Annotated in this window: 49 protein-coding genes, 1 tRNA gene and 1 pseudogene (2 of these 51 running past the window's edge); 18 read left to right on the top strand and 33 right to left on the bottom strand. The window is 67.2% G+C overall.

Annotated elements, in window-relative coordinates; genetic code table 11:
• The 6 genes from ACZYX4_RS05885 to speB form a co-directional block, all read right to left on the bottom strand.
• Positions 1–1832, bottom strand: the 5' portion of a protein-coding gene (locus ACZYX4_RS05885) for an ABC transporter ATP-binding protein (RefSeq protein ID WP_463874398.1). It extends 226 nt beyond the left edge of the window; 1832 of the gene's 2058 nt are visible here — the first part of the coding sequence; its start codon is at positions 1830–1832; its stop codon lies beyond the left edge, outside the window.
• Complete coding sequence (locus ACZYX4_RS05880) at positions 1829–3562, bottom strand: ABC transporter ATP-binding protein (protein WP_463874396.1); 1734 nt, start codon at positions 3560–3562, stop codon at positions 1829–1831. The genes ACZYX4_RS05885 and ACZYX4_RS05880 overlap by 4 nt, the downstream gene beginning before the upstream one ends.
• Before the next feature lie 261 nt (positions 3563–3823).
• A complete protein-coding gene (locus ACZYX4_RS05875; protein WP_463874395.1) occupies positions 3824–5509 on the bottom strand; it encodes an MFS transporter in 1686 nt (561 codons plus the stop codon).
• 9 nt (positions 5510–5518) lie between these two features.
• Entirely contained in the window at positions 5519–5998 is a 480-nt protein-coding gene (locus tag ACZYX4_RS05870) for a MarR family winged helix-turn-helix transcriptional regulator (RefSeq protein ID WP_463874394.1), read from the bottom strand.
• A 165-nt stretch (positions 5999–6163) separates the two neighbouring features.
• A complete protein-coding gene (locus ACZYX4_RS05865) occupies positions 6164–7840 on the bottom strand; it encodes a thiamine pyrophosphate-binding protein (RefSeq protein WP_463874393.1) in 1677 nt (558 codons plus the stop codon).
• Complete coding sequence (gene speB / locus ACZYX4_RS05860) at positions 7837–8925, bottom strand: agmatinase (RefSeq protein ID WP_463874391.1); 1089 nt, start codon at positions 8923–8925, stop codon at positions 7837–7839. Before speB ends, ACZYX4_RS05865 begins: the two co-directional genes overlap by 4 nt.
• A 309-nt stretch (positions 8926–9234) precedes the next feature.
• Between speB and ACZYX4_RS05855 the strand changes: the two genes are divergently transcribed.
• Positions 9235–10059, top strand: coding sequence for a DUF559 domain-containing protein (locus ACZYX4_RS05855; RefSeq protein WP_463874390.1), 825 nt, complete (start codon positions 9235–9237; stop codon positions 10057–10059).
• Positions 10060–10192: 133 nt separating this feature from the next.
• Here the strand turns inward: ACZYX4_RS05855 and ACZYX4_RS05850 are convergent, their stop codons facing one another.
• On the bottom strand, positions 10193–10768 hold the full coding sequence (locus ACZYX4_RS05850; RefSeq protein ID WP_463874389.1) for a helix-turn-helix domain-containing protein: 576 nt from the start codon (positions 10766–10768) through the stop codon (positions 10193–10195).
• 305 nt (positions 10769–11073) lie between these two features.
• Positions 11074–11310: a hypothetical protein gene (locus ACZYX4_RS05845; protein ID WP_463874388.1), complete on the bottom strand. Its 237-nt coding sequence runs from the start codon at positions 11308–11310 to the stop codon at positions 11074–11076.
• 259 nt (positions 11311–11569) lie between these two features.
• Between ACZYX4_RS05845 and ACZYX4_RS05840 the strand changes: the two genes are divergently transcribed.
• Together ACZYX4_RS05840 and ACZYX4_RS05835 are read left to right on the top strand one after the other, a co-directional pair.
• Entirely contained in the window at positions 11570–12727 is a 1158-nt protein-coding gene (locus tag ACZYX4_RS05840) for a VIT1/CCC1 transporter family protein (RefSeq protein ID WP_463874387.1), read from the top strand.
• Positions 12727–13641, top strand: coding sequence for a matrixin family metalloprotease (locus ACZYX4_RS05835; protein ID WP_463874385.1), 915 nt, complete (start codon positions 12727–12729; stop codon positions 13639–13641). The genes ACZYX4_RS05840 and ACZYX4_RS05835 overlap by 1 nt, the downstream gene beginning before the upstream one ends.
• A gap of 4 nt (positions 13642–13645) precedes the next feature.
• On the opposite strand, the gene ACZYX4_RS05830 is transcribed toward ACZYX4_RS05835, so the two are convergent.
• Both ACZYX4_RS05830 and ACZYX4_RS05825 read right to left on the bottom strand, forming a co-directional pair.
• On the bottom strand, positions 13646–14779 hold the full coding sequence (locus tag ACZYX4_RS05830; RefSeq protein ID WP_463874384.1) for an LOG family protein: 1134 nt from the start codon (positions 14777–14779) through the stop codon (positions 13646–13648).
• A 9-nt stretch (positions 14780–14788) separates the two neighbouring features.
• A complete protein-coding gene (locus tag ACZYX4_RS05825) occupies positions 14789–15289 on the bottom strand; it encodes an SRPBCC family protein (RefSeq protein WP_463874383.1) in 501 nt (166 codons plus the stop codon).
• Between the two features lie 53 nt (positions 15290–15342).
• Here ACZYX4_RS05825 and ACZYX4_RS05820 point away from each other — a divergent pair, with 53 nt between their 5' ends.
• The 3 genes from ACZYX4_RS05820 (at position 15343) to iolB (ending at position 17986) form a co-directional block, all read left to right on the top strand.
• Positions 15343–16164: a gamma-glutamyl-gamma-aminobutyrate hydrolase family protein gene (locus tag ACZYX4_RS05820; protein ID WP_463874382.1), complete on the top strand. Its 822-nt coding sequence runs from the start codon at positions 15343–15345 to the stop codon at positions 16162–16164.
• A gap of 129 nt (positions 16165–16293) precedes the next feature.
• Positions 16294–17034 carry a GntR family transcriptional regulator gene (locus ACZYX4_RS05815; RefSeq protein WP_463874583.1) on the top strand — a complete coding sequence of 247 codons (741 nt, stop codon included), beginning with the start codon at positions 16294–16296 and terminating at the stop codon, positions 17032–17034.
• Positions 17035–17092: 58 nt separating this feature from the next.
• Positions 17093–17986, top strand: a complete 894-nt coding sequence (iolB, locus tag ACZYX4_RS05810) for a 5-deoxy-glucuronate isomerase (RefSeq protein ID WP_463874381.1) — start codon at positions 17093–17095, stop codon at positions 17984–17986.
• Positions 17987–18038: 52 nt separating this feature from the next.
• On the opposite strand, the gene ACZYX4_RS05805 is transcribed toward iolB, so the two are convergent.
• From ACZYX4_RS05805 to ACZYX4_RS05795, 3 genes are read right to left on the bottom strand one after another with little or no spacing between them, the layout of a single operon-like run.
• On the bottom strand, positions 18039–18953 hold the full coding sequence (locus tag ACZYX4_RS05805) for an ATP-binding cassette domain-containing protein (protein ID WP_463874380.1): 915 nt from the start codon (positions 18951–18953) through the stop codon (positions 18039–18041).
• Positions 18954–18966: 13 nt separating this feature from the next.
• Positions 18967–20016, bottom strand: a complete 1050-nt coding sequence (locus ACZYX4_RS05800) for an ABC transporter permease (RefSeq protein ID WP_463874378.1) — start codon at positions 20014–20016, stop codon at positions 18967–18969.
• 52 nt (positions 20017–20068) lie between these two features.
• On the bottom strand, positions 20069–20908 hold the full coding sequence (locus ACZYX4_RS05795) for a substrate-binding domain-containing protein (protein ID WP_463874376.1): 840 nt from the start codon (positions 20906–20908) through the stop codon (positions 20069–20071).
• Between ACZYX4_RS05795 and ACZYX4_RS05790 the strand changes: the two genes are divergently transcribed.
• Positions 20901–21080 (top strand): hypothetical protein, encoded by a 180-nt coding sequence (locus ACZYX4_RS05790; RefSeq protein ID WP_463874374.1) that lies wholly within the window; start codon positions 20901–20903, stop codon positions 21078–21080. The genes ACZYX4_RS05795 and ACZYX4_RS05790 overlap by 8 nt on opposite strands.
• Before the next feature lie 157 nt (positions 21081–21237).
• On the opposite strand, the gene ACZYX4_RS05785 is transcribed toward ACZYX4_RS05790, so the two are convergent.
• Positions 21238–22479, bottom strand: a complete 1242-nt coding sequence (locus ACZYX4_RS05785; RefSeq protein WP_463874372.1) for an MFS transporter — start codon at positions 22477–22479, stop codon at positions 21238–21240.
• Between the two features lie 172 nt (positions 22480–22651).
• Between ACZYX4_RS05785 and ACZYX4_RS05780 the strand changes: the two genes are divergently transcribed.
• On the top strand, positions 22652–23101 hold the full coding sequence (locus ACZYX4_RS05780) for a MarR family winged helix-turn-helix transcriptional regulator (protein WP_463874371.1): 450 nt from the start codon (positions 22652–22654) through the stop codon (positions 23099–23101).
• A 65-nt stretch (positions 23102–23166) separates the two neighbouring features.
• On the opposite strand, the gene ACZYX4_RS05775 is transcribed toward ACZYX4_RS05780, so the two are convergent.
• From ACZYX4_RS05775 to ACZYX4_RS05745, 7 genes are all read right to left on the bottom strand, one after another.
• Complete coding sequence (locus ACZYX4_RS05775; RefSeq protein ID WP_463874369.1) at positions 23167–24207, bottom strand: Gfo/Idh/MocA family protein; 1041 nt, start codon at positions 24205–24207, stop codon at positions 23167–23169.
• 38 nt (positions 24208–24245) lie between these two features.
• On the bottom strand, positions 24246–25157 hold the full coding sequence (locus ACZYX4_RS05770; protein ID WP_463874367.1) for a sugar phosphate isomerase/epimerase family protein: 912 nt from the start codon (positions 25155–25157) through the stop codon (positions 24246–24248).
• Between the two features lie 33 nt (positions 25158–25190).
• Positions 25191–27119 carry a 3D-(3,5/4)-trihydroxycyclohexane-1,2-dione acylhydrolase (decyclizing) gene (gene iolD, locus ACZYX4_RS05765; RefSeq protein WP_463874365.1) on the bottom strand — a complete coding sequence of 643 codons (1929 nt, stop codon included), beginning with the start codon at positions 27117–27119 and terminating at the stop codon, positions 25191–25193.
• Between the two features lie 39 nt (positions 27120–27158).
• Positions 27159–28127 carry a Cgl0159 family (beta/alpha)8-fold protein gene (locus tag ACZYX4_RS05760; RefSeq protein ID WP_463874364.1) on the bottom strand — a complete coding sequence of 323 codons (969 nt, stop codon included), beginning with the start codon at positions 28125–28127 and terminating at the stop codon, positions 27159–27161.
• Positions 28124–29125, bottom strand: a complete 1002-nt coding sequence (gene iolC, locus ACZYX4_RS05755) for a 5-dehydro-2-deoxygluconokinase (protein ID WP_463874363.1) — start codon at positions 29123–29125, stop codon at positions 28124–28126. Before iolC ends, ACZYX4_RS05760 begins: the two co-directional genes overlap by 4 nt.
• Before the next feature lie 375 nt (positions 29126–29500).
• Positions 29501–30802, bottom strand: coding sequence for an alkaline phosphatase family protein (locus ACZYX4_RS05750; RefSeq protein ID WP_463874361.1), 1302 nt, complete (start codon positions 30800–30802; stop codon positions 29501–29503).
• Entirely contained in the window at positions 30799–32442 is a 1644-nt protein-coding gene (locus ACZYX4_RS05745; protein WP_463874360.1) for an alkaline phosphatase D family protein, read from the bottom strand. The genes ACZYX4_RS05750 and ACZYX4_RS05745 overlap by 4 nt, the downstream gene beginning before the upstream one ends.
• 216 nt (positions 32443–32658) lie before the next feature.
• On the opposite strand from ACZYX4_RS05745, the pseudogene ACZYX4_RS05740 reads away from it, so the two are divergent.
• Positions 32659–32828, top strand: a pseudogene (locus ACZYX4_RS05740) (SRPBCC family protein); the annotation flags it as partial.
• Between the two features lie 178 nt (positions 32829–33006).
• On the opposite strand, the gene sucD reads toward ACZYX4_RS05740, so the two are convergent.
• The 5 genes from sucD to ACZYX4_RS05715 all read right to left on the bottom strand — a co-directional run bounded on the left by sucD (position 33007) and on the right by ACZYX4_RS05715 (position 39707).
• On the bottom strand, positions 33007–33909 hold the full coding sequence (gene sucD, locus ACZYX4_RS05735; RefSeq protein WP_463874359.1) for a succinate--CoA ligase subunit alpha: 903 nt from the start codon (positions 33907–33909) through the stop codon (positions 33007–33009).
• Positions 33910–33921: 12 nt separating this feature from the next.
• Positions 33922–35091 (bottom strand): ADP-forming succinate--CoA ligase subunit beta, encoded by a 1170-nt coding sequence (gene sucC / locus ACZYX4_RS05730; protein WP_463874357.1) that lies wholly within the window; start codon positions 35089–35091, stop codon positions 33922–33924.
• Between the two features lie 223 nt (positions 35092–35314).
• Positions 35315–36022 (bottom strand): hypothetical protein, encoded by a 708-nt coding sequence (locus tag ACZYX4_RS05725; protein WP_463874356.1) that lies wholly within the window; start codon positions 36020–36022, stop codon positions 35315–35317.
• Between the two features lie 115 nt (positions 36023–36137).
• A complete protein-coding gene (gene pcrA, locus ACZYX4_RS05720; RefSeq protein ID WP_463874582.1) occupies positions 36138–38654 on the bottom strand; it encodes a DNA helicase PcrA in 2517 nt (838 codons plus the stop codon).
• Between the two features lie 195 nt (positions 38655–38849).
• Entirely contained in the window at positions 38850–39707 is an 858-nt protein-coding gene (locus ACZYX4_RS05715) for an inositol monophosphatase family protein (RefSeq protein ID WP_463874355.1), read from the bottom strand.
• Positions 39708–39808: 101 nt separating this feature from the next.
• Between ACZYX4_RS05715 and ACZYX4_RS05710 the strand changes: the two genes are divergently transcribed.
• A complete protein-coding gene (locus tag ACZYX4_RS05710; RefSeq protein WP_463874353.1) occupies positions 39809–40462 on the top strand; it encodes a hypothetical protein in 654 nt (217 codons plus the stop codon).
• Positions 40463–40660: 198 nt separating this feature from the next.
• Here the strand turns inward: ACZYX4_RS05710 and ACZYX4_RS05705 are convergent, their stop codons facing one another.
• On the bottom strand, positions 40661–41686 hold the full coding sequence (locus ACZYX4_RS05705) for a hypothetical protein (RefSeq protein ID WP_463874351.1): 1026 nt from the start codon (positions 41684–41686) through the stop codon (positions 40661–40663).
• Positions 41687–41896: 210 nt separating this feature from the next.
• On the opposite strand from ACZYX4_RS05705, the gene ACZYX4_RS05700 reads away from it, so the two are divergent.
• Complete coding sequence (locus ACZYX4_RS05700; protein WP_354349720.1) at positions 41897–42049, top strand: hypothetical protein; 153 nt, start codon at positions 41897–41899, stop codon at positions 42047–42049.
• Between the two features lie 106 nt (positions 42050–42155).
• Here ACZYX4_RS05700 and ACZYX4_RS05695 read toward each other — a convergent pair whose 3' ends face one another.
• The 3 genes from ACZYX4_RS05695 to ACZYX4_RS05685 all read right to left on the bottom strand — a co-directional run bounded on the left by ACZYX4_RS05695 (position 42156) and on the right by ACZYX4_RS05685 (position 45264).
• Positions 42156–43691, bottom strand: coding sequence for a putative bifunctional diguanylate cyclase/phosphodiesterase (locus ACZYX4_RS05695; RefSeq protein ID WP_463874350.1), 1536 nt, complete (start codon positions 43689–43691; stop codon positions 42156–42158).
• Positions 43681–44142, bottom strand: coding sequence for a DUF7793 family protein (locus tag ACZYX4_RS05690; protein WP_463874348.1), 462 nt, complete (start codon positions 44140–44142; stop codon positions 43681–43683). The genes ACZYX4_RS05695 and ACZYX4_RS05690 overlap by 11 nt, the downstream gene beginning before the upstream one ends.
• Positions 44143–44460: 318 nt before the next feature.
• Entirely contained in the window at positions 44461–45264 is an 804-nt protein-coding gene (locus tag ACZYX4_RS05685) for a DUF998 domain-containing protein (RefSeq protein WP_463874346.1), read from the bottom strand.
• Between the two features lie 86 nt (positions 45265–45350).
• On the opposite strand from ACZYX4_RS05685, the gene ACZYX4_RS05680 reads away from it, so the two are divergent.
• The 3 genes from ACZYX4_RS05680 to ACZYX4_RS05670 all read left to right on the top strand — a co-directional run bounded on the left by ACZYX4_RS05680 (position 45351) and on the right by ACZYX4_RS05670 (position 46326).
• Positions 45351–45423: transfer RNA gene (locus ACZYX4_RS05680), tRNA-Arg, on the top strand.
• A gap of 1 nt (position 45424) precedes the next feature.
• Positions 45425–45925, top strand: coding sequence for a DUF6314 family protein (locus ACZYX4_RS05675; protein WP_463874344.1), 501 nt, complete (start codon positions 45425–45427; stop codon positions 45923–45925).
• Positions 45922–46326: an NUDIX hydrolase gene (locus ACZYX4_RS05670; protein WP_463874343.1), complete on the top strand. Its 405-nt coding sequence runs from the start codon at positions 45922–45924 to the stop codon at positions 46324–46326. The genes ACZYX4_RS05675 and ACZYX4_RS05670 overlap by 4 nt, the downstream gene beginning before the upstream one ends.
• Here ACZYX4_RS05670 and ACZYX4_RS05665 read toward each other — a convergent pair.
• Positions 46323–48236 (bottom strand): ABC transporter ATP-binding protein, encoded by a 1914-nt coding sequence (locus ACZYX4_RS05665; protein ID WP_463874341.1) that lies wholly within the window; start codon positions 48234–48236, stop codon positions 46323–46325. The genes ACZYX4_RS05670 and ACZYX4_RS05665 overlap by 4 nt on opposite strands.
• On the bottom strand, positions 48233–49903 hold the full coding sequence (locus ACZYX4_RS05660) for an ABC-F family ATP-binding cassette domain-containing protein (protein WP_463874340.1): 1671 nt from the start codon (positions 49901–49903) through the stop codon (positions 48233–48235). Before ACZYX4_RS05660 ends, ACZYX4_RS05665 begins: the two co-directional genes overlap by 4 nt.
• A gap of 243 nt (positions 49904–50146) precedes the next feature.
• On the opposite strand from ACZYX4_RS05660, the gene ACZYX4_RS05655 reads away from it, so the two are divergent.
• From ACZYX4_RS05655 to ACZYX4_RS05640, 4 genes are all read left to right on the top strand, one after another.
• Positions 50147–50893: a hypothetical protein gene (locus ACZYX4_RS05655; RefSeq protein ID WP_463874339.1), complete on the top strand. Its 747-nt coding sequence runs from the start codon at positions 50147–50149 to the stop codon at positions 50891–50893.
• 125 nt (positions 50894–51018) lie between these two features.
• Positions 51019–51609 (top strand): hypothetical protein, encoded by a 591-nt coding sequence (locus ACZYX4_RS05650; RefSeq protein ID WP_463874338.1) that lies wholly within the window; start codon positions 51019–51021, stop codon positions 51607–51609.
• A 159-nt stretch (positions 51610–51768) separates the two neighbouring features.
• Positions 51769–52341 carry a hypothetical protein gene (locus ACZYX4_RS05645; RefSeq protein WP_463874337.1) on the top strand — a complete coding sequence of 191 codons (573 nt, stop codon included), beginning with the start codon at positions 51769–51771 and terminating at the stop codon, positions 52339–52341.
• A gap of 97 nt (positions 52342–52438) precedes the next feature.
• Positions 52439–53173, top strand: a complete 735-nt coding sequence (locus ACZYX4_RS05640) for a hypothetical protein (protein WP_463874336.1) — start codon at positions 52439–52441, stop codon at positions 53171–53173.
• A 410-nt stretch (positions 53174–53583) separates the two neighbouring features.
• On the opposite strand, the gene ACZYX4_RS05635 is transcribed toward ACZYX4_RS05640, so the two are convergent.
• On the bottom strand, positions 53584–56304 hold the 3' portion of the coding sequence (locus ACZYX4_RS05635; RefSeq protein ID WP_463874335.1) for an alpha-mannosidase. Its footprint extends 303 nt past the window's final position; the window shows 2721 of its 3024 coding nt (coding positions 304–3024); its start codon lies off the right edge, out of view; it ends in the stop codon at positions 53584–53586.

Raw genomic sequence — 56304 nt, 5'->3', positions numbered from 1 at the left:
GCCATCGCCTTCTGGACGAGCACCTCCGTGCGGGTGTCCACCGAGCTGGTGGCCTCATCCAGGATCAGCAGCGAGGGGTTCGCCACGAAGGCCCGGGCGATGGTGATCAGCTGCTTCTCGCCGGCGCTGACGTTGTTGCCTTCCTCGTCGATGATGGTGTTGTAGCCGTCCGGGAGGGCGCGGACGAAGCGGTCCACGAAGGTGGCCTTCGCCGCCTCCATCACCTGGTCTTCGGTGGCGTCCAGCTTGCCGTAGCGGATGTTGTCGTAGATGGTCCCGCCGAAGAGCCAGGCGTCCTGGAGCACCATCCCCACCTTGGACCGCAGCTCGGCTCGGCTCAGGTGGGTGATGTCGACGCCGTCGAGGGTGATGCTGCCGCTCTGGAGCTCGTAAAAGCGCATCACGAGGTTCACCAGGGTGGTCTTGCCTGCACCGGTGGGGCCGACGATCGCGACGGTGTGCCCGGGCTCCGCGGCGAAGGACAGGTCTTCGATCAGCGGCTTGTCCGGGGTGTAGCTGAACGTGACATTCCGGAACTCGACGTGGCCGTCGGTCTTGGCCGGCAACTGCTCCGTGGCGGTTTCGGTGTCCTGTTCCTCGGCGTCGAGGAATTCAAAGACCCGCTCCGCGGAGGCGACGCCGGACTGCAGCATGTTCGCCATGCCCGCCATCTGGCCCAGCGGCTGGGTGAACTCGCGCGAATACTGGATGAACGCCGTGGCGTCGCCCAGGCTCATCCCGCCGGAGGCCACCCGCAGCCCGCCGACGACGGCGATGCCCACGTAGCTGAGGTAGGACACGAACTGCATGACCGGCATGATCATGCCGGACACGAACTGTGCCCCGAAGCTGGCCTTGTAGAGGGCCTCGTTCCGTTCGTCGAAGCGCTCCAGCATGTCGGCGTCGCGGCCGAAGACCCGCACGAGGTCGTGGCCTGAGAAGGATTCCTCGATCTGGCCGTTGAGCTCGCCGGTGTTCTTCCACTGGGCGGCGAAGAGCTTCTGGCTGCGGGAGCCGATGATGCCGGCGGCCGCAGCCGAGAGCGGCAGCGCAACGAGGGCTATGAGGGCCAGCTGCCAGGACACGATGAACATCATGATCACGATGCCGATCACCGTCAGCGCCGAGTTCACGAGCTGCGCGAAGGCCTGCTGCAGCGCCTGCTGGACGTTATCCACGTCGTTCGTGACCCGGGAGAGGATGTCGCCGCGCTGGCGGGTGTCGAAGTAGTTCAGCGGGAGCCGGTTCAGTTTCTTCTCGGTGTCGTCGCGCAGTTGGCGGACCACCCGCATGACCAGGATGTTCAGGACGTAGCCCTGCAGCCAGAGGAAGATGTTGGCGACGAAGTACATCACCAGCACCACGCTGATCAGGAAGGCGAGCTGCTGGAAGTCGATGCCGGCGCCGGGGGTGACGTCCATCTTGGAGAGCATGTCCGCGAAGTTGTCCTGGCCCTGGGCGCGCAGGCCCTCGACGAACTCCTCCTTGGTGCCGCCGGCCGGCAGCTGCTTGCCCACGACGCCGCTAAAGATTATGTCCATCGCCTGCCCGAGGATCCGGGGGGCCACCACGTTGAGGACGACGGCGACCGTCACCATTGCGAGGACGGCGATGATGCCGGCCCGTTCGGGTTTCAGCAGGCCCATCAGCCGCGTCGCGGAGGGCCAGAAGTGCTGGGCTTTTTTGGCGGGCAGGTCACCGAACATGCCGCCGTCGGCTTCGCCGGGCGTGTATTCCTCCTCGTAGAAATCGTCGTCCGGCTCGGTGGCGGAGGATTCGCTGGCGGGCCCGGTGCCGGAGGGCGGGAGCTGGGTCTTCTCGTTGGTGCTCATGCCACGGCCTCCGCGGTCAGCTGGGATTCGACAATTTCCTGATAGGTACTGGAGCTCTGCATCAGTTCCTCGTGCGTGCCCCGGTCCACGATCCGCCCGTTGTCGAGCACCAGGATCTGGTCGGCGTCGGCGATGGTGGAGACGCGCTGCCCGACAATGATGACCGTGGCGTCGGCGGTTTTCGCTTTGAGGGCGCGGCGAAGCCGTGCATCAGTGGCGACGTCGAGGGCGGAGAATGAGTCGTCAAAGAGGAACACCTTGGGCTCCGTGACGAGGGCCCGGGCGATGCAGAGGCGCTGGCGCTGGCCGCCCGAGACGTTGGTGCCGCCCTGGGAGATCCGTGAGCCGAGCCCGTTCTTCTTCTCGCGCACAAATTCCGCCGCCTGGGCCACGGTCAGCGCGTCCCAGAGCTGTTCATCGGTGGCCTCCGGCTTTCCGAAGCGCAGGTTGTGCTCGATGGTTCCCGAGAAGAGGTAGGGCCGCTGCGGAACCATGGCCACGCGCTGCGTGATCTCCGAGCGGTCCAGCGCGGTGACGGGGACGCCGTCGAGCAGCACCTCCCCCGAAGCGGCGTCGTACAGGCGGGGCAACAGGGCCAGCAGGCTGGTCTTGCCCGCGCCGGTGGAGCCGATGATGGCCACGGTCTGACCGGGCTCGGCGGTGAAGCTGATGTCGCTCAGGACGGGCGCTTCCGCGCCGGGGTAGGCGAAGGATACGTTCCGGAACTCGACGCGGCCGGCTTTTTCAACCGGCACCACCGGGGTCAGCGTCTCGCGGATGGAGGGTTCGACGTCGAGCACCTCGCCGATGCGGTCCGCGCAGACCGAGGCGCGCGGAATCATCATGGCCATGAAGGTGCCCATCATGACGGCCATCAGGATCTGCAGCAGGTACTGAAGGAAGGCTGTGAGGGCGCCGACCTGCATCTCGCCGGCTTCGACCCGCTGGCCGCCGAACCACAGCACGGCGGCGGTGGAGACGTGCAGGATCATGCCGATGGCGGGGAACATGAGGACAAAAAGGGCGCCGATTTTCAGTGAGACGTCGGTGAGTTCCTTGTTCGCGGCCCCGAAGCGCTCGGCTTCGTGGGGTTCGCGGACGAACGCCCGGACCACGCGGATGCCGATAATCTGCTCGCGGAGGATGCCGTTGAGCCGGTCGATTTTCTTCTGCATGGACCGGAAGAGCGGCATCAGGCGGACCACCAGGTAGCCCACCACCACCAGGAGCACCGGAACGGAAACCCAGACCAGCCAGGACAGGCTGAGGTCCTCGCGGAGGGCCATGAAGATCCCGCCGATGCACATGATGGGCGTGGCCACCATGAAGTTCAGCCCCATCAACATGAGCATCTGCACCTGCTGGACATCGTTGGTGCCGCGGGTGATCAGCGTGGGGGCGCCGAAGACGTTGACGTCCGTGGCGGAGAAGCCCGTGACCTGGCGGAAGACCCCGCGGCGCAGGTCGCGGCCGAACGCCATGGCGGCCTTGGACCCGAAATAGACGCCGGCGATTGCGGTGGCGACCTGGATCAGGGCGACGACGAGCATCACGCCGCCGGTCCGCCAGATGTAGTCCGTATCGCCGCGGGAGACGCCCTCGTCAATGATCTGGGCGTTCAGGCTGGGCAGGTACAGCGCCGCGATGGTGGAGGCGAGCTGGAAGAAAATGACTGCCCAAATATATGGCAGATACGGCTTGGAATAGCGCCGTATAAGAGTGACAAGCATGCCCACGAGTCCTTAGGAAATTCCGAGTAAATGAGGCTGGAGAAGAGTCGGGCGGGGGAACATCAACCGGATGCCCCCATGACTAGCAGAGGGGGCCGACAGCCCTAGCCATCCAACTCTACGAAACGACCGGCCCGCGTGGAACATCGGATGCTGAAAATCATCCGTACGGCGTACCTTGCGGGATCTGTGCGCTGCCCGCGCCGCTGCCACCTGCACTTCAGGGCGGCAGCGGCACCGGCCGCCTGCAGGCTTTCGGGCTTACCGCGCCCGGCGCTCGCTTTCGCGCTGCTGGCTGAGCACCTCGACGAAATCCCGGTCGAGGTCGACGATTCCGGACCCGGCCACCGGGCCGGACACGGCCACCGGGCCGCCGTCGTCGCCGTCGTCCTCGCCCTTGGCGGAGGGGGTGACGATGTCCACGGTGCGCCGCAGCGGCTCTTCCTTGATGAAGAGGATCGCAACCAGGGCGACCAGGCCGACGATCGCGGAGACCAGAAAGATCTGGGCTGTGGCGTCACCGTAGGCGGCCCGCATGATCTCGCGGACGGGCTCCGGCATGGTCTTGAGGTCCATGCTGGTGCCGGCTCCGCCACTGGTGGGAATCCCCGCGGCGGCAAGGCCCTCGGTGGCGAGTTCCTTGACCCGGTTGGCCATGATGGCTCCCAGCACGGAGACACCGATGGCGCCGCCGACCGAGCGGAAGAAGGCCACCGAGGCGCTGGCGGTTCCGATGTCGCTGGCCCGCACGGTGTTCTGTACTGCCAGGACGAGGTTCTGCATCAGCAGGCCCAGTCCGAGGCCGATGATCGCGGTGTAGAGGCCGGTCAGCCAGAGCTCGGTGGTGTGATCGATGGTTCCGGTCAGGCCAAGGCCGCCGACCAGCAGGACTGAGCCCGCCATCAGGTACCGCTTCCATTTGCCGGTCCGGCTGATCAGCTGCCCGGAGACCACGGAGCCGATCAGGTTACCGGCAATCATCGGCAGGGACAGGAGCCCCGCTTCGGTGGGTGATGCGCCGCGGGCGACTTGGAAGTATTGGCCCAGGAACGTCGAGGAACCGAACATCCCGATGCCGACGGCGACCGAGGCAAGAATGGCGAGGGCGGTGGTGCGCTGCGAAATGATCTTCAGCGGAATGATGGGCTGCGGCACCTTGGATTCGACCAGCACCAGCAGGGCCAGCAGGGCAATGCCGCCGCCGACCATGGCCACCGTCTGCCAGGACCACCAGTCGAAGTAGTCCGGGTTGCCGGCGAAGGACACCCAGATCAGCAGCAGGCTGACGCCGGAGGTCAGCAGGATGGAGCCGAGCCAGTCGATTTTGGCAGCGCGGCGGACGTGCGGCAGCTTCAGGGTGACCTGCAGCAGGACCAGCGCAACAATGGCCAGCGGAACGCAGACGAAGAAGGTCCAGCGCCAGCCGAGCGGGCTGTCCACGATGAACCCGCCGAGCAGCGGGCCGCCGGCGGTGCCCACGGCCATCACGGCTCCCATGTAGCCGGAGTACTTGCCGCGGTCGCGGGGCGGGATGATGGAGCCGATGATGGCCATGGCCAGCGCGGTGAGCCCGCCCATGGCGACACCCTGGATGACGCGGGCGGTCAGCAGCAGCGGGATCGTCTCGGACAGGCCCGCCATGACGGATCCGGCCACGAAGATCACGATGCTGAGCTGGACCAGCATCTTTTTGTCGAAGAGGTCCGCGAGCTTGCCCCAGATGGGGGTGGTTGCGGCGTTCGCCAGCAGGGCAGCCGTGATGACCCAGGCGAAGTCGGTCTGGGTTCCGTTGAGATCGGACATGATCGTGGGCAGGGCGTTCGCGACGATCGTGCTGCTGATAATGGCGGTGAACAACGCGGCCAGCAGGCCGGTCAGGGCCTCCATGATCTGGCGGTGGGTCATCACCGCCGGCGGGGCGGGGGGCGTTTCTGCGGTTGCTGCCATGGGCGCTCCTTAAACGATGTCGGTCGTAGTGATGGATCCGGCCGTCGTTGCCCGGGCTGAGGTCCTGAGGGACTCAGCAAGTTTCTGCAGGGTTTTCGTTGTCTCTTCGACGTCCTGTTCGCTCCAGTCCTGCAGGAAGCCAAGGAGTGTGGCGGCGCGCTGGTCCTCGATAGAGCGGAGCTTCGCGGCGCCCGAAGCGGAGAGCGCGATCAGCTGGGCCCGTCCGTCCAGCGGGTCGGGCCGCCGGACCACGTAGCCCTGTTCCTCCAGCTCGGCAATATGGCGGCTGAGAACGGGAGCGCTGACCCCGAGCCGCTCCGCGAGTGCGGTGGCGCGGGATTCCCCCTCCCCCACGAAGCGCAGTACGCCGTGGAGCGCCACACCGGTGTCGTCCCCGCGGAGCTTGACCGCGGCGACGCACCGAACGGCGCGCTGCAGATCGAAGATTTGATGGACGAGTTTGGCTGCGGTGTCCGGCGCAACTGCCATGACTGCTCCCTTTGATTGCCTAAGGCAACAATATATCAGCAATTTAGTTACTTTGGGAAACTAACCCTTCCCGGCGGGTCGTCTGGCTTAAACGCCAAGCGCGGACCGTCAGCTGTGCTGCCGGTCCGCGCTTCCCTGTCCGCGCAGGGGCGTAGAGCGTGGGGCCTAGGCCTCCAGATGGGTGGGGGCGAACATCTTGAGCAGGGTTTCGACCACGACGACGTTCGGGCCGTCCGCGGCGAACCCCGCCTTGAGTGCGTCCCCGATGCCTTCGGGGGCGACCCGGACGGCCGGCACACCGAAGGCCTCGGCGAGCTTGACGAAATCAGGACGGGCGAGTTCCGTGGCCGTGGCCTTGCCGAAGGCGCCGACCATGTATTCGCGCAGGATGCCGTAGCCGCCGTCGTCGACAATCAGCCACGTGACCGGTACGTTGTGCTGCTTGGCCGTGGCCAGTTCGGAGATGGAGTACATCGCCGAGCCGTCGCCGGAGACGGCGAGCACCCGGGCCGAGCCGCCCGGCTTGCCGGTCGTTTCCAGGCCGACGGCGCCGCCGATCGCCGCGGGGAAGCCGAAGCCGAGTCCGCCGGCACCCTGGGCGGAGTGGAACTGGCCCTCGCGGGCGTCCCAGCAGCTCCAGGCCCAGTACGCTGAGATGGTCATGTCCCAGAACGACTGCATGGTGGCGGGAACGGCCTCCCGGATGTCCGCCATGAACTTCAGTTCCTTGCCCAGATCCTGGGATTCCAGCCGGGCCTTGACCTTGGCCAGCGTTTCCTTGACCAGGGTCTCGGGCAGGGTGCCGTGCCAGTCCGAGCGCTCTCCGTGCGGTTCCGTCAGGGCGGCGTCAAGGGCCGTGTCGAGGGCGGCGAGCGCCTGGCCGGCGTCGGCCCGGATCCCCAGGCCGGGGCGGTTGGATTCGAGGACGCGCGGTTCGGCGTCGATCTGGATGATCCTGCCGCGCGGTTCAAAGGTGAAGTAGTTGGACGTGACCTCGCCCAGCGAGGAGCCGATGACGATCAGCACGTCGGCGTCCTCGAGGAGCTCCGTCATGTGCTGGTCCTCGATCCAGGACTGCAGCGAGAGCTCATGGTTCCATGGGAACGCGCCATTGCCGCCGGGGGTGCAGATGACGGGCGCCCGCAGCTTCTCCGCGATGGAGAGCAGCGATTTCTCGGCCCGGCCGCGGCGGGTGCCGCCGCCGGCGATGATGGCGGGACGTTCCGCCGCCGCGAGCCATTTCACGGCTTCACGGACCAGTTCGACGCGCGGCGGATTGTCGGCGGCTTCGGCGAGGGCGTCCTCCACCGGCGGCACCATGATGGGATCCAGCAGCACGTTCTGCGGGATTTCCAGCCATACAGGGCCCTGCGGCGAGGAGATCGCCTCGGTCCACGCGTCCTGGATGGCGGAGGGAATGCCGGAAGCGTGCTGGATCAGGCGCTGGCTTTTGGTGACATTCGCGGCCGAGGCCTTCTGGTCATCGAGCTGGTGCAGCATGCCCTTGCGGCGCGCGCCCAGGCCCTCGAGCGGGATCTGGCTCGCGATCACCACCATGGGGACACCAGTGGCGTAGGCCTCCTGCAGCCCGGCCAGGGACGTCAGCGCGCCCGGTCCGGTGGAGAGGAAGAGGACACCGACCTCGCCGGTGGCCCGGGAGTAGCCGTCCGCGGCGAAGGCCGAGTTGTTCTCCACCCGGGAGGAGACGAAGTGCAGGTTCCCGCGGCCCATCGCGTCGAAGAGACCCAGGGCGTGCTGGCCCGGGATGCCGAAGACGGTTTTGGCGCCGAGCGCTTCGAGGGTCTCGACGACCAGGTCGCCGCCGTTGCGCACGCCGGTCACTGGGAGACTCCGCTCTCGGTGGGCCGGGACGCCGGAGTCGAGAAACCGGCCGGCCGGCGGGATTCCTGGCCCAGGGCCTGGGCGGCGTAGCCGGTGGCGGCGCCGAAGCGGTCGCCTTCCATCGCGCGGTCCGCCATCAGGGTGACGAGTTCGTAGGCCACGTGGCTGGCGGCGACACCGGTGATATCGGCGTGGTCGTACGCGGGGGCGACCTCGACGACGTCGGCCCCGACCAGGTTCATGCCGCGGAAGCCGCGGATGATTTCCAGCAGTTCACGGCTGGTGATGCCGCCGGCTTCCGGGGTGCCGGTGCCGGGGGCGTGCGCGGGATCCAGCACGTCGATGTCCACGGAGATGTAGAGCGGACGGTTGCCGATCCGGTCGCGGACCTTGGCGACGGTTTCCAGGACGCCCTGGTAGTAGACGTCGGCGGAGGTGACGATGCCGAAACCGAAGCGGTGGTCGTCATCGAGGTCCTTCTTGCCGTAGAGCGGACCGCGGGTGCCGATGTGGCTGATGGCCTCGGTATCCAGAATGCCTTCCTCGACGGCGCGGCGGAACGGGGTGCCGTGGGTGTATTCGGCGCCGAAGTAGGTGTCCCAGGTGTCCAGGTGCGCATCGAAGTGCAGCATGGCGATGGGCTGGCCGGCGCGTTCGGCGGCGGCGCGGAGCAGCGGCAGCGCGATGGTGTGGTCCCCGCCGAGGGTCAGCAGCTTGCTGCCGGAGGCGGTCAGGTCCAGCGCGTTCTGCTGGATGGTCTCGATCGCTTCATGGATGTTGAAGGGGTTGACGGCCATGTCGCCCGCGTCGGCCACCTGGATGTTCTCGAAGGGGCTGACATCCCAGGCCGGGTTGTACGGACGCAGCAGCCGGCTGGCCTCGCGGATGTGGTTGGACCCGAAGCGGGCACCGGGCCGGTACGAGACGCCTGAGTCAAAGGGAACGCCGACAACGGTGACGTCCGCTTTGGCGACCTGGTCCAGCCGCGGCAGGCGCGCATAGGTGGCGGCTCCCGCGTAGCGCGGAATGCGGGATGAATCGATGGGGCCAAGGTTGCCATTGGCCTCGATGCGCAGCTCTTCCAAAAGAAAGCCTCTCCTTCGAGGATTTGACCGACAGGTGTGACAGTCATCATACACTCGGAGTTGCCTCTTGTGCATCAAATGTTTACCCAGATGCGTTGGCGCGGGCAGGTCCCGACGTTCCAGCCCAGTTACTTCCCCTCGCAACCTGCCGTCGCTGCGCAGAACCGCGAAAATCCGGCGCTCCACGGCGGGCCCGGCCCGGTGCCGCGGCGAGTAACCGGGCAGGAACGCAGGCCGCGCTCAACCCCGTTGTCCAGATAGCCCGGTTGCCTGGTTTCGCGGGTACCGGCTTCGCCCTGTACTGGCTTGATGGACCCCTTGGACTACCTGGCCCAACTGGGCGGCGTCGCCCGGACCGGGCAACTGTTGGCGGCCGGCTTTTCCCGGACGGATATTGCCCGGCTGGCCACTGTTGTCCGCCACCCGCGGCGGGGTGTGCTGGCCCTTCCGGAATGCCGCCCGGAGTTCGAGGCTGCGCTGCGGCACAACGCCCGCGTCACGTGTGCCAGCGCTGCCGGACACTACGGACTCTGGCTCCGGAAGCCGCCGGCGCAGCACCATCTGGCCTGCAACCACGGGCACGGCGGGGGCTTCGTTCGGCACCGGACGGTGCGGTTTGACTCGCATCCGATATTGCCCCTGGCCGCTGTCGAGGACGTGGTGCTGCATGCCATGTCCTGCCTTGCACCACCGGCATCAACGGCCCTCGCGACATCGGCGATGCGCCTGCATGGCGTCCCGCTGGAACTGTTGAAGGCCCAACTCACGTCCGACCGGTCCGGGCCAGTCCGCAAAGCGCTGCACCAACTGGACCTGCGGGCCGAGTCCATCGTGGAGGTCGACGCCCAGTACCTCTTCGCCACCAACGGAATTGGCTACGACGCCCAGGTCTTCCTGCCCGGCATCGGACGCGTCGACTTCCTGATCGAAGGATTCCTGATCGTGGAAGTGGATGGTTTCGCATTCCACTCCAGCCGCGAGGCCCTGAGCCGGGACCTGGGCCGGAACAACGCCTCGACACTGAGGGGTTTTGACGTGCTCCGGTACATGCCCGAGCACATCTGGTTCGAACCCCAGCGCGTCCTGGCCGAGATCCGGGCGGTGCTGGGCCAGCGCCTGCGGCCCGTGCCCTGACGCTCCCGCCCAGTTACTTTGGCACGCTCCCCCGGGCGTCCGCGGATTTCCGGGGTCTGCCGTCTCCAGCGGGCAGCCCGGGAGCGAGTAACCGGGCAGGAGCGCAGGCCGCACGCCCTACCGGGCCATTGACCTAGCGGCTCGCGGCAGGGACCAGCACCCAGAGGACCTCGACGGCTTCATCCGTCGGGTTGACCCAGGTGTGCGGCTCACGGCCCGGGAACGTCACGGTGTCCCCGGTGTGGAGTTCGAATTCCTCGTTGGTGAGGATCAGCCGGATGCTGCCCCTGACCACGTGCAGCACGTCGACGTCGCAGTCCACGGCATAGAGTTCCGATTCGCCGCGGCCGCGGGGCCCGATCACGGCCTGGATAATCTGGACGCGACGCTCTGAGCGTGCGGTCAGCAGCCGCTCCACGATCCCTTCGCCGCCCAGTGAGATCCGCGGGCCTTCGTTCTTCTTGGTGAGGTGCGTTTCCGGGGCGGCAAAGAGATCGCCGATCGAGATGGAGAGCACCTGGCACAGCGTCACCAGGGATGCGACCGAGGGTGAGGTAAGGTCCCGCTCGACCCGGCTAAGGAAGCCCTTGGTCAGCCCGGTGGCGTCCGCAACCTGCTCGATGGTGAGCCGCTGCGACTGCCGGGCGGCACGGATCCGGGAACCGATGGCAACGGGGACGTTGCTCGGTTCAACTGGTAGAGCCTTCATTTAGGAACCTTTCACGGCTGGCCGCTTGGCCCCATCATTGGAGCAATACTAGCGGGACGGCATCCCCCGGATGCCGGATCCACCCGCGCCGCGCAATGCGTCGCGACTGTTACCCGGATCACAGCACGCTGTTTGACAGCTGGTGTGCCCTGTTGGTTAATTCCCGCCAGGTGGCGTCGTCTTCACCCTGGGCGTGCCCAGCGAGTTAACGGTCGACGGCGGCGCTCCCCTTTGAAGGGGCGCCGCCGCCGCACGTTCAGGTCGTCGAGCGTTGAGACCGCCGAACGTCTAGGCCGCTGGGAATCTCACAAATTTTCCTCGGGCTCAAGGGATTCTTCTCCGTCGAGCGGCACCACGGGCGTCTCGTCACCCAGGAAGTCCTCCTCGTCCAGGGGAACGAGCCGATCGGCTTCTTCGAGAAGCTCCTCTTCCTCGGTCTCCTCGCCATCGCTCACGGGCGCGTCCTCGGCGAAGTCGTACGCGGGATCGGACTCGAGGGAATCCCGGGCCGGCTGGATGGGGCGTGAGCCGATGTTCTCCATGATGCAACCTCCGTGTGACTGGGGTGACGGCAGAGGCCCGGGGGCCGCCCTGGCTTTCATTCGAACACCACGAACCCGGGCGGTCAAGGGCTCCCCCCGGGCGAGGCTCCGGCAGCTGTGTCCGGCCCCGCGGCGCAGGCATTTTTTACGGTTTGCCTAAAGTCTTTCCTGAGGATCGCCAGCCGAAAAACCGCGGAAAGACGGGGTACGCTGGATACGCAATGGGGCCGAACCATGCCCTTCAAGCCCAGGAGCTTCCGTGTCCCAGCACGCACCATCTGACCCGTTCAGCCACGAACCCCACCGGCCCGCACCCCGCCACCCGGCGCCCGCCACGACACCCAGCTCCGGGGACATCAAACGGTGGCGGCAGTACCTCGCCGACGAACGGGCCGAAGCATCCGTCTACCGCGACCTGGCCCAGAACCGCCGCGGCGAAGAGCGCGAGATCCTGCTCGCTCTGGCCGAAGCCGAAGGACGCCACGAGGCGCACTGGCTCCAACTGCTCGGCGACCACGCCGGCCGCACCCGCCCCGCCTCGCTCCGCAGCCAGTTCCTGGGATTCCTGGCCCGCCACTTCGGCTCGGTGTTCGTCCTGGCCCTCGCCCAGCGGGCCGAGAGCCGATCGCCGTACGCCACAGACCCCACCGCCACCCCCGCCATGGTCGCCGACGAACAGATCCACGAGGAAGTCGTTCGCGGGCTCGCCACCCGGGGCCGCAACCGGCTGGCGGGCACTTTCCGCGCGGCCGTCTTCGGCGCCAACGACGGGCTGGTCAGCAACCTTTCCCTCGTGATGGGCATGGCCGCCTCCGGCGTGGGCAGTTCCGTGGTCCTGCTCAGTGGTGTCGCCGGGCTCCTGGCCGGGGCGCTGTCCATGGGAGCGGGCGAATTCATTTCCGTGCGCTCCCAGCGCGAACTCCTCGCGGCGACCCGCCCCACCCAGATCACCCTGGCAGCCGCGCCGTCGCTGGACATCGAACACAACGAACTGCTGCTGGTCTACCTGGCCCGCGGCATGTCGCGGGAAGCCGCCGAACACCGCGTCGCGGAGCGGATGGGACTGCGCGACTGCGACTGCGATCCCAGCCTGTCGCTGCAGCCGGAACAGCCGGAAGGCCGTGACGAGCACGAAGCCGTCGGGACCGCCTGGGGCGCGGCGGCGTCGAGCTTCTGCTTCTTCGCGTCCGGCGCGATTGTGCCGATCCTGCCCTTCGTGCTGGGAATGACCGGCATCCCTGCCCTCGTGGTCTCCGCGGTCCTGGTGGGGCTGGCGCTGCTGTTCACCGGCGGCGTCGTCGGGCTCCTCTCCGGCACCTCCCCGACGTCCCGCGGCCTCCGCCAGCTGGCCATCGGCATGGGCGCGGCGGGCGTGACGTATCTGCTGGGCCTGGCCTTCGGCGCCGTGGTCGCCTAGTGGATGGTCCTGGCTCCCGGGACCGGACACCGCGGCGCAGCCGCTCCCGCACCATCTTGCGGATCATCCGCGGCCTTGCCGCCGCCACCCTGATTGCCGGTGCCGCGTTGCTGGCCGCCGGCTTCATCCTTGGGGATCCGCGGTTCGCCGGACTGTCCGGCGTCAACCGCGGACCCGGACCGGGACCGGGCCAGGCTGCGGCTGGTCAGCCTGCCCAGCCGGAGGCCGTTGAGGCCGTACACACGGATACTCCCCCGCCCGGAGTCGAGGAGCGGGACGAGCCGCTCGGGCGCCCGCAGAAGCCGGCCGCTGCCAGCAGCTCCTACCGGTTCCTGGCCCTGAACGACGACGGCACTCCGGTGGGCTATTCGCCCTGCCGGCCGCTGCACTATGTGGTGAACGCGGCACTCGCTCCGGAGGGCGCCGAGCGCCTGGTCGAGGATGCGATTGGGACGATATCCCGCGTCACCGGGATCCAGTTCGTCGACGACGGGCCGAGCACCGAAGCGCCGTCCCCATCCCGCGTCCCGTACCAGCCGGACGCCTACGGGGACCGCTGGGCACCGCTGCTGATCGCGTGGACCACCCCGGAGCAGGCCCCGCAGCTCGCGGGACCGGTGATCGGCACCGGAGGCAGCACCCACTTCAGCTTCGGCGACGGGCCCAAGAGTTTCGTCACCGGCAGCCTGGAACTCGATGCCCCGCAGATCGGCGAGGACCTCAGCCGGACGGACGGGGCCGCGTACGCCACCGCGGTGATCCTGCACGAGCTCGGCCATGTCATGGGTTTGGAGCACGTGGAGGACCCGGAGCAGCTGATGTACCCCGAGATCGGCGCGCCGGACGGCCTGGCCGCCGGGGACCTGAACGGCCTGTACGAGCTGGCCTCGGCGCAGTGCCGCAAGGACCTCTAAGCACCTACCGGTCCAGGACGGCGAGCGCCTCCTCCACCGTATCCACCAGGAAGATCCGGTTCTCCATCTGCCGTCCGGCGGCGAGGCTCTGCAGCAGGGGCCACGCCGGGTAGCGCCGCAGCCAATGCTCCTGCCCCACCAGCACCATCGGCATGATGGTCTCCGGGGCGCCGTAGTAGTTCTCGCAGGCATCCTGAAAAATTTCCTGCACCGTGCCGGCGGAACCGGGCAGGAACACTATGCCGCCATTGCACAGCTCCAGCAGGATGGCCTCGCGGATGGCGTTGGTGAAGTACTTGGCAATGTGGGTGGCGAAGAAATTTGGCGGCTCGTGCCCGTAGAACCAGGTGGGAATCCCCAGGGACGGCGTCCCGTCCGGATGGCGTTCGACGACGGCGGCGGCGGACCGCGCCCACGCCGACACGGAGGGCAGGAAACCGGGAACCGCGGCAAGGTCCGTCAGGGCCCGCCGGAATTCCGGTTCCGGGGCCCCACTCAGGTAGGCGCCGAGGTTGGCGGCCTCCATGGCGCCGGGACCGCCGCCCGTGGCAACCACCCGGCCGTCCCTGGCCAGCAGCCGCCCCAGCAGCGCGGCCTCCTCGAAAACGGCGGATCCGCGGCGTGCGGCATGCCCGCCCATCACGCCCACCATGGTCCGGCCGGCGCAGAGTTCCGAGCGCGTCAGGTCCTCGAGGGCGTTGCCGATCGAATGGTCGTGCAGGGCCGCGGCCAGGGTCGCGTCCAGGCGGTGGCGCTGTCCCGGCCGGATGCTCCACTGGTACACCCTGGCGTCCGGGGTGCCCTCATAGCGCGAGTCGGAGATTCCCTCGTAGAGCTCCTGCGGGGTGTACAGCCGCCCGCGGTACGGGTTGAACGGCATGGCCTCAAGCCTGGGGAAAATGAGGGCGCCGCGGCTGCGCAGTGATTCCTCCACACCGCCGTCGAAGGTGCATCCGAGGAAAATCCCGCCCTGCGCCTGCATGCCCTCAAGTTGCGCCGTCCGCCCGCGCAGGTCCAGCGACTGGGCATGCCAGCCCTGCATGGTCCTGGCCCCGGCCGCGACCAGCCGGTCGAAGCTGTCCAGGCTTTCGACCTCCAGCGTGCGCGGGCTGGGGTACAGGCTGCGGGCAGCGCTCAACGGTCGCGCCTAGTGCTGGTGGTCCGGGGCCGAACCAGACCCGGTGCCGGATGCGGCCTCGGATTTCATGTAGGCGTCGAGCTTGGCGAGGGTCTGCTCGATGTTGGCCGGGTGGCGGCGGAGGTATCCGGCAAGGCGCAGGAGGATCCTGGCCCGCACTTCCCGGGCGTCCCACTGTTCGGTGACCAGGGTGCCCGGGGTGCCGTCGGCGTCGGCCGCGGGCTCCAGCAGGTAGCGCCAGACGTGGCCGCCGAAGTGCCGCCACGCGATCCGCCGGCCCTCCTCGAACTCGCAGACCGTGTTGAGGATTTTGTAGTCCATCTTGATGTTCATTTCCATGCCGAACTTCGCACCCAGGGCGAGCCGTTCGGGGCCGCGCGGCTGGGCACCCTTCACGGTGTCGGAGCCGTCGATCACGCTGTGCAGCGCGGGCGTGGCGAGCACCTCGAAGATGGCCTCCGGAGTGGCGGCGATGAAGCGGCTGCGGGACACGAGATATCTGTTGGTCATCCGTCAATCCTAGACCTGCGTTGTGATCCGGAAGTTGTGTTGCAGAATAAACCATGCAGACTCCGCCCCTCCCCCGCAGCAGCCGGCCCCGCATCGGCATTCCCGTCCGGCTCAGCAGCTCCACAGACCCGGATCCGCGGGTGGCGGAGGCCAACGCACTCTTCGACTACATCGTGGGCCTGGTGCGCGACGGCGGCGGGGAGCCGGTGCTGCTTGCTGCGCCGGAAGAGCCGCTGGAGGCGCTCGACGGCGTCGTCCTTCCGGGCGGCGGCGACCTGGACCCCGGGATCTACGGCGAGGAACCCGGCGAGGCCTGCTATGACGTCAGCCCCGCCCAGGACGACCTCGATCTGGCCATTGCGCGGCGGTCGATCGACGCCGGGCTGCCCGTGTTTGGCATCTGCCGGGGGCACCAGCTGCTCAACGTCCTCTATGGCGGAACCCTGGTCCAGGACATGGATCCGGGGGCCGTGGCGCACCAGGAAACCGAACCTGTGCACGGGGCCGGACCGTGGGCCTGGCATGAGGTCACCGTGCAGGGTGGAAGCAAGGTTGCCGGCCTGTACGGCGGGAGCGGGCTCCGCGGCAACGGCAACGGCGACGGCGACGGCGACGGCGCCAAGGGCAACGGCGTCAGCTCTGAACCTGTCACGGTCAAGATTGCCTCCGGCCACCACCAGGCCGTGGCCCGGGTCGCCGACGGGTTGGTGGTGACAGCCGTGGCCGAGGACGGGACAGTCGAGGCGCTGGAGGACCCGGAGCGCTGGGTGGTGTCCGTGCAGTGGCACCCAGAGGCCCTGGAACTCCCGGCCGGGGAGCGGCTGGCCCCGTTCCTCGCCTTTGTTGAGGTGTGTCGCAGATCTCTCCGGCCCTGAGCTGTCCTGCTACCATGAACTTAGGCAGTATGTCCTATCAAGCGAACATATGCTGAGAACGTGACCGGCGGCCCTGCCTGGGCCCGGTCCGGGGCACAAGGGGGCGCTTCACCAGTGGCTAGTCAAAAAGTGGCGCATCAACTCAATCTCACCATCGACCGGTCCTCCCCGGTGCCGCTGTACCACCAGGTGGTCCAGGGCATCGAGGCTGCCATCCACGGCGGGGCCCTTCCTCCGGGCAGCCGCCTCGACAATGAGATCGACCTGGCCGCCCGGCTGAACCTTTCCCGCCCCACCATGCGCAAGGCCATGGATGAACTGGTCCGCTCGGGCCTGCTGGTGCGCAAGCGCGGCGTCGGCACCCAGGTGGTCTCCAGCCAGGTCCGGCGCCCCCTCGAACTCTCCAGCCTCTTCGATGACCTCAGCAACAACGGGAGCAAGCCCACCACGGAGGTGCTGAGCTTCTCCCACGATGAGGCCGACGCCGCCACCCGCACAGCACTCCAGATTCCCGCCGGCTCCAAGGTTTACCACTTCACCCGGCTCCGGAAGGTCGGCGGAAAACCGCTGGCGCTGATGGAAAACTGGGTCCGCGACGACATCACCCCCATCGACGAGGCGCTCCTGGGCTCACAAGGCCTCTACGCGATTCTCCGCAACGGCGGCGTGAACTTCCGGCTCGCCTCACAGCGGATCGGCGCCATGATCGCGAGCGACTACCAGGCGGCCCTGCTGGAAACCACCCCGGGCTCGGCCCTTGTCACCATGGAACGCACCGCCGTGGACGACACCGGGCGCCAGGTGGAGACCGGCCACCACGTCTACCGTTCGGATTCCTACAGCTTCGACATGACGCTCGTCCAACGCTAGGCCCCACCCGTCACCACCCGCGCTTTCACTCGGCGCGACGCCGGAAAGGCAGAAACTCATGGCCAGCTGGGTCTATCCGCTCGGCACCGCCGCCCAAGGCGCCTGGGACGTTTCCCTGGGTACGTCCGATTCCACCCTGGCGGTGGAGGGCTGGGCCCACACCGGGTTGAAGGTCGCCACGCTGGGAGCCGCAGCCGCCGTCGAACTTCCCGCCGCGGACGAGGAACGCATCGTGGTCCCGCTCAACGGGTCCTTCACGGTGTCCGTCGACGACGAGGAGTACCGGCTGGCCGGCCGGGACAGTGTTTTCAGCGGTCCCAGCGACGTCCTCTACTCGGGGACCGGCAAGGCCGTGACCATCAGTTCGGCCGACGGCGGACGCGTCGCCGTGGCCACCGCCCCGGCCAAGGCGTCCTACCCGACGCGCGTGATCACGGCCGCAGAGACTCCGGTCGAACTGCGCGGGGCCGGCCACTGCTCCCGCCAGGTCCACAATTTCGGGACCCCCGCGGCGCTGGAAGCGGACCGTTTCATCGTCTGCGAGGTCCTGACCCCGGCCGGCAACTGGTCCTCCTATCCCCCGCACAAGCACGACGAGGAGAAGGACGGCGAGACCAGCCTCGAGGAGATCTACTACTTCGAGACCCGGGTGACGCCCGGCGCTCCGGCCAGGCCGGGAGCCGAGGACGCGATCGGCTACCAGCGCGTGTACGCCTCGGATTTCCGGCCCATCGATGTCTCCGCGGAGGTGCGGACCGGCGACGTCGTCCTGGTGCCCTACGGCTGGCACGGCCCGGCCATGGCGGCACCGGGCTACGACCTGTACTACCTCAACGTGATGGCGGGCCCCGGCCCGGTCCGCGAATGGCTCATCAGCGACGACCCGCACCACGGCTGGATCCGCCAGACCTGGGAAGGCCAGGAGCTGGACCCGCGGCTGCCCTTCGGCTGAAACGCACGGCGCCGGTGCCGTGTCCACACGGGCGGCCCCTGCTGCCTTGCCGCTAGGGGGACGTGCCGCCGGCCCGGGCTACATCGGGCCCTTCGCCCTGGACTTCCCTGGCCACGTCGCCATGCCCGCCGAGCTGCTCGAGTTCGTGCGCGATTGCCGCGAGTTCGGCGCCGCCGGCCATCTGGGCCGTGAGTTCGTCGAGGGTGATGTCCTTCTTGTCGTAGTAGCCGATCGATTTGCCGCGCTTGAGCAGCAGGAACCGGTCACCGACCGGGAAGGCGTGGTGCGGGTTGTGGGTAATGAAAATGACCCCCAGGCCGCGGTCGCGGGCCTGCAGGATGTAGCGCAGGACCACGCCGGACTGCTTCACGCCCAGGGCCGCGGTGGGCTCGTCCAGGATCAGGACCTTCGCGCCGAAGTACACGGCGCGGGCGATCGCGACACACTGCCGCTCACCGCCGGAGAGCTGACCGATGGGCTGCTCCACGTCGCGGAGGTCGATCCCCATCGCGGCGAGTTCCTTGAGCGTGATGTTCTTCATCTTCTCGACGTCCAGGCTCTTGAAGGGGCCGAAGCCGGACGTCAGTTCCGAGCCGAGGAAAAAGTTCCGCCAGATTGGCATCAGGGGCACCACGGCCAGGTCCTGGTAGACAGTGGCTATGCCGGCGTCCAAGGCGTCCCGGGGAGAGGTAAACGTCCGTTCCACGCCCATGACCTTCAGCATCCCGGCGTCGTGCCGGTGCAGGCCGGCGATGATCTTGATCAGCGTGGACTTACCGGCGCCGTTGTCGCCCAGCACGCACGTGACGCAGCCGTTGTCCACAGTCATCGTCACATCGGACAGGGCGATGATGTTGCCGTAGTGCTTGCCGACGCCCTCGAGGGAGAGCAGGGGGACGGACGTGTGCGTGTAGGGCTCTTTTCCGTTCTGGAGCTGCGGTTGCTGGCCGATCCCGTTGGTATTCATTTCTCTTAGCCCTCTACGTAAGTTCCGCGCGGCGCTTGACGGTGAGGTTGACGATCGTGGCCAGCAGCAGCATCAGGCCCAGGAAGAACTTGAACCAGTCCGGGTTCCACTGCGCATAGACGATGCCCTTGTTGGCCATCCCGAAGATGAACGCGCCGATCGCGCCGCCGATCGCCGAGCCGTAACCGCCGGTCAGGAGGCAGCCGCCGATCACCGCGGCGATGATGTAGAGGAACTCGTTGCCCACCCCTTCACCGGACTGCACGGTGTCGAAGGCGAAGAGGTTGTGCATGCCCAGGATCCAGCCGCAGAAACCCACGCCCATAAACAGGCCCATCTTCGTGGCCCTGACCGGCACACCCACGGCCCGGGCCGCGTCTGCGTCGCCGCCGACGGCGAAAATCCAGTTCCCCGCCCGGGTCCGCATCAGCACCCAGGTGGCCGCTGCGACGAGCGCGAGCCAGATGAACACCGTGATCTTGACGTCGACTCCGCCGATGGTCACTGAGGAGGCAAACACCGCCCGGGCGGAAGCGAAGCCGTCCATGTCGGAGATGGACGGTGAGGATACCGAGCCGCCGATCAGGCGGGTCAGGCCCAGGTTCAGGCCCGTCAGCATCAGGAAGGTCGCCAGGGTGACGATGAAGCTGGGCAGCTTGGTCTTCATCAGGATCCAGCCGTTGATGAAGCCGATGCCCAACGAAACCAGCAGGGCCAGGCCGACACCGACCCAGACGTTCGTGCTGAAGTACCAGCTGAAAAGTGACGCCGTCAGCGCAGAGCTGATCACGGCGACACCGGTGGACAGGTCGAACTCCCCGCCGATCATCAGCAGGGACACCCCCACCGCCATGATCCCGATCGTGGAACTGCCGTACAGGATGGTGGCCAGGGCGTTGGGCTGGGTGAAGGTCGGGGACACCAGCGCGAAGAAGACAAAAAGAACCACCGCGCCGACCAGTGCACCGACCTCGGGACGTCCGAGAAGTTTCTGCAACGGGCTGCGCCTGGCGACGCGCTCATCGGGCGCCGCCGGTTTTGCCTTGGCCCGGGTGATGGTCATGATGATTCTCCTTGCTTTCGGGCCGGGGTTGGCCGGCCCGGCCCGCGGGCTCTTAGCGGATGCCCTGCTCGGCGAATGTCAGGACATCGGCAGCGTTGGACTTGTCAACGATCGCGGGACCGGTCAGGACGGGCTGGCCGCCGCCGATTTTGAATCCGCCGCGCTTGTTCTGCCACAGCGCATCGACGGCTCCGTAACCCTGCAGCCACGGCTGCTGGTCCACCGTGAACAGGACACTGCCATCGACGATTTTCTGCGCCAGTTCCTTGTTCAGGTCGAAGCTGGCAACCTTGGCCGAACTTCCGGCGGTCCGCACGGACTTCAGGAGGGTAAGGGTGACGGGGGCACCCAATCCGATGATGACGTCAGTGTCTTGGGACGCCTGCAGCTTCGCGGTCGCCGTCGACTCGACAGCCGTCATGTCGGCACCGTTCACGTACAGGATCTCGGCCCCGGGCACCTTGGCCTTCACACCGGCACACCGGGCTTCCAGGCCCAGGTGGCCCTGCGCCTGGATCACGCACACGGGGTGCCTGTAACCCTCCGCTGCCAGCTCGGCGCCCACTGCCTGCCCGGCGAGCTCGTCGGTGGAACCGAAGTGGGTGAATGCCCCCAGCGCGGTGGCAACCGATTCGCCGGCATTCAGACTGACGATGGGGATGCCCGCGTCGGCGGCCTTCTTCAGGGAATCTTTCAGGGCGTCCGGGGCCGCCAGAGTGACAGCGATACCGTCCACTTTTTGGTCAACGGCCTGCTGGATCAACTGGGCCTGCCGGCCGGCTTCCGGATCGCCCGTGTAGAGCAATTCCACGTTGTCCTTCGCCGCCGCTTCCTCAGCACCCCTGCGGACGGTGTCCCAGAAGGTGTCACCGGCCGGGGCGTGGGTGATCAACGCAATTTTGATCCGCTCTGTGCTGGCGACCTGGCCGCCGCCAGCAGCATTGCCTGGGATTGCCGACCTGCCGCCGGTGCTGGAGCACGCGCTGAGTGCCAGCATGGGAACAACGGCCGCAAACAGGGTTGCCCTACGCCAGGAAAATCTCGCCATCGCCAATCCCCTTTGATGCCAGCTCCGGGCTGATACCTTGCAGCCGGAATACTGCCTACCTCGATCATCGTGACTCAGCCCGTGCGTGTCAATTTAATGTCCTGACATTAGCATGTCAGGATGTGACGGCCGGGGCCGCCGTCGTCGTGACCTCCACAGTCCCGTCGAAACCGCTAGGCCCGCTGGAGTTCCCCACGCTTCTGTTCGCTGCCCGCGTCAAGCGGGTCGGCAGTGGCGACGCCGACGCCACCGGTACCGCCGTCGCCGTGCCGCTTCGCAGCGGCCGCCGCGAACACCATGACACCCAGACCCAGGAGGGTGATCCCGGCGCCGGCCCAGACGGGCGAGGTGTAGCCGAGGCCTGCGGTGATGGTCACGCCGCCCGCCCATGCGCCGAGCGCGTTGCCCACATTGAAGGCTCCGATGTTGGCACCGGATGCCAGGGTGGGGGCGGCCGTGGCGTATTTCATGACGCGCATCTGCAGTCCGGGGACCGTGGCGAAGCCGAAGCCGCCCAGCAGCACCATCGAGGCGATGGTCATCGGCTGGCTGGCGGCAGTGAGGGCGAAGACCACGAGGACAACCACCAGGACGGCGAGCGCCACGAGCAGGGTGCGGTCCACGTTCCGGTCCGCCGCCTTGCCGCCCACGGTGTTGCCGACGAACAGGCCCACGCCGAAGAGGATCAGCAGCCACGGCACGGTGGAGGCGGAGAATCCGGTGACCTCGGTGAGGGTGTAGGCGATGTAGGTGAAGGCGCCGAACATGCCGCCGTAGCCGAAGATGGTGACCAGGATGGAGAGCCAGACCTGGCCGGACCGGAAGGCCCGGAGTTCCCCCCGCAGGCCGCCGGGGGCAACATCACCGGCACCTGTTTTCGGGACCAGCGTCAGAATGCCCACGAGGGAAATGATGCCGATGCCTGTGATCGCCCAGAACGTGGACCGCCAGCCGGCGGCCTGGCCCAGCATCGTGCCAAAGGGAACGCCCAGGACGTTGGCCGCCGTGAGCCCGGTGAACATGATGGCGATCGCGCCGGCCTTTTTGGCGGGGGCGACCATGCTGGCGGCAACCACCGCTCCGATGCCGAAGAACGCACCGTGCGCGAGGGCGGCGATGATGCGGCCGGTCATCATCCATGCGTAATCGGGCGCAATGGCCGAGACCAGGTTGCCGGCGGTGAACAGCACCATCAGCAGGGCCAGGACCGGCTTGCGCTCGAAGCGCGTGACGGCGGCCGTCAGGAGCAGGGCGCCTACGACGACGGCCAGCGCATAGCCGGAGATGAGCCAGCCCGCCGTGGCCTCGCTCACCCGGAAGCCGGCGGCCACTTCGGGCAGCAGGCCCATAATGACGAACTCGGCGAGTCCGATGCCGAACCCGCCGAGGGCGAGTGCTATCAGGCCAATAGGCATGGAGGTGCTCCTTCAAAACTGTACGGAAAGAAGTGCGAAGCGTAAGCTATTAGTTGCAGACGCGTTATTGATTGTTGCACAAGCAACTATACCGCGCAAGCAACTACTTTGTGGGCTGTCTGCGTTCCGGGGTCTTCCGGGGCGGGGCGGGCTGATCTGAAGGGAAGAACTGATGGGCATCAAAGACGACGCCGTCGAGGTCCGGGCGCAAGGCTGGCGGACCCTGGCGGCCCTGCACGGACTGATCGAGGCGGAGCTGGAGCGCTCGCTGCAGGCTGTAGCGCAGCTGTCCGTCGTGGAGTACACCGTGCTGGATGCGCTGAGCCGCCAGGACGGCTGGCACATGCGGATGCAGCAGCTGGCCCGCGCCACGGCGCTGAGCGCCAGCGCCACCACACGCCTGGTTAACCGGCTGGAGGACCGGGGCCTGCTGACCCGGATCCTGTGCGCCGATGACCGCCGCGGGATCTACACCGAACTTACGCCCAGCGGCATCAAGTTGCTGGAGAAGGCCCGGCCCAGCCATGACGCCACGCTGGAGCGTACGCTGGCCGAGGCGCAGGAGGTGCCGGAGCTGGCGCTCCTGGTCGACGCACTGCCACGCCTGCACGCCGCGGTCTAGCTGGACACTGCAGAAAGCGCCGCCCGGACGCCCCGGCGGCTCGCAGCCAAGGGCCGTTTGCGGGCTCACAACGACCCTGGGCTGCGGCCTTCCTGGCGGTAGAGGTTGGGCCTGGCGTTCAGCTTCACGGCGACCTTTTCGCCGTTCTTCTGCGCCTCGACGCCGGCCTCGCAGCAGGCTGCGGTGGCGTACCCGTCCCAGGCGGTCGGGCCGCCGATTTCACCGCGCAGGGCAGCATCCACCCAGGACTGGATTTCGGCGTCGTAGGCGGCGCTGAAGCGCGCCTCGAAGCCGGGGCTGACCGTGCCGCCCCAGCGGCCGTTGCTGCGGGTGTACGGGCCCTGGTCCCCGCCGATGCTGACAATGCCGTCCTCGAAGGAGGCCTGGGTGGCCACCTCGTAGCCGAACGTGGCGTTGACGTAGATTTCGACGTCGGCCAGGACGCCGGATTCGGTCTCGATCAGCACGTGCTGCGGGTCGTGCTGGCCGGCCGGGGCGTTCCTGGTGGCCTTGCCGAGGCGGACCTGGACGGACATGATTTCCTCGCCGGTGAAGTAGCGGATCGCGTCGAATTCGTGGACCACGGAGTCGTTGATCAGCATCTCGTTGGTGAAGCCGGGCGGGGTGGCCGGGTTGCGGTGCTGGTGGTGCAGCATCAGCAGCTCGCCGAGTTCGGAGTCGCGGATGATCTTGCCGAGGGCGGCGTATTCGGCGTCGAAGCGGCGCATGAAGCCGACCTGGATGCGCTGGTGGCCCAGCTGTTCCTCGGCCTGGACGATCTTCCAGGCGGACGCGGCGTCCGGGGTGAGCGGCTTTTCGCAGAGGATCGGGATGTCCTTGGCGATCGCCTTGAGCAGGATGTCCTCGTGCAGGAAGCCGGGGGTGGCGATCAGCACGGCGTTGACGCCGCCGTTGTTGAGGGCCTCGTCGGCGTCGGCCAGGGCGACGGCGCCCGGGATACCTTCGATGGCGGCCTGCGCACGGGCGAGGTCGACGTCGACGACGGCGGCAACTTCCGCGCCGTGGATGCGGGTGTTGAGCCGCTGGATGTGGTCTGCGCCCATACGGCCGGCGCCGATGACAGCTACGCGGAGGGTCCTGGCCATGGTCTGCTCCTCAGTCCTGGTTGACGGCTGGTTGACGGCTAGTTGACGGCGGTGCGGGAGCCGCAGGAAAGCAGGTAGTTCCGGGTGCGTTGGGCGATCGGCATCGGGACGTCGAAGGCTACGGGGTACATGTCCTGTTCCACGATGCCAAAGATCGGCCGGTTCAGCGCCTCGACGGCCTCGATGACGGCGCGCAGGTCCGGCAGGCCGTTCGGCGGTTCGGTCATCACGCCGGCCAGGTTGGCGGCGGCCCAGGTCATGTTCTCCTCGTTGACCCGCCCGAGGATGTCCGGGTTGATCTGCTTGAGGTGCAGGTAGCCAATCCGGTCCGGGTAGTTCCTGATCAGCTCCAGGCTGGACGCGCCGCAGTACTCGGCGTGCCCGGTGTCCAGGCACAGGTTGAGATGCTTCGGGTCCGTGGCGGCGAGCAGGGTCTCGATGTCCTCCTGCGCGCCGACGTGGGAGTCGGCGTGGGAGTGGAACTGCTGCTTCAGGCCGTAGTCCTCCAGCAGGGTCCTGCCGAGGCGGTTGTGCCCGGCGAAGAGATCGGCCCAGGCTTTTTCGCTGAGTTCGCCGCTTTCCATAGCCTCGCCCGTGACGTCGTCGCGCCACATCGCAGGGATGACCACGATGTGTTCCCCACCCAGTGCGGCGGTGAGTTCCGCGACCCGGCGGGCCGGCTCCCACGCGGCGTCCCACTGGTCCACGCCGCGGTGGAAGGCGGTGAACACGGTGCCGGCTGAGATCTGCAGATCGCGGGCCTTGAGCTCCTCGGCGAGCCGTGCGGGGTCGGTGGGGAGGTAGCCGCAGGGGCCCAGCTCAATCCACTTGTAGCCGGATTCGGCGGCCTCGTCGAGGAAGCGTTCCCACGGGGTCTGCTGGGGGTCATCCGCGAACCAGACGCCCCAGGAGTCCGGCGCGGTGCCGATGATCAGCTTGTTCTCCGTCATTGCGCGTTCCTTCCCATCGGTTGGCCGGGTCAGTCAGCCCAGCAGCTTGCGCTGGCGGTTCTTGTGCTCGGTGTAAGTCTGGTATGCCTGTTTGGTGGAGTCGAGCTCGGAGATCTGGGAGACCGGGACATCCCACCAGGACCCGGAGCTGGGGGCGTCCAGCAGCGGGTTGGATTCCACGTGGATGAGGATCGGGCCGCCGCGTTCGGGCGCCGCTTTGGCGTCCCGGACGGCCTGTTCGAGCTCAGCGATGGCCTTCTCCCCCGGTTCGATCCGGACCACCTTCACGCCGAGGCTTTCGGCATTCAGGGCCAGGTCCACGGGGAGCCGCTCGCCGTCGTCGAAGCTGTGGTGTTCCTCGTCGAGGGCGCGGTACCGGGTGCCGAATCGCTGCGAGCCCAGGGATGCGGAGAGCGAGCCGATCGAGGCGAAGCCGTGGTTCTGGATCAGGACCACGATCAGCTTGATCCGTTCGGCGACGGCGGTGACCAGCTCGGTGTGCATCATGAGGTAGGAGCCGTCCCCCACCATCACAACGACGTCGCGCTGCGCCTCGCCCCTCGCCGCTTCGGCCAGTGCCGCCCTCTTGACGCCGAGGCCGCCGGGGATTTCGTAGCCCATGCAGGAGTAGGCGTATTCGACGTGGTAGCCGAAGGGGTCCCGGACGCGCCACATCTTGTGCAGGTCGCCCGGCAGGGACCCGGCGGCGCCGATGACCACGTCCCGGGCGTCCATGGCGCGGTGCGTGGCGCCGATGATCTCGCTCTGGGCCGGCAGCGGGGTGGACCGGGTGTCGAAGGCCTCGTCCACGGTGGCGTCCCAGCGGGCCTTCCCGGCCGCGATCCGCTGTTCCAGGTCGGCGCCGATCCGGTAGCCGCCCAGGGCCTGGTTCAGTTTGACGAGGGCCTTGCGGGCGTCCGCGACGATCGGCAGGGAGGTGCCGTGCTTGTAGGCGTCGATCGCGGCGACGTTGATGTTGATGAACAACACGCCCGGGTTCTGGAACGCGGTCCGGGACGCGGTGGTGAAGTCCTCGTAGCGGGTGCCGATGCCGATGATCAGGTCCGCCTCCGCGGCGATGGCGTTGGCCGCCGTCGTGCCGGTGGAGCCGATCGCGCCGAGGGAGAACTGGTGGTCCCAGGGCAGGACGCCGACGCCGGCCTGGGTGTTGCCCACCGGGATGCCGGTCAGCTCGACGAACTTCGCGAGCTCCTCGTTGGCGAAGGCGTAGAGGACGCCGCCGCCGGCGATGATCAGCGGGCACCTCGCGGCGCGGATCGCCTCGGCGGCGCGGCGGATGTCCTCGTCGTCGGCGTCCGGGCGGCGGATCCGCCATTCGCGTTCGGCGAGGAATTCCCCGGGCACGTCCAAGGCCTCGGCCTGGACGTCCTGGGGCAGCGAGATGGTCACGGCGCCGGTCTCGGCCGGGTCCGTCAACACCCGGAGCCCGTGGTGGAATGCGGAGAACAGCTGCTCGGGCCGGGAGACGCAGTCGAAGAACTTCGACAGCGGACGGAAAGCGTCGTTGACTGTGATGTCGTAGGCCTCCGGGCGTTCGAGTTGCTGCAGGACGGGGTCCGCGGCGCGGGTGGCGAAGGTGTCGCTCGGCAGCAGGAGCACGGGCAGCCGGTTGGTGGTGGCCAGGGCCGCGCCGGTGAGCAGGTTCGAGGAACCGGGGCCGATCGAGGTGCTGATCGCAAAGGTCTGGCGGCGGCGGGTGTGCCGGGCGTAGCCGACGGCCTGGTGCGCCTGGGCCTGTTCGTTCCGGCCCTGGTAATACGGCATGATCGTGGGATCGAGCTGCTGGTACTGCTTGAGGGCCTGGCCGACGCCGGCGACATTGCCGTGGCCGAAGATGCCGAAGGTGCCCGGGATCAGCCGCTCACGGTAGTCCCGGCCGCCGATCGAATCGACGGTGTACTGCTGGGACAGGTATTCGACGACCGCCTGCGCGACCGTCATTCTGCGTGTACCTGAGGCAGTTCTGGTTCCCATGGGACGTTACTCCGATACTTCTGCGGTGCGGGTGGCTGCTGCGCCGGTGGCTGCGGTGCGGTGCAGCAGCAGCGAGGCGGCGGTTGCCACGGCGCCGGCGACGTCGCCGTCGTGCGGGTAAAGCAGGGTCCGGCCGACGGTGAGTCCCTGGACGCCCGGCAGCGCGAGGGCTGCTTCCCAGCTGGCAAAGACGTCGTCCTGGCTGCTGTCCGGGTCGCCGCCGAGGAGCACGGTGGGCATGGTGGTGGCCGCCATGACGCGTTCCATTTCGGCCACAACCGGGAGCTTCAGCCAGGTGTAGGCGCTGGTGGAGCCCAGGCCTTCGGCGATCACGACGGATGTGATGACGGCGCTGGTCGAAAGGTCGTTGCGGACCCTGCCGTTCTCGCGGACGGACAGGAACGGTTCCACCATGGCGATGAGCTTGCGCTGGGCGAGGGCATCGATCGCTTTGGCGGTGGCTTCCAGCGTGGCGACGGTGCCCGGGTCGCCAAGGCAGATGCGCGTGAGCATCTTGCCGCCGTCGGCGCCCAGCGCCTCGAGGGCGGCGGCCGTGTGGCCGGTGAAGCGGTCATCGAGTTCGTTGACCAGGCCGGTGAGCCCGCCGCGGTTCATAGAGCCGAAGAGCATCTTGCCCTCCAGCGCGCCGAGCAGGAGCAGGTCGTCCATGATGTCCGGGGAGGCCAGCACGCCGTCGACGCCGGGGTTGGCCAGGGCGATCCGGAGCCGGTCCAGGAGTTGCCGGCGGTCGGCCATGGCCACGGGGTCGCTGCCGACGGCGAGGGCGCCGCGGGCCGGATGGTCGGCGGCGACGATGAAGTTCTGTTTGCCGGCCTTGACGCCCGGGTGGCGGCGCCGGGCTTTCGCGGCGCGGGCGATCGCGTCGGGGTCCTCGAGCCGGATGATGCTCAGGTGTTCGTAGCGGCGGGGGTCATCGTCCACCGCGGGGGTGGCGGCGGCGGGGTGGACGCTCACAGTGTTGCTCCTTCGGTGGCGAAGTTGCCCGGTACGAGGCGGCCGCGTTCGGCGAGCAGGCCGATGACTTCCTCCGGCGTCGGCATGGCGTCGGCGCAGGAGAGCCGGGAGGCGACGAGCGCGCCGGCGGCGTTGGCGAAATCGAGGACCTGGGCCAGCGGCCAGCCGGAGAGCAGCCCGTGGCAGAACGCCCCGCCGAAGGAGTCACCGGCGCCCAGGCCGTTGACGGTTTCCACCGGCACCGGGGCGGAAACGACGCGCCCGGTGCGGGTCTTGGCCATGACACCTTCCGCGCCGAGCTTGACGACGGCGATCTCGACGCCGGCCGCGAGCAGCCGGTCCGCCTGTTCGTCCGGAGTGCCCTCGCCAACAGCGACGGCGCATTCCTTGTCATTGCCGATGGCCACCGTGACGTGCGGGAGGATCCCGGCGACCTGTTCCCGGGCATCGGTTTCGGAGGCCCAGAACAACGGCCGGTAGTCGAGGTCCAGGATGGTGAACTGGCCGGGCTTCAGCCCGGTGCGGGGCCGCGCCTCGTGCGCCGCGAGGTGGGCGGCGCGGCTGGGTTCCTGGCAGAGGCCCGTGAGCGTGGACCAGAAGATGCCGGCGTCCCTGATGGCGTCCAGGTCCAGGTCCTCGGCTTTGATCTGCAGGTCCGGGGCTGTGGGGAAGCGTCCGTAGAAGTAGAGCGGGAAGTCCTCCGGCGGCTTGATCGCGCAGAAGGTGACGGCGGTGGGCCATTCCGGAACCGCGGTGACGAAGGAATCGTCCACGTTGAACTTGCGCAGTTCGCGGTGCAGGTAGTTGCCGAAGGCGTCGTCGCCGGTGCGGGTGATGACAGCGGCGCGGCGGCCATGGCGGGCGGCGGCGACGGCCACGTTGGACGGTGACCCGCCCAGGTACTTCCCGAAGGTCGTGACGTCCTCCAGATCCACCCCGATGTCGTTCGGGTAGATATCAACGCTGATGCGCCCGATCGTGAGCAGTTCGTGGGTCACGGTGATCGCGGACCTTTCCGGGTGAACTCGGTACCTTTGCAGCCTGAAATTCGGTGCTGAGGAAGCCGGCGTGAGCCGGGCCACATCCCCTACCCTGCCCTAGAACCCATGTGCTGTCAAAGGTTTGTACTGACATATTGACAACATTGCACAAGTGCCTGAGCGCCCCCTCCGCGGCCGTAAGGGCGACATCCGGCGGACACGCGCGCCTCCTTCATTAGTTTGTCCGGACCTACTAACAAAGTGAGGACAGGTGACGCGCGGCTTCCCCACGGCAAACACCAACGCGGGGTCACTTTACGCCCATCCAGGGGTGTGGAATGGGCGCGAAGTGACCCCGCGTTGTCCTGTCGGGAGCCGCAGAGGCAAGCCGGGCTACCTGGTGAAAGCGGACCTCCGGGCCGTTCCGTCGTAGCCGCCGGCAGGGGGCTTTAGCCCGTAAATCCTGCCGATGGTCGGCGCGACGTCGGCGGTCCGGGCTGCTTCGGAGGACGCCGATCCCTTCACCACCAGCGGGCTGCCGCCGGAGACGAAGAACGGGATTGGCTCCGTGGCGGGGTGCCCGTGGTTGCCCGGGATGGGATTCGACGCCACGTACGGGTCGGAGAATCGCCAGCCCGCGCGGCAGTAGGCCACCAGGTCTCCCGCCTCGTCGCCCAGCCGGAGGTCTGCCGGCTTGTTGACCGACAGTACGCCCTCATGCGCACTGACCAGCTGTTCGACGGCGGCCAGACCGGCCGCGCGGTCCCGTTCGGGGCCGGTCCAATAAAGCAGGTCCGCGCCGCCGTTCTGGGCAATCGTGATCTTCGACTGCAGCTCCGGACGGGACTGGAGGATGAGGTTGATCGAGATGAGGTTGCTGGGGATGGACCAGTCCATGGAATGGTCGGCGAGCACCATCACCACGCTGGAGTCCCACTTACCGGTGTTCTTCAGGTGGTCGATGAAGCGGCCCACCTGCATGTCCGTGGCCGCCAGGGCAGCCCCACGCGCTGCCCGCAACGTGGTTCCGGAGACGTCTGAGTGGCCCACGCGGTCGATGTCGCCCAGGTTGGTGAACACAAAATCCGGGTCCGGGCCGCTCACCATCGCCAGCAGCGCGTCCATGGTGGCGGCGTCGGGCGCGTGGCCGGTCACCGGGAGCACAGGCTGGGGTTCCCACCGGTAGCTTGCCCTGGCACCGAAGATGCCGTAGAGGTACTTCTTGCTGAGCACCGATCCGGTCGTGAGCCCGCGCTCCTGCAGCCGCTCCAGGAGGGTGGGGAAGTGCAGGTCCGTGGGCCGGTCGAGGTCGCGGAGCACGTTCTCGGTCCGGTCGAAGATGGCGTTGGCCGGCACCCCCGACCGGTCCGGGCGCACCCCCGTCATCATCATGACGTGGTTGGGAATGGTCTCCATCACCGGAAGCGAGCGTGCCGCAGGGAAATTGGTGCCTGCGTCGCGAAGTGCTGCCAGCCTCGGCGTCAGCGCGGGGGTGATCTCATCCGGCCGGCAGCCGTCCACCACCAGCACGTAGCTTCGGGTCCGTCCAGCGGCGGGGGCAGCCCAGGCGGTGCCCTGCGCCGCTGAAAGGACGACGGCGGCCCCGCCGGCAGCGGCGATTTGCAGAAACTGCCGGCGTCCCGGCGTCGGAAGCCTGTGGCCCGCGGGTGTGTCCTGCTGCGGTGATCGGCTCATTGGAGTCCTCCTTGAGTCGGCGTGACCTTGCCGGTATTGGCTTGCACGTTGAACGATGTGGACAGCGTTGATCCGGAGCCGGCGGAGGTGCGTTCGGCGAGGACGTACCAGTCCATCCGGACTCCGGCCGGCGTCACGTCCAGGACGGAGTAGCCGTGCGAGTCAAAGTCCAGGTACTTGACGTGCGGGTTGGCCGCCTTGATGGCGTTCTCCACGACGACGGATCCGGTCCGGGGCGGAACGTTCAGGATGTCGTCGAGGTTGTCGCTCGTGACAGAGGTGCAGACCAATTCCACGGCCACGGAATCGCCGGTGGCCGGGTAGGTGGCCGGATCCGCGGGGATGTCGCAGGCCCAGCCGGAGTGGATGTCGCCGGTGAGGAAGACGGTGTCCTTGATGGCGTTATCGCGCAGATGGCGGACCACGCGGTTGCGGTCCACCTCGTAGCCGTCCCACTGGTCCACGTTGTAGGGCACGCCGCTGATGGTTGTCCCGCCCATCAGTTTTTGCACGCCCGCCAGTTCGGCGGTGCTCAGGGTCGAGGGAATGCGGACGGGCGCGATCATAACGGGGTTGCCCACGAGCTTCCATTGCGGGCCGGTGGATTTGAGGTTGCCCAGCAGCCAGTCCATCTGGGCGGCGCCCGTGATAGTGCGGGCGGGGCTGTTGACGGCGGGATCCGCACCGTTGGCGGCCTGCTGGTCACGGTAGGAACGCAGGTCCAGCATGGACAGGCTGGCCAGGGAGCCGAAGTCCAGGCGGCGGTAGAGCTGGCCGCCCGGCTCGTAGCGTACGGGCATCCACTCAGAATAGGCCCGGTGTGCGGCCGTGAAGCGCTCGCTCCAGGCGCCTTCGGTGCCCTCGGTGTGGTTTTCGGCGCCGCCCTTCCAGGCGTCGTTGGCCGATTCGTGGTCGTCCCAGGTCACGATGAACGGGGCCGCGGCGTGCAGCGCCTGAAGGTCGGGGTCGGTTTTGTACTGGGCATGACGGCGGCGGTAGTGCCCCAGCTGGGTCATCTCGAAGGCCGGATCGTGCGGACGGACCACCTCGTCGCGGGCCTGGTAGTCGCCGGGTGCGTATTCGTAGAGGTAGTCCCCGAGATGGAGGACGGCGTCGAGATCGCCCCGTGCGGCCAGATGGCGGTAGGAGGAGAAATATCCTGCCTGCCAGTTCGCGCAGGACACCACGCCGAATTTCAGCCGGGCCACCGCGGCGCCGGCGGCCGGTGCGGTCCGGGTGCGGCCCACGGGGGAGATCTTCTTCCCGAGAGTGAACCGGTACCAATAGCTTGTGGCGGGAGCCAACCCTGCTGCCACGACCTTCACGGTGTGGTCCCGGGCCGGGCCCGTGGCCGCGGTACCGCGGGCCACCACTTTCTTGAAGGCTGCATCGGCGGAAATTTCCCATCGGACGGACACGTCCGGGCCGGCACCGCTGCCGGGTAGTGATTCCGGGGTGGGCGTGACTCGGGTCCACAGCAGCACGCTCCCCGGCATGGGATCTCCTGAGGCGATCCCGTGGCTAAAGGGGCCGGCCTGGGAGGCGGAAAACGCGTCTGCGGGAGTGCTCGTGGCGATGGTTCCGGCCACGGCGGCGACTCCTGCTGAACGCAGTACTTGACGACGAGTAAAGTTGGTCATGACTTCCAGTATCCGGATGATTCCGCCACAAACCGGCGGCTCCGCCCGCAGTTAACCGCACATTCGCCAAGAGTTATCCGTGGAGATGGATTACCCGTCAAGGACGGGAGGTGGGCGACCCAATGGACGAACGCGACGACGAGCAGCTCGACTCGGCCTTCCTGGCCCTCGCCGACCCGGTCCGCCACCGCATCATCTCCCGGCTCAGCCGGGGTCGAGTTCCTGACCTTCCACGATCTGGGCGGCGGGCGCACCCGGCTGAGCGCCCACGCGGTTTACCCCAGCAAAGAGAGGCCCGCGACGGCATGGCCCAGTCCGGCATGGAAGGCGGAGTGACCGAAGGATACGAACGGCTCGACGAACTCCTGGCCGGCGCCACAGTCTGAGGCCCGGCGTCGGTGACGCATCAAGGTACGACGGCGGCAGGCCACCTCCCCGTAGAAGGTGGCCTGCCGCCGTCGTACTTAGACGAACAACGCGGGGTCACCTACGGCCCATCCCAGCGAGCGGGACGGGCCGCAGGTGACCCCGCGTTGTGTCTTGGTGCTTGGTGGCGCTTCGACCCTAGAGGGTTGCGAGGACCTCGCGCAGGAGCTTGGCGGTTTCGGACGGCGTCTTGCCGACCTTGACGCCGGCAGCCTCAAGGGCTTCCTTCTTGGCCTGGGCGGTTCCCGCGGAGCCTGAGACAATGGCGCCTGCGTGGCCCATGGTCTTGCCTTCCGGGGCGGTGAAGCCTGCAACGTAGCCAATAACCGGCTTGGTGACGTGTGCCTTGATGTAGTCCGCAGCACGCTCTTCGGCGTCGCCGCCGATTTCGCCGATCATCACGATCGCCTTGGTTTCCGGGTCAGCTTCGAAGGCTTCGAGGGCATCGATGTGGGTGGTGCCGATGACCGGGTCGCCGCCGATGCCGATGGCGGTGGAGAAACCGAGGTCGCGCAGTTCGTACATCATCTGGTAGGTCAGGGTGCCCGACTTGGAGACGAGGCCGATGGGGCCCTTGCCCGTGATGTTGGCCGGGGTGATGCCGACGAGAGCCTCACCCGGGGTAATGATGCCGGGGCAGTTCGGTCCGATGATGCGCGTGACCTGCTTGCCGCTGGCGTCCACCTTGGACTGGGCCAGGGCCCAGAACTCGGCGGAATCCTGGACCGGCACGCCTTCGGTGATGACGACGACCAGGCCGATGCCGGCCTCGATGGCCTCAACGACGGCGTCCTTGGTGAATGCCGGGGGGACGAAGACGATGGAGACGTCAGCGCCGGTCTCGGCCATGGCTTCCTTGACGGTGCCGAAGACGGTGATCTCGGTGTCGCCGTGCACGACCGTCGAGCCGGCCTTGCGGGCGTTGACGCCGCCGACAACGTTGGTGCCGGCCTTCAGCATCAGGGCGGTGTGCTTGGTGCCTTCGCCGCCGGTGATGCCCTGGACGATGACCTTGGAGTCCTTGTTCAGATAAATAGACATAGTCGAGTCCCTCTACTTCGCTGCGTTGGCGAGCTCGGCAGCCTTGTCGGCGCCCTCGTCCATGGTGGCGGCCAGGGTAACCAGCGGGTGGTTGGCCTCGGCCAGGATCCGGCGGCCTTCCTCAACGTTGTTGCCGTCGAGGCGGACTACCAGCGGCTTGTTCGCGGAGTGGCCCAGCTCGGCCAGTGCACCGACGATGCCCTTGGCGACGGCGTCACAGGCGGTGATGCCGCCGAAGACGTTGACGAAGACGGACTTGACCTGCGGGTCGCCCAGGATGACGTCGAGGCCTGCTGCCATGACCTCGGCGGAAGCTCCACCGCCGATGTCCAGGAAGTTGGCGGGCTTGACGTTGCCGTGGTTCTCGCCGGCGTAAGCAACGACGTCGAGCGTGGACATGACCAGGCCGGCACCGTTACCGATGATGCCCACGGAGCCGTCCAGCTTGACGTAGTTGAGGTCCTGCGCCTTGGCCTTGGCCTCGAGCGGGTCAGCAGCGTCCTTGTCTTCAAGGTGGGCGTGCTTGGGGTGGCGGAAGCCGGCGTTCTCGTCGAGGGAAACTTTGCCATCGAGGGCAACGATGTCACCGGCGCCGGTCAGGACCAGCGGGTTGACCTCCACAAGGGTGGCGTCTTCCTTCTTGAAAACGTCCCAGAGCTTCAGGATGGCGCTCGCCACCTTGCCGCGCAGTTCCTCGGCGAAGCCTGCAGCGGCGACGATTTCGTCGGCCTTGGCCTGGTCGATGCCGACGGCCGGGTCAATGGCGATCTTGGCCAGGGCGTCGGGGCGCTCAACGGCGAGCTGCTCGATTTCCATGCCGCCTTCAACCGAGCACATGGCCAGGTAGTTGCGGTTGGCCCGGTCCAGAAGAACGGAGAAGTAGTATTCCTCGGCGATGTCCGCACCCTGGGCGATCATCACGCGGTGGACGGTGTGGCCCTTGATGTCCATCCCGAGGATGTTGGTGGAGTGTTCAAACGCCTCGTCAGCGGTCTTGGCGACCTTGACGCCGCCGGCTTTGCCGCGGCCTCCGGCCTTGACCTGCGCCTTAACGACAGTTACGCCGCCGATTTTCTCGGCAGCTGCCTTTGCTTCTTCAGGGGTGTGCGCCACGATCCCGGCAAGCACGGGTACACCGTGCGCCTCGAACATATCGCGCGCCTGGTATTCAAACAGGTCCACGGTTTAGTGTCCTCTACGTCGAAGTAGTTTCTGTACAGCCGGACCCCGCGTTATCGCAGTTACCGGGCTGCGGAATAAACGCACCGTGCAACTGGCCTAAAACGAGCCACACGGCGCAATGCTCCTCATTCGAACTCTAGCCCTTCCTTGGGAGGGGCCCGTCCCAGAGTACCCCTAATGTGAGGAAGGACACTATTCTATGGAGCGTAGAAAAACCCCTAGATTACGGGGTTTTTGGGGCCTCAGAAGGCCCCTGGGTGGCAATTTTCCCGGCGTCGGAGATCAGTTCGTAACTCTCGCGCGACACGAAGAAAGCGACGCCGGCGGAGACGTTCCCGCAGGCGACTCCGCCGTTGTGAGCCGAGCAGCGCAGTCCGTTGCGCTCCAGGTTCTGCCCCTCGTCGAGGACGGGAAGCTCAGAGATCGGGCCCTTGCGGCTTCCCCGGGGCCCGGATTCGGCTTCCTGTTGGGTGACGCCGGAGCGGCATTCGCCGTAGCCGGCGTGCTCCGGGGTGAGCAGCGCGGCGCCGCCGAGGTAGCCGAGGCCGGTCCCGCCGCAGTCGTCCGAGATGTCCTTCGTGTCCGGCGCGGGGTAGGCCGCCAGTTCGCAGTGCGCCACGGGGACGGTCGCCAGCCTGTTGTTGGCGGGGTCTGCATAGCCGTTCTGCTCATACGGCAGGTTCACGTGCTCGCCGCGGGCCGAGGTCAGGGAGCAGACCACATTCCGGTCGGCGGTGACAAAGCTGAGGATGTCCTGGCCTACGGCATACGTGGCCGGGTCCGCCAGGGGCGCCTGCTTGAGCTGCTCGAGGGCGGGCAACGGTGCCGGCGGGACATAGTCCGGGTCTTTATGCGTGACGGTGCACGCCGTGGCCGCCGGCAGGATGAGGGCGGCCAGAATCCCCAGAAGTGTCCGTCGCATGGGCTCCATTATGCACGCCGGGACGCCGGCACGTTGCGGTTGCCTGAGTCAGCCCCCGACGCCGGGTATCCCCACGGCGGCGGACGCCGCCCCGGTGCCGCGCTTGAGCGAGCGCCGCGCCTGCTCAGGCGTCGAGCTTGGTCAGCGGGGCGTACCGGAGCAGGAGCCGCTTTTCGCCGATGCTGAACTTGACCTTCGCGACCGTTTTGTCCCCCGCGCCCTCGACGGCCAGCACGGTGCCGTTGCCGAAGCTCGTGTGGTTGACCTTGTCACCGACGCTGACGGGGACGATTTCCTTCTGCGGCTGCACCCGGTTTTTGGCGATGGCGGCGGGAACGTCGGCGTTGAAGCCGGCGGACGGGCTGGCCTCGGCCCCGCGGGCGGTGCCGGCTCCCCAGAAGGATCCGCCGTACCGGCTGGAGCCAATGGAGGCGCCGCCGCCCCAGCCGGCGGTCTGGCGGGTGGAGCCTTCGCGCTTCCACTCCACCAGTTCGGCCGGGATTTCCTCGATGAACTGGCTGGCGGGGTTGTACTGGCTCTGTCCCCACATGCTGCGCACCTCGGAGCGCGTCAGATAGAGCCGTTTCCGAGCCCTGGTCAGGCCCACATACGCCAGCCGGCGTTCCTCGGCCAGTTCCTTGGGGTCGGTGGCGGAGCGCTGGTGCGGGAACAGTCCGTGCTCCATGCCGGTCAGGAACACCACCGGGAACTCCAGCCCCTTGGCGGTGTGCAGGGTCATGAGGGTGACGACGCCGAGCCGCTTGGCTTCGGCAACGGCAGCGGCCAGCTGGTCGGGGGACCCCGCCGGGGCATCCGGAATCTGGTCGGCGTCGGCGACCAGGGAGACGCCTTCCAGGAAGGCGCCGAGCGAGCCCTCGGGGTTGTCCCGCTCGTATTCACGCACGACGGCGACGAGTTCCGCGAGGTTCTCCACCCGGGACTCGTCCTGCGGGTCGGTGCTGGAACGAAGGGCTGCGAGGTAGCCGGTCTGTTCCAGGACGGCCTCCAGGGCAGCGGCGGCGCCGGATCCGGAGGCCACCTCGGCGAGGTCGTCGAGCAGTTTCACAAAGCCCTGGACCGCGTTGACGGAACGGGTGGCCATGCCGGGGGCCTCGTCGGCGCGGCGGGCGGCGGCCATAAACGAGATCCGGTCGCGCTGCGCGAGGGAGGCAACGGCACCCTCGGCCCGGTCGCCGATGCCGCGTTTGGGCTCGTTCAGGATGCGGCGCAGGTTGACGTCGTCGTCCGGGTTGACCAGGACCCGCAGGTAGGCCAGCGCGTCCTTGATTTCCTTGCGTTCGTAGAAGCGGGTGCCGCCGACCACCTTGTACGGGAGTCCGACGCGGACCAGGACATCCTCGATCGAGCGGGACTGGGCGTTGGTGCGGTAGAAGATCGCGACGTCGCCGGGGCGCAGATCGCCCTCGTCCTGCAGGCGGTCGATTTCCTTGGCGATGAACCGGGCTTCGTCGTGCTCGTTCTCGCCGACATAGCCGATGATCTTCTCGCCGTCGCCTTCCGCGGTCCACAGCCGTTTCTCCGGCCGGTTGGGGTTGCGGGAGATAACCGAGTTGGCGGCGCTGAGGATGGTCTGGGTGGAACGGTAGTTCTGCTCGAGCTTGATGGTGCGGGCGTCCGGGTAGTCCTTCTCGAACTCCACGATGTTGCGGATGTCGGCGCCGCGGAAGGCGTAGATGGACTGGTCCGAGTCGCCGACGACGGTCAACTCGGCCGCGCCGGGGCCTTCGCCGACGATCTCGCGCACCAGCGCGTACTGGGCGTGGTTGGTGTCCTGGTACTCGTCGACGAGAACGTGCCGGAAGCGGCGGCGGTAGGACTCGGCGAGCGCAGGGAAGGCGCGGAACATGTAGACCGTCTCGGCGATCAGGTCATCGAAGTCCATGGCGTTGGCCTGGCGCAGCCGCTGAGTGTAGCCCTTGAATACCTCGGCGACGGCCTGTTCGAAGGGGTCGCTGTGGTTGGCGCTGGAGGAGTAGCTGTCCGCGTCGATCAGTTCGTTCTTGAGCGCCGAGATCTTGTGCTGGATCGCTTTGGGGGCGAAGCGCTTCGGATCAAGGTCCAGGGTTTTGGACACGAGCGTGATGAGGCGCAGCGAGTCAGCGGAGTCGTAGATGGAGAAGTTGGAGTTCAGGCCGACGTTCTTGGCTTCGCGGCGCAGGATCCGGACGCAGGAGGAGTGAAACGTGGAGACCCACATGGTCTTGGCCCGGGCGCCAACGAGGGCTTCGACCCGCTCCCGCATTTCGGCGGCGGCCTTGTTGGTGAAGGTGATGGCCAGGATCTCGCCGTGGTGGGCGCGCCGCGTGGCGATCAGGTAGCCGATCCGGTTGCTGAGCACCCGGGTCTTGCCCGAGCCGGCGCCAGCGACGATCAGCAGGGCGCTGCCGGCGTGCTTGACTGCTTCTTCCTGCTGCGGGTTCAGTCCCTCAAGGAGCTCAGCCGCGCCCGGGAGCTGCTGGTGGTCCCCGTCGCCTGCCGGGCTGTCCCCGCGGACGATGTGGCGCCCGGCGCTTCCCTCGGAGTTCAGGGTCGCCGCGCCAGTTCCCGCGGGCATTTTCGTGCCTGCCGCCGTCTTCGAGGCAGCTTGGAAGGGTCCGGCGGCGTAGGGGTCAAACAACATATCCATGGTGTTAACAAGTCTAGGCGGTGCCACTGACACCAACGTCCGCCCCCGCCGGGCATGCCCTCCCCTGCCCGCGGCCGTTGGACATAGGGCCCGTATGTCCGCGCTCCCCCGCCAACATTGAGCATGTTCCGCGGCGGGTGAAGCGAAGGCTGGGCATGTCCCCGGGGCGGGGGTGTTATCCGCCCGGACCTACCCCGCGGAGCCGGATTCCAGGGCGGCGCGGAGTTGCCGGACCGCCGTCGTACCTCCGGCGACGAACCAGTCCAGTCCGTTGACCCGGACGACGTCGGCGGCACCGCCGGCCGCAAGGACAATCGCCTTGCCCGGCAGCCAATCCCATTCCGGGCAGCTGTGCTGGAACCAGCAGCCCAGGCCGCCGTCAGCCACCCGGCTGAGGTCACAGGAGCCGGAGCCAAACATCCGCAGCGCGGCGGCGGAGGTCGCAGCGGCATGCCACGGCATCGCGCACATCGGGTCCGCGAGCCAGGTGGGGTGGATGTAGGTCGCGGCACCGAGTTTGGACAGCGGCGTGTCTGATCGGTCTCCGCCCGGAGCGCCGCCCGGCCCGAAGGTGGCCAGCCGTTCGCCGTTGAGCGTGGAGGGACGGTCTGTTCCGCCGAGCCAGAGCTTGTCCTCCTCCGGCTGGAAAATCCCGCCGAGCAGCACTCCGGAGGTGTCCTTGAGGGCAATGGCGGAGCACCAGTACGTGGAGCCGTGCAGGAAGTTGTAGGTCCCGTCGACGGGGTCAATCACCCAGGTCCTGCCGCTGGTGCCAGCCACGGAGGCACCCTCTTCGCCGAGGACGCCGTCGTCGGGCCGGCAGCGCTGGAGCTGTTCGATCACATAGGCCTCGGCCGCGTGGTCGGCGGCAGTGACGACGTCGGAAACGGATGTCTTTTGCCGGCCTTCCAGCCCGGCCTGCCGCATGAGCAGCGCCAGGGTCCCGGCCTCGCGCACGAGGGCCTCGGCGAGCTGATAGTCGTCCAGGGCGGGGTTGAGTTCAGCGGTGCTGTGCCGGCCGAGCCGGTGCTTTCCTAGTTCGGTCACGCGCTCCAGCCTATCGGCGCCTGCCGGCAGTGAACAGGCGGTCGTCCGGCCGGGCCTCGGACGTCGCCGGCATGACGGCCAGGACAGGCGATAATGGTGCCATGGCCAAGACACCCGCACAGCGAATGAAGAAGCACGGCGCCAACGCAGTCGTCCCCGAACACCACCTGCCGTCGGTGATCAACCCCAGCACCAGCCGGAGCCCGCAGAAGGCGCAGAACAACAGCAACCTGATCCTGATAGCCGGTGTCGTGGTGAGCATGTTCCTGTTCTGGTACGTCCACCTCCTCACCCTGAACCAGCTCACCCAGCTCAGCGGCGGCATGGCCATGCCGGACTCCCTGGTCGGGGGCTTCAACCTGGGCTTTGTGGAGCAACTGCGCCTCGCGATGGACGAGGCTGCCCGCGGGCAGCTCAACTACGTTCACAAGACAGCCGGCACCCTCTTCCCGCTGATCTTCGGCTTCACCTGGCTGCTGCTTATCGGCACAAACGTGGCTCGCAAGGGCCTGCGCTGGGCGCTGTGGTCCGTGCCGCTGCTGTTCGCGGCCGTCAGGCTGTGGGGCAACGCGGCCATTGACTCGATGATGTCCGCGGACACCATCGACGCCGGCCAGGTTGCCCTGGCATCGGGGCTCACCATCGCAGGCTGGGTGCTGCTGGTGCTGAGCCTGGTGGTTGGCGGCGCCGCAGTGTTCCTGGGCCGCAGGCGAGCCTCCGCTGCGGCACCCACCGCGGGACATGCCCAGTCCTAGCCGCGGCCACTGGACTTAGCCCCACTATGTCCATCCCTGGCGAATCTCGGAGGGCATGCTCGACGGCACCTACCGCGGGACGTGTCCAGTCCTAGTCACGACCGCTGGGCATCGTCCCGTTATGTCCATCCATGGCGAATCTCCAAGGGCATGCCCTCTCTGGCGCAGGAGCGGGCACAAGTCAGTCAGCCAGGCGGGTCAGGCCTGGTCTGCGAGGTACTCGCGGGCCTTTTCCGCGCGGTGGGGGGCGCCGGCCATCTCAAAGTGATCCGCCGCCTTCAGAAATTGCTCCTGGGCGGCAGATTGGTTTCCCATAGCGACCTTGGCCCTTCCCAGCAGCAGGCACGCCTCGCCGAGAATTTGAGGCCCGGTGTTGTCCACCTCAACGCAGATGCCTTCTAGTATCTGGATCGCTCCCTCCACCTCTCCCACCAGAAACGTCCAGTGCCCCCGGTTGAGCCTCAGCAGCAGCAGGTCGCTGACGCTTCCGCCGATAACGTCCGTGGCCAACTCTGCCCGCTCGATACACCGCAGGGTGTCGGCGTCTGCGATGTCTGCCGCGAGCCGCATGGCGGCGGATGCCTTGTTGAATTTCGCCCAGACATCGAGGTTCCGTGCCGGGGAAAAGGTCGCCGCCGCAAGCTCGTGATAAGCGAGACCCTCCTGCACCTTGTTGCAGAGGAACGCTACGTTCCCGATGACCCAATAGACCTTGCCGATCAACTGGCCGTCGACTTCGGCGGAAACCACCTCCGCCAGTCGAAGACATTCAGCCCACGCCTCATCCAGCCTTCCGCTGTCTGCCAGAGCTGCAATCAAGGCTTGGCGGGCTTTGACGTGAATCTCGACATCGTCGTCATCCAACACCAGGAGGGACGCTGCCCGGGCAGCGTCCGCGGCCTCTTCAAGCAAGCCAGCGCCCTGCCTGGCCTTGGCCACCAGAATGTAGGTGAGCGCCTTGGCCTGCGGTTCCACGGTGGAGTGGGGCCCGCCAACGAGGTCCGAGGCGAGTGCTGCGCAGGCTTCAAATTCCTCCGCGTCCAGGAGATTCTCGGCTTGGACGAAAGTCATGTTCCACCACGCATCCATATCGCCTTCACCACGGGCAATTTCGGCCGCCTCGTGTGCGCTCCGGGCTGCGTTAACGAAGGCATGGTTGGTCCGGTGCTCGTATGCGCGCAATTCAGCGGCGGCGTATAACGGCGAAACGGAGTGCAAGGACATGGCTCCATTATCCGTCGCCGTAGACGCAGATCCGGACACGCCACAGAAGCAGGAGCCACGCAGTTTTCGCGCAGGAATCGATTAACTTCGCGCGAATAACACAAATTCGAGCTCGTCTCGCAGATTGTCCCTCCACGGCGTGTCCAATGCCCCTATACTGAACTCGCATCACATGAGTCTCATCAGCCACATACGTAACAGGAGTCCTTCATGAAGAAAATCCTTGCAACGCTCCTCGTCACCGGAGCCATCGCAGCCGCGGGCTTGTCCGCTGGAGCCGCAGTTTCCGCAAGCGGCGACAACTCCGGTCAGGGCTCAATCTCGGCCGTGTACTGGTGGCCGAATTCCACTCCGAAGTACTAGACGTAGTAACGGAGACAACCTGAACGGCGGGTACCGGAAGGAAACTTCCAGTACCCGCCGTTTTTGTGTACTCCGCTCGAGTGAGACCGGCACACAGTCCACGGGTCTACTCCGAGCCCAAAGCCCCCGGGCTAATCAGCGCCTCGATCTGCGCCGCAGGCACAGGCCGGCTGAAGTAGTATCCTTGCCCGCTCGCGCAGCCCAACCGCACCAGCTCGGCGGCCTGCTCCGCCGTCTCGATACCCTCGGCAATCGCTGTGAGCCCGCAGGCATGGATGAGGTGCAGCACCGCCGCGACAAAGTTGCTCTGCTCCTCGTCCGTGCCAAGCCCATCGATCAGGCTCTTGTCAATCTTGACGACGTTGACCGGCAGTTTCCGCAGGTAGCTGATGGATGAATAGCCGGTGCCAAAGTCATCAATTTCGAGCTTCACACCCAAACGCCGCAGCCCGCTCAGGGAGTACTGGTCCACGTCGCCGCCATTGACGGCCATTGACTCCGTGAGCTCGACAATGAGGTTGGCGGCGTCCACCCCCGTTTCCCGGAGAATGTCGCGGACGTGATCGATCAGGTCCAGATTCTGCAACTCGGTCGTTGAGATGTTGACGCGGACATTGAAGCTGTCGTCGACGTTGAGCTCCTGCTGCCAACGCCGCAGCTGGCGCACAGCATTCCGCAGGACCCAGTGGCCCAGGTCCACGATCATCCCCGTCTCTTCAGCCAGCGGGATGAACGAATCGGGCATCAGCAGCCCGCGCTCCGGGTGGTTCCAGCGCACCAGCGCCTCAACGCCTTCGATCCTGCCGGTCGCAAGTTCCACCACCGGCTGGTAGTGCAGGGTGAGCTGGTCCTGGCGAATCGCCTCACGCAGTTCGGTGATCATGACGCTCTGGAGCCTGCGGGCATAGAGCAGGGCCGGTTCGAACACCTTGATGCTGCTGTGCGGCTGGGCCTTGGCGGCGTACATCGCCGTGTCCGCTTCCATGACCAGATCGTCGACCGACTGCCCTGGTTCCGCGACCCGCAGTCCGATGCTGGTGCCGCAGGTGATGCGCAGGTCCCCGATTTCCAGGCTCTCGCCGAGGGCCCTAAGAATCCTGTTGGCGACCCGTCGGGCCCTCACCAGGCTGGACTTTGGCAGCATCACGGCGAACTCGTCGCCGCCGAGGCGGGCTACCGTGTCCGTCTCGCGGACGGCCTGCTGCAGCCGCCGCGAGATCACCCGGAGGACGTCGTCGCCGGCGCTGTGGCCCAGAGTGTCGTTGATGCCCTTGAAGGAGTCGAGATCGAGGACCAGCAGTGCCGGTGGCAGTTCGCCCCGGGTCGTCTCCGCAAGGGCGTGGCTCAGGACCGAGTTCAGAGCCGTCCTGTTCGCAAGCTGGGTCAGCGGGTCGGTCAGCGCCATCCGTTCGAGCTCGACCTGGGCTTCGCGAAGCATCGCCGTCCGGCTTTCGACGCGTTCCTCAAGTTCCTGGTAAATGGTCTGCAGGTCATCTGCCATCAGGTTGATCCCGGCAATAACCGCAGCGACGTCGTCCCTGGCCCCGGAGTGCGGGATCCGGGTTGTCAGGTCGCCGCCGGCGATTCGGACGATGCCTTCGACGAGCGCGTGCAGCCTCGGGTCCGGTGGATCAGTGTTCACTCGTGTAGTGCCCTAACCAGTCGATAGCTTCAGCCTCAGACAGAAAGAACTGCGCCGGGGTGGTCTCGGACCTCGCCCGCAGCAGGTAGTGCGCGATCACGCGGTCGACGGGGCTTTCACCCACGAGGGCAAAGGCGGACGCCGCGATCGACGTGCTGCAGACGTGCCGCGCCTCGACACTGATGCCCACCACACCCGTGATTACCAGCAGCACAGGCATGCGCCGGCCGTGGGCCAAGGCCCGAACCGCGGCTCCGGCTACGCGGGCCTCGGCACCCTCGATTTCCACGTTGGCGGGAAGCGCGACTTCGATAATGCCGCCGTCGCGCAGGCGGACGCCGATCGGGACACGCGCGAGGGTCGTCACTCCGACGTCGAGAGCGACGGCGGTCTCTGCGGCGGTCTCTGCGGGGATGAGTTCGCCGGGTTCGGCGGTCGCCTCGAGCGTCATCGGAACTCAACCCATCGGCACGCCGGCACAGCCGGTTCGCCTACTCGGCCGGCGCCGTCGTGGCGGGCACCGACATCCGCCAGGCCCGCGAAGGCTGTCACTGCATCAAAACGCCGCACGACTCGCTGATCAGACATTCGTCCCCAATTGGACTCCAAAATCGGCCATTCGCCATGCGCTGGAGTCACAACGCGCATGCTGCACCGGAGTATTCCGGTGAATGCCCTCATGATAATCGAAGGTGCGCCTCCCATGAGACATAAGACACCCCCGAACCGCGGCGCATCTTAGAGGCGCACCGTAGAGGCGCATCTTGGATCAGGATCCCTGCCGCAGCCGGGGAGCGGCCCCGCCGGCCCGCGCGGCACGAGCGGCCTTCCGCACGCTTCGTTGCCTCCCCGCCCGCTGGGCGACCACCAGCCCGACGGCGGCCGTGCCGATCGTGATGGGGTAGCCCATCACCCGCTCCAGGATGCCGGGCTCCGGCACATCCATCCCGGTCACGCCGCCGGCGATGAGGGCCCCGAGGGACACCACGCCGCAGGCCACGATGAGCCGGCCCAGCGGTGTCTGCCGGATCCAGAGCCAGCCCAGCAGCACCAGTGCCAGGCCGCCGGCGGCGAAGTACAGGATGGCCCCCACCACGTGCCACACGGAGCCTGCGTCCTCGGGGACCAGCCCCACCAGGACGGTCCCGGCCCCGGCGAGGACGGTGAGGGCGCGCGCGGCGCTGGCGGCCGCCCAGGTAATCCGGCTGGCCGGTGCCAGCGTGAACCGCGCACCGGGCCGCGCCGCCGTGCAGAGCAGCGCCGAACTGAGCAGCAGCGCACCGACCATCATGCCGATGCCCTGGACCACAAACGAGGCGTTCATCAGCACGTGCGCCGGCGAGCAGACGTCCCGGCCCTCGAAAACCCCGCAGCCCACGGCGCCCAGGTCGCTGATGTAACCGGTCCGGCGGCTGTACGGCTGCTGCCCCGCCCACGCCCCGATCACGGCGGCCTCCGCCACGAAGAACTGCAGCACGCTGAGCAGCGCCAGCGCTCCGGCGTAGAACCGGGTGGACGGCAGGGCAGGGATGTAGATGATGTCCTTGGACGGCGAGTTGGCTGCGGTGGTCATGCCAAGAGCGTAGTATGGCCCCTCACCTTGTATGCTTATAACCGTGTCCGAACGGGCCGGCCCGCGGCCGGCCGGCACGGATGCCCGCCCTCGTAGCTCAGTGGATAGAGCACGGCTCTCCTAAAGCCGGTGTCGTTGGTTCGATTCCAATCGAGGGCACTTGAACCCCCAGTCCCCGGACACCGCTCCGGACTTCGACCTCCGCGACTACCTGCTGGGCAACTGGGCCGTGGAACGAACCCTGCTGGACAGGTCCACCGGCACCCGGGGGACCTTCACCGGCGTCGTCCGCTTCGCCGCAACGGACGATGACGACGGCGCTCTCCGCTTCCGCGAAGCGGGCACCGTTTCCTGGGCGTCCGTCCCCGGCGGACCGGCGGGCACACCGTTCACCGGGCCGGCCAGCCGGGAGTATCTGCTCCGGCCCACCGGCGCCCCGGACACGATGGACATGTTCTTCCCCGACGGCCGGCCGTTCCACCGCATGGGCTTCGGCCCGCGGAGCAGCCAGGACCAGCACTGGTGCGACCCGGACGTTTACCGCGTGAGCTACGCCAGAACGGGCCCGGACGAATTCCGCTACCAGTGGGATGTCACCGGTCCGGCCAAGGACCAGCTGCTCACCTCGGTCCTGCGCCGCACCGCGGACGCCGCCGCATGAACCCGCTGATTGTTGTCTCTGCGGTCTGTGTTTTCGACGAGGCAGGGCGCCTGCTCACCGTGCGCAAACGGGGAACGGACAAGTTCATGCACCCCGGCGGCAAGCCCGAGACGGGCGAGACGGCCGCGCAGACGGCAGCGCGGGAGCTGGCGGAGGAAGTCGGGATCGTGCTTGCGGCCGAGGAGCTGGTGCTCCTGGGCGTCTGGTTCGCGGACGCCGCCAATGAGGCCGCGACGCGGATCAGGGCCACGGTGTTCACCGCCCCGGGGGTCTGGAATGCCCGCCCCTCGGCGGAGATCGCCGAGATCCGCTGGCTGGACCTTTCCGCTGAGCTTCCTGACGATCTCGCCCCGCTGCTCACCGACCATGTCCTGCCCGCGCTCTGGGGCCAGCCGGGCTAGGCCCCGGGAACGGCCTCTTCCGCCACGGCGCTGGCCTCGGCGAACTGTGTGCGGTACAGCTCCGCGTAGCGGCCCTCGGCGGCCAGCAGCTCGGTGTGCGTTCCGCGCTCCACGATCCGGCCGTCCTCCACCACCAGGATGGCGTCGGCCGCCCGGATGGTCGAGAGCCGGTGGGCAATCACGACGGCGGTGCGCCCCTCAAGCGCGGCGCCAAGGGCCTCCTGGACGGCGGCTTCGTTGGTGGAGTCCAGGGCCGCGGTGGCCTCGTCCAGGATCACGACGCGCGGCTGGGCAATGAGCAGGCGGGCGATGGTGAGGCGCTGGCGTTCGCCGCCCGAGAGGCGGTAGCCGCGCTCCCCCACCACCGTGTCCAGGCCGTCGGGGAGCGAGCGGATCATGCCTTCCAGACGGGCCTGGCGCAACACATCCCACATGAGCTCGTCGCTGGCGTCCGGGCGGGCCAGGCGCAGGTTGGAGGCGATGCTCTCGTGGAACAGGTGCCCGTCCTGTGTCACCATGCCGAGGGTGTGCCGCATGGAATCGAAGGTCAGGTCGCGGACATCCACCCCGGTCCCGGGCACGGCTCCGCCGAAGCGGACCGCACCGGAATCGACGTCGTACAGGCGCGAGAGCAGCTGCGCGATCGTGGACTTGCCGGCGCCCGAGGAGCCCACGAGGGCGACCGTCTGGCCGGGTTCGACCCGGAAGCTGATGCCGTGCAGCACCTCTTCGCCGCCGCGGGTGTCGAGGGTGGACACGTCCTCCAGCGAGGCAAGGGAGACCTTGTCCGCCGAGGGGTAGGAGAAGCGGACGTCGTCGAACTCCACGGACAGCGGCCCGGCCGGCGATGACACCGCGTCGGGCTTCTGCTGGATGAGTGGCTTGAGGTCCAGGATCTCGAAGACCCGTTCGAAGCTGACCAGGGCGCTCATGATCTCAACCCGGGCGTTGGAGAGCGCGGTCAGCGGCGCATACAGCCGGGTGAGCAGCAGTGCCAGCACGACGACGTCGCCCGCGGCCAGCTGCCCCTGCAACGCCAGGAATCCGCCGAGTCCGTAGACCAGCGCCAGGGCCAGCGCTGAGACGAGCGTCAGGGCCGTGACAAACGTGAACTGCAGCATGGCAGTGCGGACGCCGATGTCCCGGACGCGGCCGGCGCGGACCGCGAACTCCCGGGATTCCTCGTCGGGGCGGCCGAAGAGCTTCACCAGGGTGGCGCCCGGTGCGGAAAAGCGTTCCGTCATCTGGGTGCCCATGGACGCGTTGTGCTCGGCGGCTTCACGGCGCAGGTCGGCCAGCTTGGAGCCCATCCGGCGGGCCGGGATCAGGAAGATCGGCAGCAGGATCATGGCGAGCACGGTGATGAGCCAGGACTTCCCCAGCATCACCACAAGGGTCAAGGCGAGGGCCACGACGTTGCTGACGACCCCGGACAGGGTCCCGGCGAAGGCCGACTGGGCGCCGATCACGTCATTGTTCAGCCGGCTCACCAGCGCCCCGGTGCGGGTGCGGGTGAAGAACGCGATCGGCATCTTCTGCACGTGGTCGAAGACCTTGGTGCGCAGGTCCACGATCACGCCTTCGCCGATGGTGGAGGAGAGCCAGCGCGTGAGAAGTCCCAGCCCGGCTTCGGCGACCGCCACAATGGCGATCAGCACGGCCAGCCAGACCACGACGTCGGTGGCCGCGCCGGCAATGATCGCGTCCACCACCTGCCCGGCGAGAACGGGGGTGGCGACGGCCAGCACGGCCATCACGATCGAGAGGAGCACGAAGGCGATCAGCCTGCCCTTGTGCGGACGGGCAAAGCTGAACACACGCTTGAGCGTCTCCTTCGAGAACGGTTTCGAGCCGCTCGAGGCGCGCGTGATGTTGTAAAGGGAGCTCCAGGCTACCCGGTCCATGCTCATGTGTTGTTGCCTTTCGGGGCGGTGTGGCCCAGGAGCTCGGTGACGACGCCGTTGTCCACGTTCCAGCGCGCGTCAAGGCGCACGTTTTCCAGCAGCCTCCGGTCGTGGGTGACCAGCAGCAGGGCGCCGTCGTAGCTTTCGAGGGCTTCCTCGAGCTGTTCGATCGCCGGAAGGTCCAGGTGGTTGGTGGGTTCGTCGAGCACCAGCAGGTTCACGCCGCGGGCCTGCAGCAGTGCCAGCGCCGCCCGGGTCCGCTCCCCCGGCGACAAGGAGTCCACCGGCCGGGAGGTGTGGTCTGCCTTGAGGCCGAATTTGGCCAGCAGGGTCCTGACTTCCGCCGGGGTCTGGTCCGTGAGCACGGCTTCGACGGCGTCGGCCAGTTTCAGCGGGCCGGCCAGCAGTCCTCGGGCCTGGTCGATCTCGCCGACGGCCACGGAGGCGCCCATGGAGGCGTCGCCGGAATCGGGCCGTTGAAGGCCCAGCAGCAGGCGGAGCAGGGTGGACTTGCCGGCGCCGTTGGGGCCGGTGATGCCGATCCGTTCACCAGCGTTGAGCTGCAGGTTCACCGGCCCCAGGGTGAAGTTCCCCTGGCGGACGACGGCGTCGCGGAGCGTCGCCACAACAGCGCTCGAACGCGGTGCCGCCCCGATGCTGAACTGCAGCGCCCACTCCTTGCGGGGTTCGTCGACCTCGTCCAGCCGGGCGATGCGGGACTCCATCTGGCGGACCTTCTGGCCCTGCTTCTCGGAGGACTCGGTGCTGGCCGCACGCCGGATCTTGTCATTGTCCGGGTTCTTCTTCATGGCGTTGCGGACACCCTGGGAGCTCCACTCGCGCTGGGTGCGGGCGCGGGAGACAAGATCGGCCTTGGTGTTGGCGAACTCTTCGTAGCGTTCCCGGGCATGCCGGCGCGCCACGGCCCGCTCCTCGAGGTAGGCCTCGTAGCCGCCGTCGTAGACCGCCACGGAGTTTTGCGCCAGGTCCAGTTCCACGATGGTGCTCACGCAGAGGGCGAGAAACTCGCGGTCGTGGGAAACCAGCACCACGCCCCCGCGGAGTCCCTGCACGAAGGCCTCGAGTTTGGCCAGTCCGTTGAGGTCCAGGTCGTTCGTGGGTTCGTCCAGGAGCACGATGTCGAAGCGGCTGAGCAGCAGCGCTGCGAGCGCCACTCGGGCAGCCTGTCCGCCGGAGAGCCCGGTCATTTCGGCGTCCTGACCCACCTCGAGGCCGAGATCCGCCAGGACGGCAGGGATGCGGTCTTCCAGGTCCGCAGCGCCAGAGGCCATCCAGCGGTCGAACGCGAGGGAGTAGTCGTCGTCGGAGCCCGGGGCACCGCTGCCGAGCGCCTCCGCTGCGGCTTCCATGTCCACGGTGGCCTCGGCGCAGCCGGTGCGCCGGGCGATGTAGCCGGCCACCGTCTCACCGGCGATCCGTTCGTGTTCCTGCGGCAACCAGCCAACGAACGCGTCCGCCGGGGCAAGGCTGACGGTGCCCTCCTGCGGCTCGTCGACGCCGGCAAGCAGCCGGAGCAGGGTGGACTTGCCCGCGCCATTGGCCCCAACGACGCCGACGACGTCGCCCGGCGCGACGGTCAGGGAGAGTTTGGAGAAGAGTGTGCGGTGGTCGTGACCACCGGAGAGGTCCTTGGCAACAAGGGTCGCAGTCATTAGTCCATTCTCTCACCGCGGCTAACTCACTGCGGCCAACAGCAGAGAGCCACAGGGCCCTCCGGGCGGCCACCAGCCCCCCGGGCATGAAAGAACCCGCTGGTCCGGACTTGGGGGGTGTACGGACCAGCGGGTTCGAGCAACTAGCATAGTTGAATAAGCACCTCAGGTAAAATTACTCCAATCAGCGCTCCACCGAACTTCAGAAGCCGCATGTCTGTTCCACTCTGCAGGAAGCCGTAAATGCCCTTACCCGCCAAGGCGTTTCAACTCTGGCTCCATGTTGTTGCTCCCAGCGCTAGCACAGCCGATATCTGCAGGATCTCCGGGATCAAGCGGACCACGCTCGCCCAGCAGCTGGTGCGCGGCAAAGTCGCGGAAAACACCCTCGTTAGTATCAGCCGGGCCCTGAAGCGCAGCCCCCTGGAAGACCTCGCCTCGTTTGAGAGCTATGCGGAACTGTCCGGGCGGCCGCAGCCGCCGACTCCCGCCGAGCTCGTCAGCCAGATTGCCACCATGGATTTGCTGCGGGCGGTCATTTCCCGCGCGTCCCCGGCGTACGGCGGCTACGGTGACGACGGCAGTGCACTGACGCCGGCGCTCGGCCCTGCGCCGCACGCCACCTCGGTACGGAACTGGGTGGACGCGATTGACGACGGCGAGTTGCGGCACCGGGTTTCGGGCGCCACCGGGGTCGCGCCGCAGAACTATTCGGCCCAGTTGACCGCCAACAGGCTCTCCCCCGAGTTGGCGGTCGCGACGGCCCGCGCCGCTGGCGTAGGATTCACGGGCGGCCTCGTCGCTGCGGGATTGATAACGGAAACTGAGGCCGGCTGGCCGCCCGAAGCCAAGCAAACCGCACTGGATGCCTTGTCAGATGGCGAACTCACGGCCCTGGCCGGTGAGCGGCTGCAGGCCCTGGGTAAAACCCTGCGCCGCCAGGAACACGAACACGAACAAACAAAGAAGATATGGGAGAACCTCGGATGATAGCGGCCCTGCAGTGGACCACTTTGGCGGTCTGCGCCCTCGTCGCGGTCGCGCGGATTCCGAGTGCGCTGCGGGGTGAGAACAGGTCCATTTTCGGTATTTTCGCGCTGTCAACGTTTGCGATCATGTTGAGCATCAACGTCATATATCTACCAGTGGATGCTTGGCTTGGCTCTGAGAACTACGCGAACCTCATCCTCCGGTTCCTCATTTACGGTGTGGTTCTTCTGTCCGGATACAAAATCGTCAAGGGCTTCGACGCGAAGCGCAGCATCTGGCTCATTGTCGGTCCCATTGGCCTCACAGTGCTTGCCCTCGTTGCGGTAGCCACCGTAGTCCCGTTCCTCCTCGCCAACACGACCGGAAGCTCCACCGGACTGAGCACCCTTCCGGACCAGAGTGCCAACAACGTCGACCTCATTAAGCTCTATACGGTTGCCGGCAGGTTCTACCCGTCCTTTGTCGCAGCATGCTTGCTGCCGGCCACCATTAGGACCGTGAGAAGCGGGCTGCCACGGCTTCCGCGGAACGGGGCCGCGGTCCTGGCCGTGGGAGCCGCCGCCATGGTCCTCCTGTCGTTAAGCGACCTGCTGCCGCGCCATCTCGCCTATCTGCAATACTTCATCAGCTCCACCGCCATTCTCGGCCTCGTTCTGGGACTCACGCTGATGTGGCTCAGCCGGGTGCTGGCGACGAAGCGCCTCGTCCGCAGGTAGACCGTCCCCCATCGATCATGGCGTGCGGCCCACCGTTGCAGTCCGGCGGCCTGCGCTCTCGTCGCGATCGCCCGGATTTCGAGTGCCCTTCGGGGTGAGAATAGGTCCGTTTTCGGAATTTTCGCGCTTGCCACCCTTGCCATTCTGCTCAGCATCGATGTGAGCTACCAGGCCATCGATGCGTGGCTCGGATCGGGCAACTACACGAACCTGATCCTTCGCTTTGTCATCTACGGCACCGTGCTGCTGGCCGGATACCGGATTGCCAAGGCCTTCGCCGCCCAGAAGAGCATCCGCCTCATCGCCGGCCGCGTGGGCCTGGGTGTTCTCTCCGTCATAGGCGTCGCCACCGTGGTCCTTTTCCTATTGGCTGACACCGCGGGAACCGTCACCGGGCTGAGAACGCTGCCCGCCAGAAGCCCCCAGAATACGGCGCTCATCGAGTCGTACGCCGCGGCGGGACGTCTGTACCCGTCCTACGTGGCCGCCTGTATCCTGCCCGCCACCTTCGCGGCCATCAGTCAGCGGTTGCCCAGAACCATCCGCATCGGAGCTCTGTTGCTGACCATCGCCTTCGCCGGTATGGTCATCGCCTCCTCCTTCGTCCTGTTCCCGTCGGAACTTGGATACCTGGAAGCTGTCATCAACTACACTTCGGTGTTGTGCCTGGCGCTGGGACTCGCCCTCGTCTGGATCTCCAGCCTGATGGCGAAGCGCGCGCTTCGCCATTGACCAGGCTTTGGCATCCAGCCGTTGCCTTCCAGGCAGGGGCAGGGGGCTGCCGCCGGGAAAATCCCGGGATGACACGGAAGATACGGATGGACCCCAGATGATCGCGATCCTGCAGTGGACCACTTTGGCCATCTGCTCTCTGGCTGCGATCGGGCGGATTCCGAGTGCCATCCGGGGTGAGAACAAATCGGTGTTCTTCGTGTACGCGTTCATAACGGTGGCTATCCTCCTGAGCATGGAGGCCCCGTATCTGGCCGTCGACCGGGTCATGGGCGGCGTGAACCTGGCCAACGTTTTGCTGCGCTTCATCATCTTCGGCACCATCTTCGCGCTCGGGCTCAGAATCGCACGGGGTTTCGGCGCCGACGACGCTCTCCGCCTGATCACCGGCCCTGCGGGCATCACTGTTGCGGGTGCGGCGTCGGTAGTGGTGGTGGTGGTTTTCCTGATGATGGACACGGTGGGCTCGTCCGCCGGACTGATCGCGGTATATGACAGGGATGCGCGCCACGCGGCGCTAGTTGAGTACTACGGAGCCGCCGGTCGGCTTTATCCGGCCTACATCATGCTTGCCCTCCTGCCGGCCATGGTAAGAGCTGTGCGCAGCGGGCTGCCTGGCCTCGTGCGGCTCGGCGCTGCCTTGCTGGCCGTCGGCTCCGCAGCGATCGCGCTGAGCCTGTCATCGCCGGTGATACCTGCGTCGCTGGCCTACCTGCGGTTCGTCTTTAACTACACCGCCATTCTGTGCCTCGTGGTGGGGCTTGCCATGATCTGGCGGTCGAAGATTGTGGCCAAGAGGACGCAGAAGACGCGCGCTGGCTTAACCGGTTAGTCAACGTCAGCTGAGCCGCCGCGCGACTGGACCGGGTCCGGAATCATCCGCCTGGGCGCCTTGTGCAGCAGCATTCGGTCTACTGCGCAGCGGTCCTGGGCTGCGCCGTGGGGCTCGCCATGTTCTGGTTTTCGGGGCTGATCGCGACCCCCTCAGGTAACGCTGGGGCAACATTACGTCAGAACCGCGACCGGGCATTCACAAAATCATTAGATTGTGAGAGAATCATGAATGTGTGAAAGCAGCACTCGCTTTGCGAACGGGGACAATCCGTGCGGAGCCGAGGTGGCTGCCTAAGCGCCATTGGGGGGATGAGTGGTAGCGGTCCAGCTGGACCGCTCCCACTCAGCCTGTTTAACGGCCTTTTCGGGCCCGGCCGGCGAGTGTCCGCAGCCCGGCTGGGGCGGGCGTCAGCGCACAAACCTCAACGTCACCAGCTGGAAGGGCCGAAGCGCCAGTTCCGCCGAGTCCCCCGCCGCAGTCACACCCGGCGCAGCCGCCGGGCGCTCCAGCAGGTCCACCGTGTGGACGCCGTTGACGGCAAATCCGGCCGCCACGATCCCGGCGGACCGCTCCCCCAGCGACTCGTAGACCCGGACGATCACATCGCCGGAGCCGTCCTCGGCGAGTTTCACGGACTCAACAACCAGTGCCGGGTTGGAAACGGCAAAGAGCGGTTCTACACGGTGTGCGCCCTTGACCACACGAGGCGCCAGATTCGTGCGGTATCCCTCTTTGACGGCGTCGGCGATGCTGGCGCCGGGCCTGATGGTGACGTTCAATTCGTGCTGGCCACGGTCCGCGGCGGGGTCCGGGAACTTGGGCGCGCGCAGCAACGAGAGCCGCACGGTGGTGGTCGTTCCGCCGTCGTCCTCCCGGATATTCCTGGTGACGTCATGGCCGTAGGTGGATGAGTTGGAAACCGCCACCCCGTAGCCGGGCTCGGCGACGTGGATCCACCGGTGGGCGCAGATCTCGAACTTCGCGGATTCCCAGGAGGTGTTGAGGTGCGTCGGACGGAACACATGTCCGAACTGGGTCTCGGACGCCGACCGGTCCGCCCGGACGTCGAGCGCGAATCCGAGCTTGAGCAGCTTTTCGCTTTCCTGCCAGTCAACCGCCGTCGAAATGGCCAGGGAACCGGCGCCTGCCTCCAGCGATATCCGCTGGGTCACAGCCGACGACCCTGCCAGCCGCTCCACAACAACGACGGCGTCCTGGCCATGGGATTCCACCGTCAGGGACCGCGCGCCGGTCAGGCGGACGACGTTGCGTCGGTAGAAGGCGTCGATATCCCAGGCATCCCATTCGTTGGGGGTGTCCCGGTGCAGCTCCAGCAGGTTCCCGAACTGCCCGGGCGCGATTGCGTCGCGTCCGCTCGTGTAGTCGGTCAGGGATTCCAGCAGACCGTCGGCGTTGATGACGGCGCGGATGATCCCGTTGTCCAGGATGTAGCCGCCGCCGGCTTCGGTGACCAGCACCGGCTGCCCGGCGGGGACCGGCTCGGCTGCGGCCAGCGCGGGGACGCCGTGGCGCTCGTGCGGAGCGGCGTTGAGCAGGAAGTCAGTGTCCCCGGCGCCCAGCACCACGCCGGCGGCATCGGCGATGATCACTTCCAGCTGCCGGCCGACGGCGGCGTAGTTCCGCTCGGCGTCCTGGTGCACCCAGGCGATGGAGCTGCCCGGGAGGATGTCGTGGAACTGCTGCAGGAGCACCAGACGCCAGAGGCGCTTGAGCTCAGACGCCGGGTAATTGTGCCCGGCACGCACGGCGGCCGTGGCACACCAGAGCTCGGCTTCGCGGAGCAGGTGTTCGCTGCGCCGGTTGCCCAGTTTGGTCTTGGCCTGGCTGGTGTACGTGCCGCGGTGCAGTTCAAGGTACATCTCACCGACCCAGACCGGGAGTGCCTCGTACTCGCCCTGTGCCCGGGCAAAGAAACTGCCGGCCGAACCGAGTTCCACCTTCGGTGATCCCTCAAGGTCCGCCGTGCGGCGCGCCGCCGCCAGCATCTCCCGGGTCGGGCCGCCACCGCCGTCGCCGTAGCCGAACGGGACCAGCGAGACGGTGCCCCGGCCGTGGTCCCGGTAGTTCCGCTCGGCGTGCGCGAGTTCCCGGCCGCTGAGTTCCGAGCTGTAGCTGTCCACCGGCGGGAAATGCGTGAAGACCCGGGTGCCGTCGATCCCCTCCCAGTTGAAGGAGTGATGCGGCATCTTGTTGACCTGGTTCCAGGAGATCTTCTGGGTCAGGAACCATTTGCTGCCGGCGGCCCTGACGATCTGTGGCATGGCCGCGGAATAGCCGAAAGTATCCGGAAGCCATGCTTCCTCGCATTCCACCCCGAACTCGGCCAGAAAGAAGCTCTTTCCCTCCAGGAACTGGCGGGCCATGGCCTCGCCGCCGGGCATGTTGGTGTCCGATTCGACCCACATGCCGCCCACGGGGACAAACTGGCCGGTCTTGACCTTTTCCTTGATCCGGCCGAAGAGCTCCGGATACAGCTCCTTGGTCCAGGCGAGCTGCTGGGCTGAGGAGCAGGAAAACACGAATCCGGGATCCTCGTCCATCAGGGCCACCACGTTGGAGAAGGTGCGGGCGCATTTGCGGATGGTTTCGCGGACGGGCCAGAGCCAGGCGGAGTCGATGTGCGCGTGTCCGGTGGCGAGCAGGTGGTGGGCGGAGGCGTACGCCGGCCGGGCCAGGACTCCCGCCAGGGCCTCGCGCCCCGCTGCCGCCGTACCGGGGACGTCATCAGGATCCAGCACGTCCAGCATCCGTTCGAGCGCGCGCAGGATTTCGTGGCGGCGGGGCAGTTCCATCGGCAGTTCGTGCATCAGGCCGTTGAGGGTCCAGATGTCCTGCTGCAGCTCCCAGACCGTCTGGTTGAGTTCTGCGATGACGATCCGGCCGAGCCGGTACTTGGGCTCGTTGCCCGCGGTTGCCTTGTCGCCATAGGGGGTGGCTGCGAAGGTCCACCCCTGCGACAGATCGGGATTGGCGGCGGCCTCGACGTAGAAGTCGACGGCCATCCCGCCGCCCAGGAGCTTCAGCGGAATGTACTGGTTCCGCGGGGAGATGGCCTTGACGATGGTTCCGTCCGGCCGCCAGGCGATTCCTTCGCATTGAAAACCGGG

This window comes from Pseudarthrobacter leeuwenhoeki, assembly GCF_055412885.1.
The sequence above is the reverse complement of the archived record's forward strand: the minus strand, read 5'-3'. Positions and strand labels throughout refer to the sequence as shown.

What these genes read in the sequence shown, in the direction of transcription:
- ACZYX4_RS05880 (WP_463874396.1), bottom strand. Translation starts at nt 3,562, where the DNA reads ATGCTTGTCACTCTTATACGGCGCTATTCCAAGCCGTATCTGCCATAT.
- ACZYX4_RS05875 (WP_463874395.1), bottom strand. Translation starts at nt 5,509, where the DNA reads ATGGCAGCAACCGCAGAAACGCCCCCCGCCCCGCCGGCGGTGATGACC.
- ACZYX4_RS05870 (WP_463874394.1), bottom strand. Translation starts at nt 5,998, where the DNA reads ATGGCAGTTGCGCCGGACACCGCAGCCAAACTCGTCCATCAAATCTTC.
- ACZYX4_RS05855 (WP_463874390.1), top strand. Translation starts at nt 9,235, where the DNA reads ATGGACCCCTTGGACTACCTGGCCCAACTGGGCGGCGTCGCCCGGACC.
- ACZYX4_RS05850 (WP_463874389.1), bottom strand. Translation starts at nt 10,768, where the DNA reads ATGAAGGCTCTACCAGTTGAACCGAGCAACGTCCCCGTTGCCATCGGT.
- ACZYX4_RS05845 (WP_463874388.1), bottom strand. Translation starts at nt 11,310, where the DNA reads ATGGAGAACATCGGCTCACGCCCCATCCAGCCGGCCCGGGATTCCCTC.
- ACZYX4_RS05825 (WP_463874383.1), bottom strand. Translation starts at nt 15,289, where the DNA reads ATGACCAACAGATATCTCGTGTCCCGCAGCCGCTTCATCGCCGCCACT.
- ACZYX4_RS05820 (WP_463874382.1), top strand. Translation starts at nt 15,343, where the DNA reads ATGCAGACTCCGCCCCTCCCCCGCAGCAGCCGGCCCCGCATCGGCATT.
- iolB (WP_463874381.1), top strand. Translation starts at nt 17,093, where the DNA reads ATGGCCAGCTGGGTCTATCCGCTCGGCACCGCCGCCCAAGGCGCCTGG.
- ACZYX4_RS05805 (WP_463874380.1), bottom strand. Translation starts at nt 18,953, where the DNA reads ATGAATACCAACGGGATCGGCCAGCAACCGCAGCTCCAGAACGGAAAA.
- ACZYX4_RS05800 (WP_463874378.1), bottom strand. Translation starts at nt 20,016, where the DNA reads ATGACCATCACCCGGGCCAAGGCAAAACCGGCGGCGCCCGATGAGCGC.
- ACZYX4_RS05785 (WP_463874372.1), bottom strand. Translation starts at nt 22,479, where the DNA reads ATGCCTATTGGCCTGATAGCACTCGCCCTCGGCGGGTTCGGCATCGGA.
- ACZYX4_RS05780 (WP_463874371.1), top strand. Translation starts at nt 22,652, where the DNA reads ATGGGCATCAAAGACGACGCCGTCGAGGTCCGGGCGCAAGGCTGGCGG.
- ACZYX4_RS05775 (WP_463874369.1), bottom strand. Translation starts at nt 24,207, where the DNA reads ATGGCCAGGACCCTCCGCGTAGCTGTCATCGGCGCCGGCCGTATGGGC.
- ACZYX4_RS05770 (WP_463874367.1), bottom strand. Translation starts at nt 25,157, where the DNA reads ATGACGGAGAACAAGCTGATCATCGGCACCGCGCCGGACTCCTGGGGC.
- iolD (WP_463874365.1), bottom strand. Translation starts at nt 27,119, where the DNA reads ATGACGGTCGCGCAGGCGGTCGTCGAATACCTGTCCCAGCAGTACACC.
- ACZYX4_RS05750 (WP_463874361.1), bottom strand. Translation starts at nt 30,802, where the DNA reads ATGAGCCGATCACCGCAGCAGGACACACCCGCGGGCCACAGGCTTCCG.
- ACZYX4_RS05745 (WP_463874360.1), bottom strand. Translation starts at nt 32,442, where the DNA reads ATGACCAACTTTACTCGTCGTCAAGTACTGCGTTCAGCAGGAGTCGCC.
- sucD (WP_463874359.1), bottom strand. Translation starts at nt 33,909, where the DNA reads ATGTCTATTTATCTGAACAAGGACTCCAAGGTCATCGTCCAGGGCATC.
- ACZYX4_RS05725 (WP_463874356.1), bottom strand. Translation starts at nt 36,022, where the DNA reads ATGGAGCCCATGCGACGGACACTTCTGGGGATTCTGGCCGCCCTCATC.
- pcrA (WP_463874582.1), bottom strand. Translation starts at nt 38,654, where the DNA reads ATGTTGTTTGACCCCTACGCCGCCGGACCCTTCCAAGCTGCCTCGAAG.
- ACZYX4_RS05710 (WP_463874353.1), top strand. Translation starts at nt 39,809, where the DNA reads ATGGCCAAGACACCCGCACAGCGAATGAAGAAGCACGGCGCCAACGCA.
- ACZYX4_RS05705 (WP_463874351.1), bottom strand. Translation starts at nt 41,686, where the DNA reads ATGTCCTTGCACTCCGTTTCGCCGTTATACGCCGCCGCTGAATTGCGC.
- ACZYX4_RS05700 (WP_354349720.1), top strand. Translation starts at nt 41,897, where the DNA reads ATGAAGAAAATCCTTGCAACGCTCCTCGTCACCGGAGCCATCGCAGCC.
- ACZYX4_RS05690 (WP_463874348.1), bottom strand. Translation starts at nt 44,142, where the DNA reads ATGACGCTCGAGGCGACCGCCGAACCCGGCGAACTCATCCCCGCAGAG.
- ACZYX4_RS05685 (WP_463874346.1), bottom strand. Translation starts at nt 45,264, where the DNA reads ATGACCACCGCAGCCAACTCGCCGTCCAAGGACATCATCTACATCCCT.
- ACZYX4_RS05670 (WP_463874343.1), top strand. Translation starts at nt 45,922, where the DNA reads ATGAACCCGCTGATTGTTGTCTCTGCGGTCTGTGTTTTCGACGAGGCA.
- ACZYX4_RS05665 (WP_463874341.1), bottom strand. Translation starts at nt 48,236, where the DNA reads ATGAGCATGGACCGGGTAGCCTGGAGCTCCCTTTACAACATCACGCGC.
- ACZYX4_RS05660 (WP_463874340.1), bottom strand. Translation starts at nt 49,903, where the DNA reads ATGACTGCGACCCTTGTTGCCAAGGACCTCTCCGGTGGTCACGACCAC.
- ACZYX4_RS05655 (WP_463874339.1), top strand. Translation starts at nt 50,147, where the DNA reads ATGCCCTTACCCGCCAAGGCGTTTCAACTCTGGCTCCATGTTGTTGCT.
- ACZYX4_RS05650 (WP_463874338.1), top strand. Translation starts at nt 51,019, where the DNA reads ATGTTGAGCATCAACGTCATATATCTACCAGTGGATGCTTGGCTTGGC.
- ACZYX4_RS05640 (WP_463874336.1), top strand. Translation starts at nt 52,439, where the DNA reads ATGATCGCGATCCTGCAGTGGACCACTTTGGCCATCTGCTCTCTGGCT.